Raw genomic sequence first — 57,671 nt, forward strand, 5'->3', positions numbered from 1 at the left:
GGAAGGCGCTGTTCCGGGTATTCAAGTCTCCTCTGTCGATGGGCAGCCGGGGGTCGATATGGGCGTTCGTGTTCGTGGTATTGGATCCTCCAGTCAGAACAACTCGAATGCGCTTATCGTTATCGATGGTGTTCCTGTGACGGCGGGTTTCAATCCCCTATCGACGATGAATCCTAAGGATATCGAATCCGTGACGATTCTGAAGGATGCTGCATCAACGGCGCTATGGGGCTCCAGAGGAGCAAATGGTGTCATCATGGTTACTTCAAAAAAAGGCGCTCGAGGCGGAACAAAGATAGACTTCGACACTAAATTAGGAGCAAACATGATTGCTAACAACCAACCAAAACTTATTCGCGGTGTCGAAGACAACTATGAAATGATGTGGGAAAGCATCTATAACTCGGTACGGTACGGTAGCACGGAGAAATACAAAACCAACTTCAGCAATCCGAACATGTCGCATGAAGAAGCAGCCTTGTTTGCAAGTCAGCATTTATTCAACTATACCGGAAGCAAGACTAATTTCGCAGGCCCTAATGGCTTGTCGAACTGGATGTATTACCGTGTTCCCGGAGCAAGGTATGTTTCTACCGGTACAGGAGACACCCGATCGGCGACCATGCTGGACAACTACTTGATTGATCCGGCAACAGGAAAGATCAATAAAGATGCTGTAAAGCTGTATGATGTGGATGATTGGAGAGATATCGCATACAGAGATCGCTTTCGCCAAGAGTATACCGTATCGGCGAGCGGAGGAACAGAGAAGACGGATTATTTTATCTCTACCGGTTTCTTATCCGATCCTTCCTATATCGCTAACTCTAACTTCAAGCGTTATAACGTGCGTTCGAATGTAAACTCTCAGATTACCGAATGGTTGAAAGCAGGTATAAATGCGACCTACTCGAACCGTTCTACTCGTTTACAGAATGGTCGTTTCAGTTCGCGTAATCCGGGCGCTGCCGTTCAGAACGTTTTCCGTTGGACAGATGGGTATCGTCCATTAGCGTCCATTTATGAGCGCGATGAAAATGGGAATATGGTCTATGACGCAAGCGGCAACCCACAGGTAGTTCGCTTGGTAGGCCAGCAGTATTCGCCACTAGGGGTTGTAACCCCAAAGGCGGGAGGATCTACATCAATGGGCTACGACTTAGAATATCAGATGGAGAACTCCCAATCTGAATATGTATCCAACGATATTTCTACCATCGGTTATTTACAGGCAAAGTTCTGGAATGACTTCACATTCAATGTGCAGATGGCGGTAAACCAATCTTACCATATGCGTTATGTTTCCTTGCCGAAAGCGTGGGGAGAGTCTTCTAACGCTGAGCAGGGGATGATCGGTCGCTACCATACACAATACTTAGATCTCAACTCACAACAAACATTGAATTGGGGACATGATTATGGCAAGCACCATGTGGATGCCATGATTGGCCATGAGTTCACTTGGATGAAAACAGAGAACATGAACTACAAAGCGTCGCTATCGCTTATCGACAATTTCACAGGTTCAGGAAACTACTTGTTCTTAAACAACGGAGGAACTTTCTCTGGTGTTGGCTTCGGCACAAATAAGGAGGCCATGGAAGGTTACTTTGCTCGTGCAAATTATATATACGATAATAAATATATTGCTACAGGTTCCGTTCGTCGTGATGGCTCATCGAAGTTCCGCTATGATGAAGATCGTTGGGGCATATTCTGGAGCTTAGGCGGTGCATGGCGTATTTCCTCAGAGGCCTTTATGGAGCCGACGAAAGGATGGTTAAACGACTTAAAGCTTCGCGCAAGCTACGGTGTCATCGGTAACCAAAATGGTATTGGACGCTACGCAGGGTACCAAACCTGGAATTATGGTGCTTTGGGTTACACGACGCCGGGTTCTTATGCCCCGAGCGGATATACCCTGACCATGGGGGCGGCAGTAAACAGTTCCTTGACCTGGGAGAAAAAGAATACCATTGATGCAGGTCTCGACCTTAGCCTATTTAACCGTGTCAATGCAACCATAGACTGGTATAAAACCAATACAACGGATTTATTATTGGATGTTCCTGTTTCCTATGCCATGGCCGGACAATCCACCTTACTACAAAATGAAGGCGAGTTGGAGTCCAAAGGTTTGGAAGTCGATGTCAATGTTGATCTAATCAAACGCGATGACTTCAATTGGTCGGTCAACGTCAATACCGGACATTATAAAGTAAAGGTAGTAAAGATGCCAGAGACGATGATCAACCAGCAGGATGCACTGCACGATCACAAGTGGTGGTATGCTACGGCAGATGCCTGGGGAGCTGTAGGTAACACAGGTTCGGGTTCAGGAGCTGCATACAGACGTTGGATCGGTGGAGATTACTATAATGTAATCTTCGCGAAATATATGGGCGTGGATAAGGGTACAGGTCTACCGCTTTACGGAGCGCTAGTAACCGAAGGAAACCAAGGTAAATTCCCGAATGCGAAAGTTGGAGATGTTGTCTCGACGACAGATTATTCCGAAGCTTATATGTTTGACTATGGAGATGCTACGCCGGATTTAATAGGTGGTTTCGGAACTTCCGTACGCTGGAAGAACTTTGATTTGGCAGCAAACTTCGCTTACCAATTAGGCGGCCTTTTCTTTAGTAATTTATACGGGAACTTTATCTACAACACTTCCGACATCGGAAACCAAATGTTATCAGAAGATCTGCTGAACAATACATTTAATGAGTCCAATCAGGATGCCAAATTCCCGATGCTTATGGTGAACTCCCCGAATGCAAGTACAATTTATAGCAATGGTACGCGGGTTTCATCGGGAAATACCTATACGGATCTTTCGGTGTTCGATGCTTCTTACCTAAACATCAAGAATATCACGGTGGGCTATACGCTACCCGAGAAATGGGCAAGCAAAGCGAAGATGGCAAGCGTACGTGCCTATGTATCGTTAGACAATATGTGGGTATTTGCTAAAAGTGGTATAGATCCGCGCAATTCCATCGTCGGAGGATTAGATGTAGGCGCATATACTTATCCGATGATACGTTCAAGTTCATTTGGTATAAAAGTAACCTTTTAATGATGAAAACTATGAGATACTTAATAGCACTTGTGATGATGGCGATGTTAGCCACATCGTGTAATAAGAAATTAGATATTGCCCCACCTGATAACATCATTGATGAGCAAGTGCGGGAGCTGTTGAGAACAGCCGATGAGGAAACAGTAAAAAGTTTATTGAAAAGTATTGCCGATGGACTTCCACCACATATGCGTGGGGGTGGCTATAATTTCCGCTTCTCTAACATGCTCGACAATACATGGAGCGGGCAGTTGTCGGCACGTATGATGTTAGGTAATGATGTTGTTGTCGGCAACTGGGCTATCCCGGCGGATAACGATTATTATTCAGGCCAGGACATAACCTCTGAGAATAATGCATCCAACCCGAGCTGGTGGCATCGCGCATTCAGTATGACCGTGGCAGCCAATAAAGTCGCCAATATTATTACGCCGGATTTGCTGAAAGAAAACGCCAGCATCACCTTACGCGACTATTCTGGACGTGCCTATTTGATACGCGCTTTTGGCTATCTATACGCACAGCAAAACTTCGGAACGAATAAGTTGGGGATGTCTATCTATACGAAGTTCGACGTGGGACAGCCCCTGCAAGAGCGCTCTTCCGCATTAGCGACGCTTGATTCCATTATCAATTGGGCGACCACCGCAGATGAACTTTTTGCACAGGCCAATATTGGATTCAAAGCAACAAGCACATCGGACCTGACGCGCGGACTTACTAATTACGTCATCGCCAAAGCAGCGCTTTTGGCAGTTGAAGCCGAAGGTGCTAGCCCGGCAAAATACTACAGTATTGCTTCCGCAGCATGCGATCGCGTCATCAACAGCGGCGCACTCTCTTTAATGAAGGAAGACCAGTATGTGCAAAAACAATCCGGAACGGTGGTCGTGAATGGACTGACTTTGCCGATCTTTCTTGCCGAGACATCCGGATTCTTAAATTTTGCTAAAAACCCAGAAGCAGCATTCGGTTTCGGCTGGCAGTTTGGCGGCAATGGCCCGGCAATAGAGAGCAACCCATGGGGTGGTTCTTATCGTATCGATGACCGATTATTTAATAAAATAGACGATCGTGACTACCGCAAGAAGAACTTCCATAAAAATAGACCAACCGATTTCCCAACGATTTATTATCCTGGCCCTTCCAACTTTATGAACGGCGGACAGAGTGAGGTTCCTACCTATTGGGTTTCCAAATTTGCCAATAACGTCGGATTGGGAAGCGTAGTGGGTGCTCAAAATGTTTCCAACCGCAATCGTGCTGACTATGCGATGGTGCGCCTATCGGAGTTCTATTTGATGAAAGCAGAAGCGCAGGCGCGTTCCGGAGCGGAAGGCAATGCGAAAACGACTTTAAACACCCTTCTGGCGGCACGTACGGCTGCAGGAAGCAGCACGCTGACCGTGGACAATTATGCCAGCATGAGTGGATTGACCGTATTGCAAATGATTCAATTGCAGTCGCGTATCGAGCTTTGGGGCGAAGGAAGCCAAGAATGGGATAATAACAGACGCTGGAACATCCCGGTAGATCGTAAAGGATCAACTGTTCATTGGAACCCTTCATTGGTTTATCCGGTGTCTTTGATGACGATGAAAATTCCGTCAGAGGAGATATCGACCAATCCAAAAAGTCAGCAAAACCCTTAAGATAGAATCGAAAAGAGATAAATAATTTGTAGGCTTCGATAGCCTCGAGATAATCAACAAAAAACCAAAAACAACTAGAGTAAGCTGCCAATCGGCAGCTTACTTTTTTATGTAAAGGTCTGTTATCAAAGGACCCAAGAGCTCTCATTCCTGTGGCTGTTTCAATGGCATATGAAAGGTTTTATATCACCCTTCTCTTCTCTATTTAGAGAAAATAAGCTTTCAAAAGACGAATCGACTTCAGGATATCAAAGAACAGTTTCTGCCGAACCCTCACGGAGCGGAATAAAATATCTGGTTGATTCAAACAATCAATCCAGTATATCTTACCCCACAAAACTATAGCAAGAGCCATTCAAAGTATGTTAATTAAGCTTTATCGTTTTATGAACCTGTATTAGCAGGCATCGTTTACCCCTTTATTTTTAAATATGGTATTTCAATTGTATCGCTATTCCTTGGAAGGAGTAAGGGTTGCCTCACTTATCAATGCACATGCGTAAAGCCACAACAAAAGGCGCCTCCTTTCGAAAGCGCCCTTAACCAAGTTAAAATATAACAAACAGTGTTATGAATAAAGATCTTTTCCTCGTTTAATGAACATGCTGCTCAATCCCTTTATTCGGCTGATCAGAATAGATGATATAACTATTCATATCTACCCAATACCCAGGCTTTTCTTCCGTCTGCACGAGCTTTACTTTATGCTTTCCTTTTGGAAGATCATACACCCAAAAGATCTCATCTTTTCTCCTCAAATAGTTTGTCGGATGTATAAATGATGCATGTTTCTTACCATCAATATAGATATCCAGCGGGATATCAAAATCAGGCATGCTCTTCTCATTTTTCTTAGCAGCACCTACCAGTACAAAACCTGTACCCTCGATCTCAAACTCATAGCTACCTTTCAACTGCTTGTTCACCCCCACTTTACGAACTGGGTAAACCCCATCAAAAGCCTTCTCGAATCGTACGGCAACAGGTTGCTGAACCTTAATCTCCACGTCGTTCTTACTCACTTTTCCGCCATTACGTTTAATCATCTCTAGCGCATGGTTGAAGCTCATTTTATATACACGGTTCAACGATGTTTTAGTGTATTTGAAATCGATGTCTTCCGCTTCAGCCAATCCCATTTTCCAATATTTAGGGATCTTGCTGTAGCCATACATCGTGCCCAGGATACCTGCGGCACTTGCCGGATTACAGTCTGAATCCTGACCAGCACGTGTAGAAATCTCTAAGGTTTGTGTGAAATCACCCGCGCCATATAAAAGGCCAAGCACAACATAAGCCGCATTCACTTTCGCGTCGATGTTGTAAGGCATGTGCACGCCTTCAGGACAGCCAACTTCTTCAGCCCATTTTTGCTGAATTTCAAACCAGTTGCGCTTCCAGTTGTCCGGATGTTCTTTATGCCACTGAATCACATCAGCAATACATTGATAGAATTCGCTTTCTGCCGGAATAGTCTTCAATGCTTCCGTAACGATGTAATTGATGTCGTGAGAAACAAAGGCTAAGGTGTACATGGCGCCAATATAAACACCACCATACCAGCCGTCGCCATAGTTCATGATGTGACCGATCTTATCACTGATATCCGACGCGGTATTTGGCATACCAGGACTCATTAAGCCCGCGAAGTCAGCCTCGATTTGATAGTCAATATCATCCGCATGCGGATTGTTCTTCCAGTGGCCCGATTCCGGAGCCTTTATGCCTGTCAAAATATTATAGCGTGCAGCTTGATTCGCGTGCCATAGCGAGTAGCTTGCATTCGCAAATGCATTCGCGAAAGAGTCTACTGGTGCATCCATACCCACACGATCATAAACCTCAACGAAGGTCAGATCCATATAGATATCATCATATAAATGCGGATTATGAACCATCGTACTTTTGATATAGCCATCGTACCAGGCGAGGTTCTCATAGTCTTGAATGAACGTGCCACGGTATCGGAATTCTGTTGGACCACCAAAGGTTACACCAATGGTCTGCCCCGCCCATCCGCCTTTAATCTTATCTTGTAATTCCGCCTTTGTCAGCTTGACTTTCGCAGGCTGTTGGGCAACGACTACATTGCCAGCACAGATTAAACCAACTCCTAATAAAAGGGTACTCCAAAGCGATCTTTTCATGTTTTTCTTTTTATTATAGGTTTGTATTTATTTTCTTTTTGAATGTTACAACTAGCTCCCTGACCAAATAATAAGGCCCAACCCGGCGATAAAGCACAGAAACATCGCCAGCAACAGGGAATTTACCTTACTGTCGGCTCCTTTGAATTCTTTCCATACCAGTACGCCCCATAGAGCAGCGACCAGAGTCGCCCCCTGTCCCAAGCCATAGGAAATAGCTGGGCCCGCTTTACCGGCTGCAATCAGATTTAGAATGTTGCCCAAGCCCCAAATACTTCCACCCAGGATACCAATTAAGTGATAGCGGAATGAACCCGCAAAATACTCGCTATAGGTTAGCGGTTTGCCCTCCAACGGTTTTTTCATCAGTACACTGTTGAAAACGATGTTGCTCAGGAAAATTCCTGCAGCAAATACCACAAAAGCGCTATAAGGCGTCATTTTACCAGCCGCCGGCTGTTGGAAATTTTCTAAATCCATACCTGATGCCAGGAAAGGATAGAACGAGGACATCAAGAAACCAGCGATAACCGATATGATGATCCACTTTCCGATGCCTGCTTTTTCGCTTCCGCCTTTATGCTTTTTGAAGGCAACAGCGTTCAGGATGATTGCCAAAGTGACCAAGCCAACACCCAAAAACAAAAGGGTAGGGTCGCCTTTCTGCTGAATCATATAGTTAAAAAACACGCCCGCAACCAAGGCAATACCGATGCCAATGGGGAAGGCAACAGACATCCCTGCTGCCGCAATGGCTGCCGTTAAAAGGATATTAGCCAGGTTGAAGAGCACGCCGCTCAATAAGGCATTTAAAATATTGCTTGAACTCGTCTGGGCTATATCTTCTAGAAAAGGTCTCCCTTGTTCGCCCATGCTGCCCAGAGTAAAGGCGCTCAGTAGGGAAAAAATGAGGATACCGATTACATAATCCCAATAAAAAAGCTCAAAACGCCAGCCCTTTTGACTGATCTTTTGTGTGTTTGCCCAAGACCCCCAACAGATCATGGTGATAAAGCAAAACAGCACTGCCACATTATAATCAGATACAATAAACATAATTCTTCGGTTTAAAGGTTATCCATCCCTAATGACTTAGTCAAAGTAGGTCAGGAGAATTTCATTTCTATATGGAATAGAAGACTGAGCTCCCATTTTTGTCACAGCAATAGCAGCCGCGCGGCAGGCAAAAGTAACCGCATTTTTCAGGCTCTTGCCTTCTGATAATGCAACGGCAAACGCTCCGTTAAATACATCGCCTGCGGCGGTACTGTCTACTGCTTCTACTTTTGGCGCTTCAATATGCTGCACATCGTCTTCCGTTAGCAAAATAGCACCTTCTTCGCCCAAAGTGATAATGACCGTTTTGACCCCCAGCGCTTGAATTTTCTTCGCCGCAGCAATGGCGCTATCCACATCGCTGATGGGATGCTTGGATAAGGCTTCCGCTTCGTGCGCATTCGGTGTAATGATATCTATCTTATCCAACAATTTGGATACTGCCGCATTCATGGGTGCGGGATTTAAAATCACGGTAATCTGCTTCGAGCGCGCATACCTGATGGCCGCCTCGACCGTTTCCATCGGAATTTCCAACTGCACCAGCAATACGCCAGCCTGAGGATACTTGTCGAAAGCATCCTGTACGTTCGCCTCGTTCAAGAAAGCGTTCGCCCCAGGAGCAACAACAATGCTATTTTCGCCCTTATCATCCACCGTGATCAAGGCAATGCCCGAAGGGCTGTTCATCTCTGCATAGATCCCGCCGATATCGACACCTTCATCGTCGAAAATCTTTGATGACTGCTTCCCGAAGATGTCATTGCCTATCTTGCTGATGAACGTTACATCGCCACCGAGACGAGCCACAGCAACGGCCTGGTTGGCGCCTTTGCCGCCGGGGTTCATAAAAAAAGTACCCCCCAAAACGGTCTCCCCTGGTTTAGGAATATGACCTGTTTTGACGACCATGTCCATATTTGTGCTGCCGACTACGACTATTTTATTTTTCATGTTTGCTTAGGTTTATTTGAAAAGATTCCTAAAATTAAATGCAAACCCATAAATAAAAAGACAAAAAGTTTAGTTATCATATATTCCTAATTGCAATAAATGCTATTAAGTAAGGTTGCATTTTATTAATAATTAGTATATTAGTGTTTGTAAAACCTACAATTTTCGATAAACCTATGTCCTACCAAGATCTTGAAAAACTGATATATTCCCTGTCCTCATCGGAGAAAAAGCAATTCCAGCTCTATACGAACCAATCGAAGAATGAAAAATACTATGCATTGCTCTTCCAAATCATTCTGGAACATAGAAACAAGCAGGGTTCCCAATGGCAGCAGGATTTTCGACATCGATATCCCGGCGTATCCTTAGAAAGCACGGCAAATTACCTCTTTAAAGTACTTACCGATGTGCTGTTGCAAATCCGGATCGAACAAGACTCCTGGTTTCAACAGTATTATGGTCTGATGAAGGCGCGTTTATGTTTCGAACGCTCTATTCCAGACAAGGGTCTGAAAGAGATACAGGCGGTATATAAAAAAGCGAATCAAACGGAAAACTTCATTAATAAATACAGCGCGTTGCGCATGGAATTGGACGTGCTTCACAGTTCAAAATTCTCGAATTATAATGAGCAGGAAATCGTCGACAAGCAAATGGAGGCGAAATTGGCGCTTCAATCCATTCGCGAAGTGCAGGAGCATTACAGTCTTTACGAGCAATTAAATATCCGTTTGGCCCATAACCCTACATTGGATCAATATACAGATGATTTGATCCTTGGCGAGTTGAGTTTATCTTTTCGGGGCAATAAGAGCCGCTTCGAAACACAGAAGCTACATTTGCTTTTTCAGGCTTTTTATTTCATTCATAAAGGCGAGTACCGCTCGGCATTGCAGATTTTTAAGGAGCTCTCGAAGTTATTTGAAGCGAATCTTTCCATGTGGAACTTCCCACCCTATGATTACCTATCAACATTAGATGGTATCTTGAACAGTCTTGGAAATATGAGGCAATACACGGAAATGCAGGGTTACATTGATAAGCTGGCTGAGTTGCAGCGAGGCAATTATACCGAACATTTTCACAACCTGGCAAAGCTTACTATCGCTTGCTATGAATTGCAGAAGCTGCTTGGCGAGCGGAAGATTAGCGAAGCGGCAGAATTTATCCAAAATGCCAAAGAAAGTCACCTGCAGATCCATATCGGGGATGTGGAGAAGACCATGGAATGGTATTTCTTACTGGCTTCCACCAGTTTCTATTCCGGTAATTATGCAGCATGCAAAAAGATATTGAATGAAATGTTTGATCATTGTGTCCATGGCACGCGCTACAGCATTTATCGAGCGGCCAAATTACTCTATCTAAAAACAATATACGAGCTGCACGATTGCGATTACATGGAATCGGAAGTGCGCGCACATAAAAGGCAGTTGCAGAAACTCGGCAAGCGGTATAACACGGAAAACATGGTATTTCGATTAATTGCGACCGAACCAAAGCGGCGTGGCAACGAATGGAAAAGGAAAACGCTCGGCAGCTATCAAAGTCAATTGATGGAACTGCAAGCCAACCAAAAGGGCGAGCCACTATTGCGTTATTTCGACTATGAGAGCTGGGTGAACCGATTACTGAAAACCTAACAGCATGCTAGGAGCGTTTTTTTGCGCGCTGAATCAGTTTTAATAAATAGTCTCTGTTTTTTGAAGAGCTGACACCTTTTGGAAGGCGGCTACCTATGCTGCGGTTCATATACAATATTCCCGAGCGTCGGCGGTGCTGATCTTTGATATGTCGTTCGATAACCTCCAAGTGTTGTTCATTATATGCCCATAGCAGTCCATGCACCGTGTCCATTTGATACCAAACGCTGAAACCAAAGAAGGGATCGATTGGCACATTCATATGGAGAACGCGACCGTATACAGCTTTCCCACGGCTGTTCTGGTAGAAGAGAACTTTCGGTGTATTCGCCAGCCGTATCGCATATCCGCAAGAAGAACACGAAAACCGAACCCGCTCTTCGATTTCATCTCTCGACGCATTCGCCATCGCCCCAATAACCAATGCTTTCTTCTGACATTTTGGACATAGCACATCAATGCGCTCTATAAAATCGCTATTTTGAACCGAATAGGCGTTAACTGACTCCATTTGTTAATTCGTAGATCGTTTTTATTGTAGGGTAGATGGTCATATCTTATCGCAAAGATAGAGCTTGATAAGCGCAGCACTAATACCTAGTATCAGGTATTTTTTAATGTTTGGTTATTCATTGTACGAGAATCTGACGGCTCTTGTTTTGGTTAGTCCCCTTTCAAAGCCCTTTCAAACCCAATGTATAACCCTTTCATAACCGCTCGGAAAGGGCTAAGCATTGGGTGTGGAAGGAGAGAGGATGGGGATTTAGACCTTTGATATTAGAACGTGTCTTGAACCAGGATAGGAAGGATTTAAGGGTTGGCAGTATCGGGCGTGTTGTCTTCCGTTCCTGATATTCAAAACAGACAGGGGTCTAAAATCTAACGTCTAAAATCTCATATCTAATATCTAATTATGGAATCTTCTTTGTTTTTTTGATTACTTTTTCCCTATAATCGTGGGGGCTGCATTTCTTTTCGATCTTGAAATGCCTGTAGAAGGAAGCTCGTGAATTGAAACCACATTGAAAGGCCAGTTCGTCGATAGCGATATTCAGCACCTCTTTTTCCAATTCCAGACAAGCCGCGTCGATTCGTAGAATATTGATGGCTTGTATAAATCCGAATCCAAATAAGCTTTTGAATAATAGATTAATCTGTTGCTGCGTTAATTTGAGATCTTTTTTTATTTTCTCGACGTTGAAGGCAGCGGCTAGATAGGGGTGAGTTGCGAGATATTGCAAGATTTTCTCTTGGTCGTTGCTGTGGGGGAGGTTTGTTTTAATCCCGATGGAGGGAATCGCTTGCTGAATATGATTAATCCTGCTGATCAAGCTGCTGTCGGAACTGAGATGACGATTCAGGAGGTTGAAGAAATAGTTGTGTATGATTATCATGACGATCAACATGATCAGGTAGACGAAGTTGCTGGATGCGCCATAGGTTTTAGACAGCGAAGATCCGTTGTAGGACAGGGCATAGGGTATTTCGAAGGAAGCCAACAGCAGCATCATCATGGTAAAGAAGAAGTACTTTTTTTGATTCGGATTATTCTCTCTCACCTTCGAGGTTGCTTTAAACAAAAGGACGGTGGGATAGAGAAGCCAACTGATGCCAAAGGAGATGTATAAGATTTTTAGATAAGCTATGCCGTATAGGTTTCTGAATTCTTCGGAAACAAGAAAGATAATATAGACGCTTAGAAATAAGAAAAAGGGCAGAAGATTGTAGAAAAGGGTCTGTTTCGAGAATTTGTCGTGATCCATAGAAACAAATAACTGGAAAAGTAAAGGGCCGTAAATCAGGCCGACCGGCGCGCCCAGATCGACATACCTTAATTGGGGTATAATTTCTCTGAAGATGCCCCCATAAAGCGCATGAAGTCCAACAAGGCAGTTGAAAATAAGAATGACTTCGTCGAATTTTGTTTTTAAGGGGAGTCGTTTGTAGTAGCGTAAATTAATACAGCTAAAAACGACGATAACCGTAAATAAGATTAAACTGAACATGGCAGTCGATTTAAGGCAGATGTAAATTTCCTCTCGTCCTCCCGAACCTATCGCCAAAGTTAATCATCGATAGGCATGTGTGATAAACAATTTCTTAAAATCTGTATCAATTTTCTCGATTTGAAGAGAATCGGCAAGATGTTGCGAAAAAATTGAAGCCGAAGAAGGACGAGCTGTGAATACCTGCATACAGATTGTTCGGCGCTCTGCGTATATATTTTACCGCTTTCCTCATAAAAATATTCTATTCTCATAACAAAATGGTTACAATGACGTTAAAAGTATAGCCGTTCGTTCTGCTGTGTAATAAATTAGGATGCTTTTTCCTTATTGCTTAAACGTTTTACCTAAACCGTCCATAGCCGTTATACGTAGAGTGATTTATGATTACGATTCTTTTAACATTTTATTTAAACATATGATGCAAAACCTCTATTATTCACTCTTCATGATCTGTGCGCTGATATTTTATGGGCAGCGTAGTGAGGCAAAAAATCTAAATAGCCTCCATCGGAATCACTTAAATTCGACTAAGCTGAAGTCCATTGCTAAGTTAGACTCTATCAAAATTACAGGAAAAGTAACTGACGCCAATGGCACTGCCTTGGAAGGGGTGGTGATTACGGAGAAGAACACGACGAACTCCAGTATTTCCGATAAAGATGGTGCTTATGAGCTCTCCGCGGGAGCTAGCGGCACCTTGGTGTTTCTAAAGTCAGGCTTCCAAACAAAAGAAGTGCCCGTAAATAATCAAAAAGAAATTATTGTGAGCTTATTGGCTGGTGAAGACAAGCCGGAGGCTGCGGCTGAGCAGGACACTTTGAAAAAAGAAGTGCCTGATACGGTTGCGAAGCAAGTTCCCAAATCTAATGTACAGGCTCCGACAACGCAAGCTCAGGGTACCGTTAGTGGTACAGTTTCTGGCCCGTCGGGTCCTTTAGCTGGCGTTACGGTACAGGTGCGGGGCACGAGTGTGAGCAGCAGTACCGATCAAGACGGGAAGTTTGAAATTGCGGCGTCGCCAGGGCAGACCTTAACCTTCAATTCGGTGGGCTATGCCCCTAGTAGTCGGACAGTGGGCGATAGCAAGACGCTTCAGGTTACTCTCGAAACGGAGACCAATACCATTGAATCAGTACAGGTCGTTGCTGTTGGTTATGGTACGATGAAACGTGCAACCTTGCCTACGGCGGTATCCAGTATTGGCGCCTCGGAAATTGAAAATGAAGTGTTGCCAAGTATTACACAAGCTATCCAAGGGAAAGCCGGCGGTGTGCAGGTGACGCAGAAATCGGGTTCTCCAGGTTCAGGAATTAATATCCGCGTGCGTGGTACGACCTCTATTAATGCGAGTTCAGATCCCTTATATGTGGTTGACGGTATTCCAGTGAACAGCACGACAAACTTTACCGGGGGTTCGAGCTTTGAGCTTGGAGGTGGAACGCAGGGTATCAATGTGTTGGCATCGATCAACCCTTCGGATGTGCAATCCATTGAGATATTGAAGGATGCGGCTTCGTCATCCATTTACGGATCCCGCGCGGCTAATGGCGTGGTGCTGATAACGACAAAAAAAGGAGTTGCAGGCAAAAGTGAGTTTAATTTCAATATGTATGAAGGCTTTTCGAATGTTCCGCGCGAGCGCTATCATAAAATGATGAATACCACGCAGTATCAGGATTACATGACTGATATGTATAAATATGTGAAGGAGAATAATCCCAATGCGACGATCTCTGATCAGATTTTTGCAAATCCGGATGTGAATACGGACTGGCAGGATGCGATCTTCCGCACCGCTCCAACGAGAAGCTATGAGCTATCGGCGAGCGGCGGCAGTGAGAAAACGCAGTATTACACTTCAGTTGGCTATATGCGACAGGGGGGGGGTATTGTTGAATTCTGATTTCAACAGGCTGAGTGGCCGTTTAAACCTGAATCATCAGCATAATGAGAAGTTGCGCTTTGCTGCTTCGATTAACCTGACACGTGCTATCAATCAGCGGGTTCAGGAGGAAAACTCCAAAGAGGGTCCGACGAAGAACGGGATTTTCTCGCCACCTAATATCGGAATCTATGATGCGCAGGGGAATTATGCTTATGATATGGTCACGAGAACCCGTGAGAACCCTGTAGCGATGTTAGAATTGCCGACCAACGAAGCGAATACTTTCCGTGCATTAGCGAATGCAAGTGCTGAGTATAGCTTTATTCCTGAATTAACGTTGAAGACGAGCTTTGGAACCGATATCAGTTTTATCGACGAGACCTTCTTTATGCCACCAATCGGGCTTCGCTCCTGGGCGAGTCGTGGAGGTGTAGGCGCAAGAAGAAATACCAGAGACCAGTTATGGATCAATGAGACGACTTTGACCTACGATAAAACGGTAGGCGATCACTACTTCAATGCCTTAGCAGGGTTCTCGGTGCAAGAGTCTCGATTGGAATTTGTACATGGGCAGCGTTCGAATTTTCCGAGCAACGATATCAATCAGCTCGTTGCGGGCGGTATAGTCGATAATGCGAACGCCTTTCCTGAGGAATGGGCGATTGCGTCGGCGTTTGCCAGGGTGAATTATAATTACCTGGAAAAATATATCTTAAATCTAAACTTGAGAGCTGATGGCTCCTCGCGATTTGGTGCGGATAATCGTTGGGCATATTTCCCATCGGTTGCTGCTGCCTGGAGAATTAATCAGGAGGATTTCTTAAAAGACAATAAAACCTTCAGTGATTTGAAGCTTCGTGCAAGCTGGGGTATTACCGGGAATCAGAACATTGGTAACTATGCTAGCCGTTCTCTGTATTCTGCGGGGAATAATTACATGGGCGTACCGGGATTTGTTCCGAATGTCTTGGGAGATCAAGGCTTGAAATGGGAAACGACCATGCAGTGGAATGTGGGTACCGATGTTGGTCTTTTCAATAACCGAATCTCTTTATTGGCAGATTATTACCATAAGAAAACGACTGACCTGCTATTGGGCATGCCGATTCTGCTGAGTTCAGGATTCGGGACTTATTTTACGAATGCTGGTAATATCGAGAATAAGGGTTTTGAGTTCGAGTTAAGTTCAAAGAATTTAGTCGGTGAGTTTAAATGGTCAACTTCCTTGAACATGACTTTCAATAGGAATAAGATTTTGAAGCTTGCGGATGGTGTTGACGAAATGTTCGGTGGTATCGAAGGGGTGAACCGTGCGCGGATAGGCGAGCCGCTGGGTGTTTTTTACGGATATAAAGCGGTAGGTGTGAATCCGCAGACGGGTATGATCGATTACCAAGCTCATGACGGCTCTGTTGGTCCGCCGAAGGATAATAATTTCTATAAGATTGGCGATCCGAATCCCCAGTTCTTCGGAGGTATCAGCAATAACTTCAGCTATAAAAACTTTGATTTAAGTATCCTGGGGCAATTTACCTATGGCAATGATATCTTGAACTATGGTTTAGCAAATGGTTTGGAAGGCTATAATGTGAGCTCGAATGCATTCGTAGACTGGGAGCGGAGATGGAGACAGCCGGGCGATATAACCGATGTACCTAGACCGACGCCGAGCAACTCCGACAATGGTAAAGTATCTACTCGATTTATTCAGGATGGTTCTTTTTTCAGGATTCGTAACGTGACGTTTGGCTATACCTTGCCAGAGTCTATTTCGGAAAAAATCAGAATGAAAAAGCTTCGCTGGTATTTCACCGTACAGAACGCTTATGTCTTTACGAACTACAGAGGTTTTGACCCCGAAGTAAGCTCGAGCCATGGCGGCGCGAATGCAGGTCTTATCTATGGATATGACTATGGAAGTTATCCGCAGCCAAGAATGTTTACTACCGGCTTTAACATCACGTTCTAACTATAATTGCAAAACACATGAAAAAGAATATAATCAGATTATTAATATGTTGCGGATTAGGGCTATCGGTTGCTTCCTGTGACAAGTTTTTAGACCGCGAGCCATTGGGACAGATCGGTGCGAGCGAATATTTTAAGACGGAAACGAATGCGAATTCTGCAGTCATGGGAATGTACCGGACGATGATGAATTCCTTTTCTTTCGGTCAATCCTTTATCACGGTTCCGGAGTTCTCGGCGGTTCATATTGAGCATTCCGCGAAATTTCAGGAGTACGAGTTGATGGCGATTCATAAGATCAATACGGTGAATCCATGGATGAAGAATATATGGCAGGCGGCCTATACAACCATTAACGCGGCAAACAATATTATTGCGGAGGTTCCTAATATGGCTGAGGGATCGATTTCGAATGAAAAGAGAGATCAGTTTGTTGGGGAAGCGAAGTTTGTGCGCGCGTTGAACTTTTTCTTCTTGGTTCGTGCGTTTGGTAATATACCAGTGCCATTAACGGCGACGAAGGAGGGGACAGCTCATGATTTGGATCAGTCGGCACCTGCCGAAGTGTACAAGCAGATTGTTCAGGATTTGACAGATGCGAGCAGCTTACTGCCTGTGAATAATCCGAATACGGGTGATGCCGTTCGTGGAAGAGCTTCGCATTGGGCAGCAAAGGCGCTGTTGTCGAAGGTTTACTTATATCAAGGTTCATTGACGAATGATTACTCAAAGGCAGCAAGTTTAGCGGAGGAGGTTATCAAATCTGGCAAATATTCGTTGGCTAGTGATTTCAGCTCGATATGGATAACAGAGAATAGTGCGGAAGCGATTTTTGAGCTTCAGTTTGATGGTCAAGCAACTAATCCCTTGGCCTCTGTCGCAAATAACAATGCGAGTGTTTTGTTCTTTGCAAAAGAGCCTTTCATTGATGGCTTGTTTGAGGCGACAGATAAGCGGAAGGCTTTTTCCTATAAAAAAGAGGCTTTGAAGACTGACCCAAAGACTACGAGAGCGTTTATGGGGAAATTTCCAAACTTCTCTCCGGCCAGTCAGAACTTTCCAGCAATCCGATTGGCGGAGCTGTATTTAATTCATGCGGAAGCGAAAGCCAGAGTTGACAACAGTGTCAGCGCGGCATCTTACGCTTCTTTGAAAATGGTTCAAGATCGCGCAGGTATCAGCAAGCCGATCAGCACCTACACAAGCTTGGCGGATTATATTACAGCCATACAGGATGAAAAAGAGCGAGAGCTAGTTTTTGAGGGGGAAACTTGGTTTGATCAATGCCGTACGAAATACGCTTTGAAAAAGCACAGTACGTTGACCAGTGAGAACTTTTTCCTATATCCAATCCCTGTGGATGAGATTAATCAAAGTAGTAAATTAAAGCAGAATCCGGGATATTAATAGGATTCGATAGGTATAGCGCTCAATAGCATTGGGCGCTATATTTTTTTCTAGATAGTCGGGTTTTAAGTGTCGTGAAGAAGTGTGTTACGGCTCGATGGATCGAAGAAATTGCTCCAGGTCGCTTTCTTTCGGTAGTTCGAATTTCTGTTTTAAGCGGTATTTGAACATTCTTACACTTTGAGCTTCAATATGCAGCACCTGCGCTATTTGTTTCGTGCTCATCTGAAGGTAGATATATGCGCAATATCGTAAATCAAGGGCGGTAAGTTTATTATTGGATTTCTCCATGAGGCGTTGGAAGAAGTTGGGATGGAGTTGAGAAATCTGCCAGCGAATGTCTTCGAAGTCCGCATTTAGCAGCGCTTCTTCTTTTAAAAGTTTGTTGATGTCTTGTGCATCTCCTGCTTGCAATTTCAGTTTAATCTGCTTGAGCATGTCATTCTTATGCTCAATTAATAAGCTATTAGCTAAAGCTTCTTTTTGTAGTTGCTGATGTTTCAATTCGAGTAGGTCTTGTTCGGCTTTTAGTCTAGCCTGCTCTTCTTTTTCTAGCCGTACCTGCATCTTTGCTGTTTGTTCAGCATCCTCCTTTTCCTTAGCGAGTTTCTTTTCCCGCTCGATGGAGTAGCGTAATTTATAATGATACGACCGGAACATAAATCCTAATCCCAACAAAGCCAATAGCGCCACGCCTCCATAGAGGTAGTTCATGGTTTGCCGTAGATTCGCGGTTTCCGTCAAGAGTTTGAGCTGCTGATCCTTCTTTTCTGTCTCGTATTGCATTTCAAGCTTCTGCGCATTGAATATCTGAAGCTGATCAAAGTTCTTTTTTAACACTTCTTCAGCTTTTTCTTGACAGGCTATCGCTGTTGGGTAGTCTTTCTTTTTTTTACTGATGTCGACCAGGCCTTTATATAGCGTATGCTCTAACCAAAGCATGCTATTGTCGTTTTGCTGCTCAAATTGTTTAACCTTCTAAGAGGTAATTTTCAGCGGTTTCCAGATCGCCCTCCGGCATAGCAAATTCGCTCTTTATTCCGTATATATTCACCCAGCGTTTGAACGGCGCTCGCTTTTCCTCTAAGGTAGTCTCCGCTATTTTAAGATATTTGTAGGCCTCGACTTTTCGGGTAGTCAGGGACTCCGAGGAATGTTCTAGGAGATAATTTGCGAAATTGATCATCATGATGACCAGCGTGCTGCCGCTCACTTCTGTGGGATGGCTTTGATATGTTTTATATGCTTTTTGTAGGTAAAATTGATTACTATCCAAGTCGGATACTTTGTTGTTTTCTCGGAAGCGAAAGAGGTAGATGGCAGATAGACCTAGATCTACATTGGCTTTGTAATTAGGATTTCCACTTTGCTGCGCATACTTATCACATTCTTTGATATACTGCATCATCTTATCTTCGTCCTTCCATCCGCTATAGGTAGCATATAAGAGGTAGTTTAGATGATACTTGAGGTCTAGGTGTCCTTCTTGGTTTTCTATAAGTTGGAGCCCTGTTATAGCGTCTTTTACCACCTCGTCCGGCAAATTGAAAAAGCTATTTAGCAGACTTTTGAATCGAAAAGCTACCGCTTTGGAAACCGGGCTCTTCGCATTCGGTAGAAATTCAAGGCTTTTTTCAATAGCTTCTCTCGCCAATTTCACACTGTCAATATTGATATAAAGCCCGCCTAAATATCCATAAAGCTGTGTGAGATCATCCTCCGTATTCTTTGGATTAGCAATCGCGTTCTCTATAGTTTTGATACCCTCATCAAACTTATTCTTCTGCGAGAGTTGCTCCACCTTACTTATGCACTTTTCAGTAGATTGGCGTAGCACTTGCGCATGGGTAGAGAATGATAGCAGTGATAAAATGGTGAGAATAATTCGCATAGGTGATTGACTATTAGTATATACAATCTATAAATTATTTTCTAAATAGCCCTGATGGGATCAGTTTGAAGCGAGTGCGTTTATTGGACTAAAAGTCCGTGGAGCACTTTCAGGTACATTTTGGTAGATAAAATGTATATACGAATGTATGTAGTCTGTATTGGAGTATAACAAGCGATTAGCCCCAAATGTAGCAGATATGGTCACATTCGTTAAATCAAGTTCTCATGCATAATTGGTATTCAATAAGTACATAAAAAAGCCGTCTTTATGGACGGCTCTAAATGTCTTTATTTTTTGAAAGCTTATATAACGCGCTGCGTTCTAGTACGCAGCTCTTGCTTAATTTCTCTTAATTTTAATAATCCTGGAAGCGTACTTAAAATAGATGCAATCACTAACACAGGCAATACAATATCCTGTTGTTGATTCAAATAGATCGTTGCGAAGCTCAACATGATGATATTTAACATCAAAGAAGCTAATACGAAATTATAACTATTCCTGCGTTGAATATTTAGTTGTCTATTGCTTAACTCAGAGACATTATAATTCTTCATGATCTATTTCTAAATTTTAACCTAGCATCAGTACACATTTTAGTAATGTACCAATGGAAAGTTTAAACTTAGGAAATAGTAGGAGTAAGTGCAATAGTTTTTTTTACTTTTATTCAAAGCTTTTTAAAAGATTAAAGAAAAGCTGTAGAAAATAAGCCACATGCGCTATCGATTTTCAGTCATTACATAACATTTGTAATGTATCATGTAACAACCGCCATTACACGTTTCTGCCGGACGCGTAATGGCTTATTGGGGATAACCTTAAACAATCAATGTTAAAATCATCAAAAAAAACAGTGTTGTTTAAGCCAATTGGTTGTCTACATGTTTGCATGTTTTAATTTCCTGCTGTTCTAACGCATCGCACGTTTTTAAACGGAGTTTGAAGGATGTTGAAACTTCCTATGATATTGATGTTTAGCAATTCAGTTTCCATTCTATTGAAGAAGGCGTTTGAGAGGTAAAGCTCTGGAACCTGCATTAATCAACGGAGGTAAAGCTATTATCTCATTGGAAGTCCACACGTTAGCAGAGTTTCCGAAGCTATTTCCAAAGTCTAAGCTTAGTAGCTCAAATATACTGATTGCATTACCCTGTCCATTGTAGTTGAAACGGAGTTTATTGCTCGGGTAAGGAGCTGCTGTTCCGCTAGCGGGGTATTCATAATAGCCCAATCCACCGACATTTCCCCTACTTCCCGAATGGGATAACAGATTGTCGTAGTCTGCTTCCGTAGCAATGCGCCATACGCCTTCCGGATACACTAAGCTGCATGGGTCTACATCTTGATCTCGAACGGCCCAGTTTTCAGGAAGGTGCGCTTTGAAAGCGAAGTAACTATTACGACTGCTATTGTGGTTGTAGGTGTGGTTAAAACGGTAAGGGTTGTGCCCCGCTTCATAATAGATATTCTGTCTTGCCCATTTTACGGTTCCCACGGTTAACGCGGATTCGATCATATCTACACTAACTGTACGACTTACTCCTAAAGACGAATTAGCTAAATTGACCGACGAAAGCACAACTGGCGTCGTAAAACTGCGTATACTGCCGTCATCGATATGGATGCTGAGTTTATTTAAGATAACCTGAAAATTGTTGATTGTATTCGGATTAGCGGTATAAAAGTAAGCAACGTTGCGGTCGCCATAAGCATATCCCGGCACTTGTTGAAAGTTAGAAGATACCGGCGTTGCGGAATAATTTCCCTCGTTGCTGACTGCGCCAGTAAATAGATTTAATGTCACTTTCCCAAAATAATTACCACCAAACGTAATCTCCGCGGCGCTCAGGTCTGCAAACATTCCCATGGTGTTTAGCTCGACGGCAACTCTGGATAACTTATGTTTAAAAACAATACCTAATGGCGTGTTTCCCGTATTGGCCACTTCTATGGTGTCTGTAGCATAGAGTAAGTCATAGTCTCGCCTGTAGGTATGTTTGGAGAAAGGGGGTCGGAGACATTCGGCAATGGGATGCTATTATCTCTATTGTAGGAGTATGCGATCCATCGATAGCTAGCACCTTTTACAACATCAATCTTTAGCTCCGTGCCGGCGGTCGCTTCGACATTCGCATGCAAACTGCCATCCATATTGCAAAGCAGCATCCTGAAGAGGATTCCTGAGGCTACAGACTCTGCTCTGATACCTCCAGACGACTGCTTATTCTTACTTGATGATATCAGCCTGATCTTATCGTTTGTCTTATATTCATCGCGTTTAACATCGATGACATAATCGAGCGCCCCCTCGGTTTGGATGGTCGGGCGAGTAAGTATGGAACTTCTCACGTTGCTTGATGCCTTTTGGCCGTTTGGATTATCTTCAGTCGCGATAGTCTCAGTTCCGAGAATGGAAACCGTCAATCCTGCGAGTTTAGATGGGTCGATCTCGTTAGAAACTTCCCTAGAGCAAGATGTTAAAATGAAGATGTAGAGGATCAAAAGCCCTATTATTTGAAACCTCTTATATATAATACGTTTTTTCATGTGAAAATCTATGTCGATTGTAGAAATAATTAAGGTTAAAGTTCTCCTCTTACGGTATCTGTCGATTGTTCCGCGCCCCAAGGGTCAACGGCTGGCGTATATTCATTGGAGGAGTTCTCACCTCCGGATACTGTTGCCGACGATTGAGCAATACCCGACTCCAGTTCGACAAACGTCGAGCTTATTTGAGCGCTTTTGTATTTTTGTTTCTGTTGTTCCATGTTTTTCAAATTAAGTTGTATGTGTTCTGTTGTTGCTCGGTATAATCAACAAGTCATACAGCGTCATCAGAGATACCATATCCGATATCGAGATCTATATCTCCGGTCCTAATACGGGGCACAGCAAATAGATTCGATCCAGTTGACTTGTTCGATGACTTTTAAAATGAAAAACAGTAAAAAATGCTTGCTACTTTACACGAAACGGATGCCGTGTCCGGCTCCTTGTGCTCGATCGCTTTATAATGTTTAGCAGGCAGAGAAAGATTTTAGAAACGATTCGAAAATCTTAATAATATCTTAATATTTAAAATTTATCCTTTTCAAATATTTTTTTAAAATAATGCAAATATAATAACAACATGATTATGTTGGTATCTGGTAATAATGATTTTTGAATAAAAAGACCTTTCAACCTACTCTTTTGGAGGATTTACGGCTATTTATTTTGTGATTTTTAGCAATTCATCTTCTCTTTTTTATGTCTCGAAATAGTGAGGTGTAGACGGATTGTATATGGCCGTTATAAGCGCTGTAGATGGTTTATCTATGCTAAATCTAAGGTTATCAAAGAAATAACATTCAACTTAGGGTCGTACTAAAAATCGAATTATTATGAACGGAAAAACACATTCAATACTAAGCTATTTAGGGATTTTATGGCTGGTTGCATTTTTTGCAGGGAAAGACACGAGAGATGATCTAAGCAGGTTCCATCTTAAACAGGGTTTCGGACTTTTTATTATTGGAATTATCTTCAACGTAGTTGTTATGATCATTGCGATGGTAGCTCCATCTATCGGGCTTATTTTAAGCTATTTCGGAATCGCATTCGTCGTTTTGATGATTATTGGAATCATCCATGCTGTTAACGAAGTTAAAAAGCCACTACCTATTATTGGAAATGTGTTCGTCGACAAGTTCGACTTTGTCTAGCGGTCGTTAAAGTTGCCCCTTATTGTACTAATGCGTTTGAAAGTACAATAGGGGGAACTTAAAACTTCAATCAAAATTTAAATTAGTGACGGAAAGAGGTAGCAACTTGAGAGAAGTTACATTTTATAGCTTAATTAATGACAAACCTCAACCATCTTTCAAGAAATGTTGAGTTACTTTTAGTTTTATTTAATATTATTTTAATATTGTAGAAAAATTTATACATTTACCCTGAGCATTTAAATTATGAAAAGCAATTCTTCTCGGGACTTGCATCATACACTAATAACGAAACAAAGGGTAAATCATAATGGTAGTCGCGGATAAGGTATTATTCACAAAATACTATAAACTGCTGTGTTTCTTTGCATGGAAGATGGTAAAGGATCAAGCGCAAGCCGAAGATCTGGCTCAGGATGCCTTTGTTTCTTATTTTCAAAATAAATCACGCGTATCTACCGACGAAGCTGCTATCAAGTCTTTCCTATATTCCGCAGTCCGTTTTGCTGTATTCAACCAAAATAGAAAAAGTCTTTCTGAGAAAAAATATTGGGAAAGAAGTCCGTTTTCAGAAGCAGATTCTATCGACTACGAGCACCAAATTATTCAAGCAGAATTCACGTTCGAAATACATGCTGCCCTTCAAAAACTTCCAGAGGCATGCCAGAAAGTATTTACCCTCAGCTACCTTGAAGGGATGACTACGGAAGAAATTGCTAACGAGCTTGGGGTAAGTATCAACACCATTAAAACCCATAAAAAGAGGGGTTTAAAAGCGCTAAGGGATATGTTGCGCCCTGAATTCTTCTCCTTATTTTTACTCTTCTTAAAATAATTTCACTTTTTTTTATTTTCCTGTCACCCCAAAATCCTCTTTGCGTTTCTTAGTCTTAGATCACATGATTATAACCGCAATCAGAATAGCTAAATTATTGGTCAAAAAGTATCGTAACGAACTTACGGACCAAGATCGAATGGAATTAGAGAGATGGTATTCAGCCCATCCTACGAATAAGCCGTTCGAAGATACACTTATGTCCAACGATGTCGACCAAAAGGAGCTTGCATGGTTGGATTCTATAGATAGTGAAGCTGCTTGGAAGAAAGCCGAGAAACGGCACCCTAGAAGAAAGAAAATTATCTATTGGGGTACCGCAGCGGCAATTCTTGCTATTACTAGTTTTGGCTATTTGGCATTAAAAGAAAGATCTACTCTCGAAACGATGCAACAAGATGTCATTGCTTCGGTGATCGAAGAAGATATTAATCCAGCGTTGCTTGGCGCGAAGATCATTCTTGCGAATGGAGAACAAAAGCAGGTTGCTGAGAAATTAAGCTTATCGGAGAGTAGTAATCTTTTTACTACGGAGAGCCAATCTCAGAATTTATCAGCGCGTTCCGTTGTTACCATGTTGAATACGTTGGTCGTTCCTATGGCGAATCATTTTCAACTAACTCTTTCCGATGGAACGTCCATTTGGGTTAATGCTAATAGCGAGTTAAAATTTCCTACAAAATTCAGCGAGAGTGAAAGAAAGGTCTACTTGAAAGGAGAGGCTTATTTCGAGGTTGCCAAAGATGCAAAAAAACCGTTCTATGTAGTGACAGAAAATGGGACAGTGAAAGTTCTGGGAACACACTTTAATGTCTCAGCCTATGGAAATACTTCCAAAACAACCCTTTCCGAAGGTTTGGTAGAGGTTTCTAAATCAGGAAATAGAGAGATCATCAAGCCCGGTGAGAAGGCCGAAATAAGAGGGGATGAGATACAAGTTAAGAAAGCTAATCTTCAAAAAGATCTAGCTTGGAAAAACAATGAATTTTATTTCAACAAAGATAACATCGTAGATATTGCAACCCAGTTAAAGATGTGGTATGATTTAGATGTGTCCTTAGGATCTGATGTATCACTTACAGAAACTTATTCAGGAGAGATCAAGAGAGATTCTAAGTTATCGGAGGTAATAAATATGTTGGAATTCGTCAGCGACTTAAAATTTGCACTGAACAAAAATAAATTATTGATAACCAAAAAATAGATTATGGAAATAAAAATTTACACAAACCAATAGCAATAAAAAAACAGGAGTGTTGCAGCACTCCTGTAAGTTTTATCAAGTTAAAAAACAAATAGTAACCTAATTCATTAACTCAATTATCAAATGTATGAATAACATTTCATTTGGCAAAAGGGCTCGAAACCTCTATGGTTCCCCTTTTGGCATAATTATCCGAATTATGAAAATTACAACATTTCTCTTGTTGGTTTTTATGTCTTGTGCTTATGCCGATGGAATTGCACAAAACGTTTCCTTGCGTCTTAAAGATGCAAAACTAGAGGATGCTTTTCTTTCTATATCAAAGCAAACGAAATATAAGTTTCTATATAGCGACGATGTTTTAAGGCATGCACCTAATGTAAATCTTAATGTTAATAACGCTCCATTAAGGGACGTATTGGCGCAACTATTGAATGATGATAGCTTTTCATTTAAGATTATTGCAAATACCATCTCTGTAAATTACAAGCCATCAACAAAAGTACTCGCGACTACTGTAAACGCTGTTCAACATCAAGTAAGTGGAACGGTGAAAGGATCAGATGGAAAGGCGCTTTCAAATGCTTCTGTTCAAGTAAAAGGCGGTGCTGCAGGAACGTCGACCAGCGACAATGGATCGTATAGTCTTAACGCACCAGCGAACGCTACGTTAGTCGTTCGTTATGTGGGGTATAAGACTAGAGAAATTGCAGTGGATGGTCGCTCGACGATTCACATCGTGTTAGAATCCTCAGAACAAGCTATTGACGAAGTAAACGTTGTTGCAACAGGATACCAAAACTTAGATCGTAAGCTATTTACCGGTGCTACAACTCGTGTTAATGCAAAAGATGCTGAAAGAAACGGGGTGCCAGATATCTCTAGAATGCTAGAAGGTCAAGTGGCAGGTGTTGCCGTTCAAAACGTGTCAGGTACTTTTGGAGCTGCTCCGAAAATCCGTGTGCGTGGTGCGACCTCCCTGTCTGGAGAAAATAAACCTCTTTGGGTAGTAGACGGTATTATCTTAGAAGATCTTGTGAATATCTCAAATGAAGCCTTATCAACAGGGGATGCTAATACCTTAATCGGTTCATCGGTGGCAGGATTAAACCCTGATGATATCGAATCTTTTACCATCCTAAAAGATGCTGCTGCAACAGCGATGTACGGTGCAAGAGCCATGAATGGAGTTATCGTCGTGACGACTAAAAAGGGTAGAAATACAGATGGTAAACCAAATGTAAACTATTCCGGTAACTTTACAACTTACTTGAAACCAAATTACGACCAATTCGACATTATGAATTCTGCTGAACAGATGTCGATTCTGTTAGAGCTAGATAATAAAGGATATTTCAATCACTCTAGTGTTTCACGAAGTTCAAGTGGTGGTATTTTCGCTAAGATGTACAACAAAATGTACGAGTATGATGAGTCGAACGGAACGTTTGGTTTAGAGAATACTACAGAAGCAAAGCTCGGTTTCCTTGAGCGTTATGCGAAGGCGAATACTGACTGGTTCGACGTACTTTTCAAAAACTCGTTATTGCAAGACCACTCCGTAAGTATAACTTCAGGATCTGCAAAATCGCAAACATACTTATCAACAAGTTTTGTACATGACTCTGGACAAACCCTAGGTGATAATGTTAAGCGATATACAGCGAACTTCAGAAACAATATGCGTTTCAGCGAGAAATTCAGCGCTGAAATCTTGGTTAATGGATCCATCCGTGATCAACGTGCTCCAGGAACGCTGACGAGGACTTCAGACCCTGTTTATGGAAAGTATTCGAGAGATTTTGATATCAACCCATATTCATATGCATTAAACACAAGCCGTTTAATTACGCCTTATGATGAATTTGGAAACCTTGAATACAACACCATTAACTACGCTCCATTTAATATCTTAAGTGAGCTTGACAACAACTATTTAAATCTGAACAATATGGATTTAAAAGTTCAAGGGGGCTTGCGTTATAAAATTATTCCGCAATTAACAGCTTCTGTTGATGCAGCTTATCGCTATGCAACAACAGAAAGACAACACTATATCAAGGAAGAATCAAATATGGCAAACGCGTTCAGAGCCGCTGGCGATGCTACAATTGCTGACGGTAACAAATATCTGTACAACGATCCTGATTTACCAAATTCACTTCCTCAGGTTATTCTTCCTGAAGGTGGTTTCTTCAATTCTAACATGAATAACCTGAAAAACTTTTATTTCAGATCGAACTTAGAATTTGATGAGACATTCAAGCAACATCACCGTCTGAATCTATTTGGATCATTCGAGATCAGACATACAGATCGCCAGAATTCCGAATATGAAGGTGTAGGATACCAATATGCTAACGGAGGACTAGTGAATCCAAACTATAGGTTCTTCAAAAAGATGATCGAAGCAGGTGATCCATATTTTGGTATGGGTTATGAGTACGACCGTTTCGTTGCAGGTATGTTCCGCGCAGCATACGCTTATAAAGATAAATACAGTATCAATGCCACCACACGTATTGACGGATCGAATAAACTAGGCGAATCTAAAGTTGCTCGTTGGTTGCCTACCTGGAATGTTTCAGGTAAATGGAATATTGACCAAGAAGATTTCTTCAACGAAGATAATGGTATCTTATCAGCTGTCGGAGTTCGTGCGACTTATGGTTTAGTTGCAAGTCTGGGGAGTGCCACAAACTCTGCTCCTGTATTCTATAACCGTATCTCTTACCGTCCTTACGAAGATGAGAAAGAAGCAATTACATTCATTAGCGGTCTGGAGAACTCAGAACTTACATGGGAGAAATTATACGAGTTAAATATCGGAGCCGACTTACAGTTATTCAATAAAATCGATGTAACTGCTGATTGGTATAAACGTGATATTTTCGACTTAATCGGTACGATCAGAACATCCGGTATCGGTGGACAGTATAACAAGCAAGCCAACTATGCGGATATGAAAGCTTCTGGTTTTGAATTAACGTTAGCGGGATTTCCTATTCGAAGAGAAAGCGGATTTACTTGGAGAACTCAATTCAACTTTGGTATCAACAAAAATGAAGTAACGAAGTTAGATGTTAACCAAAACATTTGGACGCTTGTACGTGCCGAAGGTGCCGCGGTATTAAACCACGCGCAGAGAGGCCTGTTTTCAGCAAAATTCGATGGCCTAGACCCGAATTATGGTTTCCCTACTTTTATCGGAACAGAAGGAATTAAAGATACTTATATCAACCCTCAAAGTGAAGACATCGATTATTTAACGTACCATGGCCCGGTTGACCCAACATTTACAGGAGGTTTCTATAATAACTTCAGATATAAGAACTTTGGTTTAACGGCTTTATTCACATTCTCTACAGGGAACTACATTCGTTTACAACCAACTTATGAAGCGTCTTATAACGATCTAACAGCAATTAGTAAAGACATGGTAAATCGTTGGTTAATACCTGGTGACGAGCAGCTTACTAATATACCGTCTTTGTTGGATGCACATTCAATGAATTATAACGTGTTACGTCCGAATGGATCAGCTGTATCAGCGGTGTACCCTTATAACATGTACAACTATTCTGACCAACGTGTTGCGAAAGGTGATTTTATTAGATTGAAACAAGTACAATTGTCTTATACCCTTCCTCAGAGCATCGCGAACAGATTAAGAATGACAACAGCGCAAGTTTCGTTGGTAGGAAACAACATCGCCTTGCTTTATTCTGATAAGAAGCTTAATGGAGCAGATCCAGAATTCTTTAATAACGGTGGTGTAGCAATGCCAGTTCCAAGACAATACACGCTTTCACTAAAAGTTGGATTTTAATACCTGATAACAATGAAAATTTATAAATATATTCTATTAAGTTTCCTCGGGGTTGGTTCACTAACTTCTTGTGAAAAATATTTAGATCATGCCCCTGATATGCGAACTAAGATCGATAATGTCGAAAAAGTAGCGCAGTTGGTAGGCTCTGCATATCCGAGATATAACTATCTAGCGATGGCAGAATCATATTCTGATAATGTCATCGACAAGGGGGCAGCGATTGGTCATATTGATGATCCTTATGTTTCCTTTTACATGTGGGAAGATGTCGAGGGCAGTGGAAACAATACCCCAACACAATATTGGAATGGCGTATATGAAGGGATAGCAGCTGCAAACCAAGCTTTGGAGGCAATTGCAGACAATAATTTCGGAGCGGAAGCAAACGCGTACAAAGGCGAAGCCTTAGTGGCGAGAGCTTATGGGCATTTTATGCTTTCAATTTTCTTCGCGCAACCTTATAATATTGCAGGTGATAATTCTTCCCCGGGTATTCCGTATGTCGATGCGCCCGAAAAAGTCGCTTTAAAATCCTATGATAGAGAAACGGTAAAGGATACCTACGACAAAATCAGAAAAGATCTTGAAGAAGGTCTTCCATTATTGCAAGGCGGTAAATGGAAAGTTCCAAAATACCATTTTACATCTGCTGCAGCCAACGCTTTCGCAGCCCGCTTTTATATGTTTACGGGCGAATGGGATAAGGCAATTGCTGCTGCAAATAATGTGTTCCCTGGCGGAGACTATGCTGGAAAAATTAGACCGATCACAACGACAATTCAGAATTATAGCCTAGCGCAGCAATTGATTGAGTTGACCAAAGCAGATAAAGATTATAATCTCTTATTGCGGGAGACTTACTCAGTTTATCAAAGAACTAACTCGTCTATTTATTCGAGATTCGGTTATGGGCAGCGAAAATATAATGAGATGTTCAACACACCTGTATTTACAGGAACAACTATGCATTCGAGAGGGATTAGTTATAACTCTGGGCAGCATTACTCGGTGTATATGTACAATGAATATTTCTACTACACGAACGTACAAGCTGGAATCGGCTATCCTTATATTATGCAACCCTTGCTTACTGCAGATGAAGCATTAATCAATCGCGCGGAAGCGTATGTGCAAAAAGGCGATTTTGGAAAAGCATTAGCAGACATTAACCAATTTTTAAGCACAAGAGTTCAAAACTTTGCTATCGGTACGCATGGATTGACCGTGGAGAAAGCTACCAGTTTTTATGGAATAGACGATCCGAAAAAAGCAATAACTGAGGCGATTTTGAGAATCAAGCAAAGAGCATTTATGTCAGAAGGTGTTCGTTGGATGGATATCGTTAGACATAAACTTCCGGTAACTCATGTAGTAATTGCTCCTGATGACACCGAATCTGAAATTGTTCTTGAACCAAATGATTTAAGAAGAGTATTCCAAATTCCTAGTGAAGCACAATTAGCTGGTGTTGAACTTAACCCAAGGTAAAAAAGTTATGAAAAGATTATTCAACTGCATATTAGCACTAACCTTAGGGTTAGGAATATCATCTTGTAGTAAGGATGAAAACTTAGATGTCGATTTAACTAAATATAACTATGACACATTTGAGAAACTTCCAATAGATGATTATATAAATACCAACTTAACGGTTCCTTATAACATTGAAGTGGTATACCGTTTTGACAGAAGTCAAACTGATATCAATAAAAACATATCGCCTCCGAAAATCGAACAAGTTCAACCGGCTGTTGATATGGTGATAAACGGCTTCTTAAAAGTATTTGAAAAGGTCGCAGGCCCAACGTTTATTAAAACTTACACGCCTAAACAATTTGTATTGTTTGGTTCGCACGCTTATAACTCCAATGGGTCGGTGACATTAGGAACCGCAGATGGTGGACGCAGAGTTGTACTTTATGATATCAATAATGTCAATCCTAACAGTCCGACTGATATTAAGCGTCGCTTAAGAACGATTCATCATGAATTTACGCACATCGTCAATCAAATCGTTGCAATTCCTCCTTCTTTTAGAGAGGTTACGACAGACCATGTTGCGGACTGGACCGCCGCTGCAAATACGGACGCGGAGGCTTTGCGCCTAGGATTTATTTCTCAATATTCGAGAAGTAATTTTGGTGAAGATTTCGCAGAAACCGTAGCCCATCTTTTAATCGAAGGTCAAGCGTACTATAATCAACGTATTGCAGCCTCTTCTGAGGATGGTGCAAAGAAGCTAAGAGCAAAGCAAACCATCGTTGAAGACTACTACAAACAGTTCTTTGATATTGATTTTAAAGAATTACAGTACGAAGTTTACTTGATGTTAAACCAGACTTATGGTGACCAAAGTCAGGCGTTTTTGACGAACTTGAAGAACAACCGTGTTGCTTCAATTAACTTCAACTTGGATTCAGGAACTGAATACACCTTGTACGGTAAATCGGTAGCATTTGACGCCGTTTGGAAAGAAGTTAAAGCGAAATTACCTACGATTTCAAACAACGCAGGTCGTCAGGCGGTATCTTTCAACTTAGTTTTCTTAAATGAAAACAAAGTTCAATTGCAGGCTGGGTATAAAAATGCTGCAGGATCTAATCTTGCGGCATGGTATGATTTCACGATGACATACAATACTGATGGCACAATCAAACTCAAATATGTAGATGAAGGGCTGACTGATACAGGATATGGAAATGGCCGAATTGTAATCGAAGGTTGGAGGGCGTTAATTACGTATTTAGAAACAAATACGTTCAGACCTGATTGGGTGTCTCCAACGATTGTAGGTTATAATAACTCCATGAAATTCGCTGGATTCTATGTTGCTGGCGATGAAACAAATTATTTATATGGTCCAGTTACCTTAAAATAAGAAAAAATGAAAAAGATATTAATATATATAGTTGGCCTTTTCTTATTAGCTGGTTGTGAAGAAGAAAAGGTAGATCTTACGTTCGGCGAAAAGCCCGAAGAACGCATGAGCGAGCGCTTGAATGAGCTTCGTGGAATGTTAACCTCAGCGGAAAATGGATGGAAAGCACATCTAACAACAGGTGCTAAAGGGGGGTATGGATTCTATTTTGATTTTGAAGATGCGAAAAATGTAAAAATGCTTAGCGATCTTACCGCTGCAACTTCTACATCTGCGAATACATCAACATATCGTGTAATTTGGGCAATGAATGCATCTTTAGTTTTTGATACGTTCAATTATTTAACGATGCTTCAGGAACCTTCTGGAAATTACGGAGGAACAGCACCGAACGGATATCAAAGTGATATTGAATTTGAATACGTGAAAAACTCTGGCGATTCTATCTACATGCGCGGGAAGAGGTATAAGCAACCCCTGATATTAACTAAAGCAACCGCGGCGGAAAAGGTTGCTTACAACGATGGATCTTATAAGACATCTATAGATAAAACAACTGCTGTTTACCAATCTTATAGCAACCCTTATATCGAAGTGGATCTTGCCGGCGTTAAAACAAGAATTGCATTGACTTTGTCAAACACATCAAAGACAATTGATTTCGGATCTGTTGATGCTAGTAATAAAGCGATCATTAATACGTCTAAATTTGCATTCAATCTAACAGGCTTCGATATTTTAAGTGGCGGATTGCATAGAGATGTATTATTTACTAGAGGAGAAGTTGAGGGCAATAATCTCTCTGTTTATGACTCCAACGGTACGAAATATCCTGTAATGAGCACTAATATGCCAATCTTGCCGATTGATGTTATGTTCAATTATTCAGGTGCTTTCAACGGAATGGCAATCAATGGTTTAACTTTGCCTCCGGGAATCAATTCTAGCTTTAATGCTACTTGGACAGCGCTTACAAATTTCCATGCTTCGAATAATATGAGAACCGTGTCGCTTACATTTAAATTGACCAGTGCCCGCGTTGCAACTTTGGATGTTCGTTTCACAAATGGCTCAACGGTTTATTCTGCGGCTGCAGACTATAACTATACTTTGGTGGATGGAACACTAACCCTAACCAGCCCAATCTCTACAAATGGAAACTGGAATAATGGATGGGTATCATTGGCAGTGAGAAATTATTTTGACAAAGGAGTCTTTAAATTGACTTATTTGACTAGCTCGGATCCTAACGCAGGAACTATCGGCGGATTAATCAAGTCTAATGACGAGACAGCGATCTTCTACGGAAAGTTAGGAAGATACTAAAAACAAAGTAATCGAATTAACATTCCCTAATCATTCATAAAAAAAGAAAGGCTGCCTATTGGCAGCCTTTCCTATTATCATTCCTCCCGACCTCAACCCTTCTTTAACTTAAAACCCTTTCACTCCCCTTTCACTCCCAATGTATAGCCCAATCACAACCGCTCGCAAAGGGCTTTGATATGGGTCTGAAAAGCTTATAATAAACGACATCCTCGAATCATTCCTCAAAAAGATTCGCTATCTTCAAGTAATAGCCAATCCGAAACCATGAAAGATTATAAACTACTGCTCGCTTATGGCTCCTTTCTGCTCAATGTCGCATATTTTGGCTCTTGGGTATATTGCTCATCCATGCATGAAACCATGGTCGATGCGGTGGTAGCCTTCGAAAAAGTGCCAATCTTTGCACATTTTTATTGGGATGTTATTTTCTTTATCGCAACGATCCTCGCTATCATTGTTTTCGCTAGGCGAAAGGGTATCCTCAGTAAGGCCGCTCTGATCCTGCAGATTCTCTTTGCAAGCGGATACCTGTGGACACATATGTAAACAGCAGGAGATAAGCGTTCTTCGTGGAATCAATCCCTTAAAATACTTTAGCAGTAGATGTGCAAATTTGCTATATTAGCACACAATCTTTATGAATAGAATCGCTGTAAAAACATCACCTCTATCCGTGAAAGATTGTGCTAGTATAAGATAGACGCTGTTATGGCAAAGATTGATATTATCCAATTGGCAAAAGTGCTGAACTTGTCGAAGTCCACGGTTTCTCGTGCGTTTCGGGACAGTAGTGATATCAATCCGAAGACGAAGGAGCGTATCTTGAAGGTTGCGAAGGAACTCAATTACCAACCGAATCATTATGCGAGCAATCTGCGCGAACAAAAGAGCAAGACCATTGCCATTGTTCTGCCAGAACTAGCCAACAACTACTTTACTCAGATTATTCAGGGCGCCGAGAAGGAAGCTAAAAAACACGGATATCATATCTTGATCTTTGTTACCGATGATGATATCGCAAAAGAACGCGATTTCATCCGTAGTCTTGCGAGTGGGCGTGTGGATGGCGTCATTATGTCGGCATCGGGCGAGTCGACGGATCACAGTTATTTGGAGAGCATCAATTACGAGCATCTTCCGATTGTGTTATTCGACCGTATCTATGATGATATAGATTTGCCAAAAATTGTTACAGACGATTACCATAGTAGCTTTATGGCAACGGAGCATCTTATCCAGAATGGCTGTCAGCGTATTGCTTATCTGGTTATCAATAAGGAATTATCGATTGGTAAGACCCGTATGCAGGGCTATGAAGATGCGCTGAAGAAATATAAGATTCCATTACGGAAGCGCTTGATTATTGACTGTTCAAATTCTTATGAGGAAAACAGTGAGATTATTGAGACAGCTATTCGCAAGCAAGCACCAGACGGGATCCTTGCTTCGGTAGAGCGTTTAGCATTTTCAACCTACTATGTGTGTCGACGCATGGGCATACAAATTCCGCAAGACCTCAAGGTCGTATCCTTTTCTAGCCTGGAAATAGCAGGGCTGTTGCATCCTCCGCTATCTGTTGTGCGCCAACCGGCAGTGCTAATCGGGGAGAAGGCTGCCGCAACCTTATTGAAGCAGCTTTCAGGAGAATCATTAGCCGAAGAGGAAAAGTTTGTAATGATGCGTTCGGATTTAGTTGTCCGAAATTCTTCACAAGCTTAAACTAGTCTGCCTTGACGGTCATCGTCGAGGCTGCCGCAAGAAGCATAAAAACTCCCGCCATCGTTAAACAATACACCGCCTGATGTTGAAATACATGCTTCACCAATACCGTACCGAGTACTCCATTGACCAATTGAGGCAAGGTGATAAAGAAATTGAATAAACCCATATACAAGCCCATCTTCTTTGCGGGCACAACGCCCGATAGGATGGAATATGGCGTAGCCAAAATACTTGCCCAGGCAATGCCGACCGCAATCATTGGGATATACAATAAGTTGGGGTCTTGTATAAATAGAATCGATATAAGGCCAATACCTGAAACGCCTAAAGCCAGCATATGCGTTTTCTTTTTCCCTATAGCCTGATAGAGTTTGGGTAGGATAAGGGCGAATATCGTCGCCACCAAATTGTACACCCCGAACAGCACCCCGGTTAAATTTCCAGCATCGGCATACGCTGCGGACGAGGTGTCCGACGTCGGCAGATGGTAAATATGTTGTGCAATGGCGGGCGTCGTGAATACCCACATGGAAAACAAGGCAAACCAAGAGAAGAACTGCACTAAGCCTAGTTGCTTCATCGCTGTTGGCATATTCTTAAAGTCTTTAAAAATAGAGCCGAAGCTATGTGCATGCTGTTCCTCGTCATCAGCATGCTCGTCAAAGGAACGCAGTTCTTCTGCAGAGTATTCTTTCGTCGTGATGACTGTCCACAACAGGGAGAGTACCAATACGATGGCTCCGGCATAGAATGACCAGATAACATTGTCGGGCACATGTCCCTGTTCTGCGATTTTTGATACGCCGAGATATTCGGAAAGCACATAAGGCAAAAAAGACCCTATAATGGCACCGGCTCCGATTAAGAAGGTCTGCACCGCATAGCCATAGCCATGTTGTTCTTTGGGCAGGTTGTCAGCAACTAAAGCGCGGAACGGCTCCATCGAAACGTTAAAAGCAACATCCATGATCATTAGCATTCCGGCGCCGATAAGTAAGGGCGGGATCAGTAGGGTCAGGACGGAAGCATTGGGCATCAGGGCAAGGGCTGCCGCTGCCACCAGCGCTCCGCCTAGAAAAAAAGGTCTGCGTCTTCCCAATCTGGTCCAGGTCTTATCCGAGAAATAACCTATAATCGGCTGAATGAGCATTCCTGAAAGGGGGGCAACTAACCAAAAAAGCGATAAATGTTCCACATCGGCACCGAAGGTTTGTAGTATGCGGGAGGCGTTTCCTGTCTGCAGGGCAAAGCCAAATTGTATACCGAAAAACCCAAAGCTCATGTTGAAAATTTGAGCACGGGTAAGCCTAGGCTTTGATCGTTTTGAAGTCTGTTGCATGTGTAGTTTCGTTTATTGATTGGTTTCTAGAAACGTAAATTAAAAAATAATATCGTTTTCATAATATTATTTTTCCAATAGTCCCAGCTATGCCCACCTTCAAACTCTTCATAATCGTGGGGAATATTGGCTTCTAATAGCTTAGAGTGAAGTTTTTGGTTGTATGCAAGGAGTAGATCATCTTTTCCACAATCGAATCTGAAGTAAGGCAATCGTTCTTTGTTAGCTATTAAACTATCTATCAAGGATAGTTCTGTATCCATTTGGTAACTGTCGAGATTTTCTTCTACGAGATGTGCAAACTCAGCAATGCTGGTAATGGACGAAAGGCCTGCGAACGAAGTGAAAACATCCGGATGTCGAGCGCCAATTCTCATGGCGCCATAGCCGCCCATAGAAAGCCCTGCAATAAAGAATTTGGAAGCCTGACTGATCTGATCTGGGGCTAGCTGTCGGGCAACTGCGATGACATCCTCCACAATCCACTTTTCAAAATCCTGCTTCTGATGTTTTACATAGCCGGAACCGTCACCCCAAAGCCCGTCAGAGGGCATCACAAGAATCAGTGGCTTGATTATGCCCTCTTTTATTGCTTGATCGACCTGCTCATGAACGCCCGACGATAGCGGCCAGCTCCAGGCACTTCCATAAACACCATGCAACAAAATCACTACCGGGACATCCATAGGGCAATTTTCTGGTATATAGATGCAAATATCGCCACGTGACCCCAACTGTGGCGACTTAATGGTTACAAAGTGTAAATTCCGGATACCGTAATTGGGATTAGATTGCTCTATGGATCTGAATGTTTCTTTCATAAATGATTATTTAAATAGGATAACGCCCTTCGCATTTTTGCCCTTCAGCATATCATCAAAGGCTAAAGGCAAATTCTCTAAGTTATAACGTGCGGAAATCATTTCATCCAATAGCAATTCGCCATGCTGATAATGTTGGATGATACGATCGAAGTCCCTATGCGGGTTGCATTTGCCATACAGCGGATTCAGGTATAGTTTGTCCCATTCGAATAGGTTCATATCGAAAGGTATTTCCTGCTCGATTCCACTGACTTGTATGGCAGTTCCTGCATTTCTGATCATCGCAAGCGGTGCTGCACCGAGTTCGGGGCGAGCGGTACATTCAAAAGCATAATCTGCGCCCCTGCCACCGCACAATTGCTTCACCTGTTGAGCCATCTGTAATAAGCCTTGATCCTGAGCGTCGGCCAGTAGACAGTGGGTGGCCCCAAATTGCTTCGCCATTTCCAATCGTTTTGGATTGACGTCAATTCCAATGATCATTCCTGCCTTAGCAATTTTGGCAACTTGGATAACGCTCAAACCTACGCCGCCGGTCCCCAAAACAACGACAGAACATCCCGCTTGGACTTTCGCAGCATTGACTACCGAGCCATAGCCTGTCATAACCCCACAACCTATAATTGCAGCACATTCATAGGGAAGTGTTGCGGTCTTTATTTTCGTCACGGCTGCGGCTTTGACTAGCGTATATTCCGAAAGCGTTCCTAAGTGAAAGGATCGCGCTATAGATTCGCCCTTCCACAGGCAGCCAGCTGCATGTGCATGTCCTAAATTACTGGCATGCCCTTGCCCGGTGACAGGTGAATTCTGTTCGCAGATATGATAGTTCTCCAACTTACACTGAAAACAGGTCATGCAGGGGATTGCCCAGTTTAGCAAAACCGGATCATCGGCTTTCACGTGGCTAACATGGGAACCGACTTGATAAACGATGCCAGCACCTTCATGGCCTAATACTAAGGGTTGGTTCCAATTGAGCGAGTCATAATCCGTATGACAGACCCCCGCAGCCTTGATTTTAACGAGTACCTCATCTGGGGCGGGTTCAGCCACCTGAATGTTGTCAATAAAGTATTGGCCTTTTCCGTCGGTGATCGCTGCTCTGCACGTTATTTTCATTTTTTTGGAAATAGGAATTTATAGGGTATGTGTAATCTTTTTGACCAAGCAATTTCATTGTGCGGGTCGTCCGGGAACTCTTCATACCGCAGATTGATATGTTTGTCTTTCGTTAAAATGTCTCTCACTATTTGGTTGCTCGGGAGGAAATCATAGTCGAGGTCTTTGCCTCCGCAATCCAAGTAGATTTTGCTATGTTGGAACGGAGCTAGATCCTTTCTGATCTGCTCCATGATATTCCCGTCGTCGAAATAAAACCCGCTGGATAAGCAAGCGGCTTTGGAGAAGATCTGTGGATATTTGTAGAGGGCATAAAAGGAGATTAAACCACCCATAGAAGAACCAATAATCGCTGTATGCTCTCTGTCGGTCTTTGTTCTGTAGGTTTTGTCGATAAAGGGTTTCAGTTCGGTACTGATAAACCGAAGGTAATTATCGCCTTCGGGCGTTCCGTTATATTCAATCCAGCGATCTTTAGTGTTCGCCATGCCGACGATGATGAACTCCTCAATTTCTCCCTTACGCATCAGACTATCGGCTACTTCGTCCATACGCCATTCGCTTCCGCTCAAATTGGTATGATCGAAAAGGTTCTGTCCATCATGGGCGTATAGAACGGGGTATCGCCTATTTGAGTCTTTCGCATAGCTCGGAGGAAGCCATACGACAATATTGCGGGTGTTGCGAAGATAGCTGCTCGAGTAATTATGATGATAGCGCACGCTGCCCACGATACTTCGCTGATAGATATCGTTCCAATTGCTTGGACTGAGGGTGATTGTTGTATCCTTCGTCAACGTGAATTTTACAGGTTGCGCGCTATGTCCGTTTCCGTTGTAAAGCGCTTCTTTATAGTAAGATCCTCGCGTAATCTTAAACTCAATAGGGCTGTTTACAGGTATACTGTAGGTATCCTCCCATACATTGTTTCCTTTAGGTTTTAGCGCTTTGCTCTTCGGATAGATCCAAAATCCCCAAATGCCTTGATTACCGATTGGCAGAATAGAATCCTGAGCGGGTGTGGTCGCAGGGGCGATCACACGAATCGTTAATTTGGCGTCCTGCGCAAAAAGCGAAAAAGCGAAGACAGTCAAGAGGGTCAGTGTGACAAATTTCTTCATTGCTGTTTATAATGGTTATACTAAGTTGTTAGTTTTCAATAAGTACTCGTCGTACAATTTTAATCGAAATATGGCTTATTTTGGAAATTTCACTTAACTTGATGGATAGAAAGTCCAATATATGCAAAAAGCAAAGCCCGAGATATTACAGAACGGTCTGCAGGAGTCATTCTTGATTCGGACCTTTGGCCACGAGGCATTTTTGGCTCCCTATCATTATCATCCGGAGTACGAGCTTACTTATATTATCCGTGGCAAAGGTAAGCGCTATGTCGGCAACCGTCTGGACGATTTCGGCGATGGCGACTTCGTATTGATTGGTCCTAATCAGCCTCATTGCTGGAAATTGGATCAACCCGATACGAAAGCCTCTGCGGTCGTCATCCAGTTTACGCATGACTTCCTAGGTGCTGAATTCTTCGAAAAACCAGAATTTTCCCCAATTAATGCACTGTTGAAAGAGAGCCAGGCGGTGCTTAGCTTTCCCCAACCCAAGGAAATGACCAAATATATCCTTCGCCTTCGTAAGTCGGAAGGGGTAGAAAGGATCCTTCATTTGCTGGAATTACTGAAATTGCTTACCGAACAAAATTATAAAGCTATCGATATCGGAGCGTTGGAAAACAACAGTGATAGTAATGCGGATAGCAATCGGATCAATGTGATCATGGCCTATATTGTCGAGAACTTTAAGAACGATATTAGCTTAGACGATGTGGCTAATGTGGCGAATCTGACACCGAACGCCTTCTGTAAATATTTCAAGAAGCTGACGCGAAAGACCTTTGTGGAGATGTTGGTGCAATATCGGATGAACTATGCTGTTCAACAGCTATTGCATACCGACGATCCAATCAGTGCGATCGCTTTAGCATCCGGTTTTAATGATATGTCTTATTTCTACAAAACTTTCCGATCGAAGATGGGTATGAGCCCTCTTGCCTATCGGAAAGAATTTATGGAATAAGAAGGCTTAATTGATAGACCATACCTGCGTACTATAGCCGGCAATACTAATCGCCTGCTGCTTGTTTTTCCACTCGCCTGTATTTTCACCATAGACTATTTTCGGCACCCCCTCTGCTATGGGGATCTCAAGATTTACGGCATCTGCTGAAAGATTGATCAAGACCATTGCTTTTTTTGGCCCTTTCGTTCTGTAGAAGCTGACGACGCTTTTGCTATCATTTGGGATGGATTGGTATCCCCCCTGAATGAGTAGGGGTTCTTGTTTTCGAAGCTTAATCAAGGCTTTATAAGTGTTGAGAAGTGAATTAGGATCGCTCGCTTGCTCTTCTACCGAAATGCCATCATTGCTTTTTACCGTGCTGGTTTCCCACCAAGGGCCAGAGTCTCTATACCAATAGGCCATTCCCGGACTATCTTTATCCTTTGTCCATTCGAAGGCTTCCCGATAGGGTATTTCATTCGCATCAGTAATGCCGCCATATTTACCGAAGAAGCTGTCGCCTAGCATTCCGATCTCTTGTCCGTAATAAATGGACGGTACTCCTGCCATCAATAAGTTTAGCGCAGCGCCGACTTTTTCCTTGCCTTTGTCTTGCTTTACCGCGGTCGAGAAGCGCGGGATATCATGGTTTTCGATGAAGATAATTTGGTTATTTCCTTCCGGAGTATCGCGAAAGGTCGTGTCCGCATAAGCCATGATCTTGTCCTTGTCCATTGTGCGTATGGCTTGCTGAATGCGGAAGGCAAAGACCCAGTCTACTTTAGCTTTCGTCAGGTAATCGATTCCATAGGATCCCCAATCGGCTTGTTCGGCCATAATATGAATCTTCGGGTTGATGCTTTTCAGTGTATCAATCAGTGGAACCCAAAAGTCTTTGAATAGATTCGTCAATCGACCTTTGTTATCTAGGTCGTCCATCATATGATCGAGCCGGAATCCATCAACCCCATCGTCGAAGTTTCCATCTTGATTAGGGTCGAGCCAATAAGCAAAAAGATCTTTGTTGTACTGTATCACATTTTTGTTGAGCAGATTTACGGTAGTAATCTTTCTGCGCTGCCCATCATATCCTCTTAAGTCGTATAGATCGAATACAATAGTGGATGGCTTGCGCTGTTCTTTATCGTCGTAAAGAATATAGTCGGAATAGGGCGAACTTGGATTTCCATAAGAGTCTGTATACCAGGGATGATCCTCCGTAGCGTATTGGGTTTCCATGTCCATGTATAGCTTCATGCCGCGTTTGTGCATTTCTTTCACTAAAGAAAGGTATTCCTCCTTAGTTCCGTAGGTCGAGTCGATTTTCTCGAAAGCGCTGGAATAGTAGTTATGGTAATATACCGACTCATACAACGGGGTCATTAAAATGGATGTAACTCCGAGATCCTGAAGATAATCAAGCTTCTGTTGGATGCCGGGTAAATCGCCATGCTGATCACCATTGCTATCAAAGAAACTCCGCTGGAAGACATGATAGATAATCTCGTCTTTAACCGAGTCCGTATCTGTTTGCTTCTTCTGACAACTCGTGAGCATTCCAGCAGCCCAGCATAGTGTCAAAAGGAGAATGTGCTGTAGTCCTTTCATTTACTTTTCTCCTTCAGCTTTTACAATAATAGCGGATTAATTTCGGAGTCTGCTAAGCTTCCTGCTTCCTTACCCATTAGCCATTGCTGTCGGTCATTCTCCTGCCATTTATGCTTCGGTTGGGTTACTTTAGCGCCATCCGCATAGTAGATGATCGTCATAACGGCGCGCATCTTGTCAGATGAGTTGCCCGGTGCATTGTGAATCGTATAGCCATAATGGAATGTGGCATCACCCGCGTTCATGTAGTCGGGATGTACGACAGGGAAGTTGTTTTCTTTGACATATTCGGAGAATGTTTTTTCCGATTCATCCGAAATAATAACATCCGATACGTTGTTTTGCTTGTGAGAACCTGTGGCAAAGGTCAGCATACCCATCTCTGGATTGGGAATATCGACAAGTGGCATCCACATGGTGATCGTATTTTTTGTATCCAATGGCCAATAGTTTTGATCTTGATGCCACGGCGTCGGGCCGCCGCCAGCTTCTTTAAATAAGGCCTGATCATGGTAGAGCCTCACATTTTCAACACCCAATAGGTCAGCGGCGATCTTCGCGAAACGCTTCGCCATCACGAACTGCTTCACTTCCTCATCGACGCGCCAAAGGTTCATGATCTGTAAAAAGGCTTTGCCATAGGTGTCACGATCTTCCAGCTTTCTTTTTTCTTCGTTATGCTTGTCGGCCGCTTGACTGATTACCTCACGGAAGTGCTCCGCAGTTTTTCTATCTAGTATATCACGAATGAGAATATGTCCATTATCTTGAAACTCGGCAGTCTCTGCTGCGGATACAGGTTTTACCTGATCAAGAATTTGATTCGTTTTTGTGCTCATGATTTATAAAGTTGGTTTATACTCAAAGTTACGGACGAAGCAGAGCAGACTCTCGGGGGGATTTAATCTGTTATATGGTTTATTTTATCCTAATTGCCTTACATGTCATCAATTTTGATAAAATAGACTGTGTTGTTTCGCGGTATTATTTGGGGAGCTTTTTTCTGTAAATAGTAGATTTTAAGAAGAAAATGCTGTTTTGATTCGGGAACGTTCTCGAATATTCCCGGGGGTTTTTATTGTTTTTGAGTCGATTTTTGTTTTGTAATTATAATGAAATCAAAAGGTTACAATAATAAAATGCATATTTTTGTATAAAAATAAAAAAATCAGAAAACTCTTTTTTTTATAAATTTTCTACAATAATTTAGTAGTCAACCAAAAGGGAGACAATGTACGTCTGCCGATTATAAACAAAAAATAAAATTATGGTTAGGGATTTTTACAATTGGCACTTTCGGCTAATAGTTATCTTCATCTTCAGTTTTCAATTTGTTTCGGCTCAACAGAATTTACAGCTTTCGGGGAAAGTGGTAGATGATGCGGGTAAGGAGCTTGCTGGAGCGACGGTAAGTATTAAAGGAACAAACATGCAAGTTTCAACGGATGAGTCCGGGAACTATGTATTGCAAGGAATAAATGCGGGGGCTATGATCGTACAGGCGTCCTATGTTGGCCACGCCAGCTCGGAACAAAGCATAAACCTGACGGCTTCGCAAAGTTTAAACTTCACTTTATCTTCTAATGCCGCTGAAATCGGTGAGGTTGTGGTGATTGGTTATGGCACGGTCGAGCGTAAGCATGTGACCGGTGCGGTTTCCAATGTGCAATCGAAGGACTTTCAAAAGGGAGCAATCACTTCTCCGGATCAATTGATTCAAGGTAAGGTATCGGGTGTTTCTATTACCTCCAATGGGGGTGCGCCGGGTGCAGGAAGTACGATCCGCGTGCGCGGGGGAGCTTCATTGTCCGCAAGTAACAACCCGTTGATCGTTGTTGATGGAAACCCACTAAGTGGTGAGAATGTATCAGGAGCCGCAAACCCACTTTCGCTTATCAATCCGAATGATATCGAATCGATGACCATCTTAAAAGATGCGAATGCGACAGCTATCTACGGTTCTAGAGCATCTAACGGTGTCATCTTGATTACAACTAAAAAGGGCAAGATGGGCAGACCGAAGCTGAATCTCTCAACAGTGAACTCTCTATCGACTATCGCAAATCAAGTGGATGTCCTAACGGCTGATGAGGTGCGGTCTTATGTGAATGAATATGGAACTGCAACGCAGAAAGGCTTAGTAGGATCGGCAAATACAGATTGGCAAGACTTGATTTATCACAATGCATTTACCACAGATAACAACATCTCGCTGTCGGGCGGTGTAAAAAATATGCCTTATCGTGTTTCCATCGGATATTTGGAGCAAGCAGGGATCTTAAAGACGGATATGCTTAGAAGAGGAACCGCAGGGGTAAATATTTCTCCTCGTTTCTTTGACAATCACTTGAAATTGGATATCAACTTTAAAGGTACATTGACGAATCAAGAGTTTGCAAATACAGGAGCGATTGGTTCTGCCATTGTATTCGACCCTACTCAAAATGTATATGATCCGAACAGTCCGTATGGTGGGTTCTTCGAATGGCAAGAGGGCGCAGTTCCGAATTCCTTGTCCCCAAGAAACCCAGTGTCCTTGTTAGAGAACTATGGTAATAGAGCGGCTGCGGGTAGAAGTATCGGTAATGCGCAATTGGATTATTCTTTCCACTTCCTTCCGGAGTTACACGCGAATATTAATGTGGGTTATGATATCGCTTCAGGTAAAGGTGCAACCAGCATTCCTGATTTTGCAGCATCAAACTTTGCAAACAAAGGCTTCTTTCAACGCTATAGAGGCAGACAGAACAATACCTTTATCGAGGGATATCTGAACTACGTTAAAGACATTGAAAGTATCAATAGCAATATCAACGTAACAGCAGGATATGGCTATTACGATAATAAAGAGACAAACTACAACTTCAATTCTTATAACGCGCATGGCGATATAATCACTACACCAGTGCATGTGGACAATGTTCCACAGAATAGATTGCTTTCTTATTATGGAAGATTGATCTACTCTTTTGCTGACCGATATATCCTATCCGGTACCATTCGTGCGGATGGGTCTTCGAAATTTAATCCGGACGGACGTTGGGGTATTTTTCCTTCAGCAGCATTTACATGGCGTATTAAAGGAGAGAACTTCCTAAAGGATAACAACAGTGTATCTGACTTAAAGCTTCGTTTAAGCTATGGCGAGACTGGAAATAAAGATGGTATTACGAACTATGGTTATATCCCGGTTTACTACTACAGTACGAATGAAGCGCAATATCAAATCGGCGATCAATTCTACCATGTGTATTCGCCAATTGCATATGATAAAACTCTCCGTTGGGAATCTACTGCGACAACTAACATCGGTTTAGACTATGGATTCTGGGGAGGACGCATCTATGGTGCAATCGATGCTTATCATAAGAAAACAAAAGATTTGTTGGCAACGACGGAAATCTCTGTAGGAACGAACTACAGTAACCAATTATTGACTAACGTTGGTAACATGGAGAATCGCGGTATCGAGGGTAGCATCAATATTCAGGCGGTGAAGTCAGAAAACTTCAATTGGGACTTAGGTTTCAATATGACGGTTAATGAAAGCAAGGTGACTAATCTAACCTTGAATGATAACCCAGGATATCAGTTGGCAGCAGGTTGGATTACCGGTGGTACAGGTAATGTGATCCAATACCATACAGTAGGTCTGGCACCATTCCAATACTATGTTTACAAGCAAGTTTATGATCAGCAAGGGAATCCGTTAGAAGGCGTATATGAAGATCTGAATGGCGACGGCGCTGTAACACCTGCCGACCGTTATTATTATCAAAAACCGGCACCAGATTACTTTATGGGTTTTACAACATCCATCAATTACAAACGCCTAACGTTGAACACGGTATTGAGAGCAAGCTTCGGAAACTATGTTTATGATAATATCTCTTCCAACTTCGGCGTGGCTCGTAATATTTTAAATCCTTCGGGCTTCATCAATAACGCAACAACGGATATCTACAACACGAATTTTAATAATAACCAATACTCAAGCGATTACTACATCAACAATGCATCCTTCCTACGTATGGACAACCTAGGTTTAGTTTACAACGTCGGAAACTTAGATAAAGAAGGAACGGTGACAATGATGATCAATGCGAATGTTCAGAACGTATTCACAGTCTCTAAGTACAAAGGAATTGATCCGGAATTGTTCAATGGTATTGACTATACGCTATATCCAAGACCAAGAGTTTATTCATTAGGGTTGAACTTCGGGTTTTAACATTAAATAAGAAATTCATGAAAAGATTAATAAAAAATACGATTTGGGGCAGCATGCTGATCTTGTCTGTTTCTTCATGTAGTGAAGACTTATTGAACTTAAGCCCAAAGAATGATATTACTGCAGATCAGGTTTATGGATCTGAGCTAGGTTATAAAGAAGCTTTCCTAAAAGTGTATGGCAGTCTTTCGATGACTTCTGGCGGAGGCGAAGGAGCAAGTGATCTAGCAGGTATTGATGCCGGCCAATCTGATTTCTTGCGTCTGTATTGGAATATTCAGCAATTAACATCAGATGAAACCTTATGTGGCTGGAATGACCCTGGCGTTCCTGACATGGTTTATGGTACTCCCGACGCAGATGATATCATGGTCAAAGGATTATACACCCGCTGTATCTACACCATCACCGTGGCAAACGAGTTCCTTCGTGAAAGCACGCCAGACAAGCTGTCTGCCAGAGGAATAACTAATACTGCGGAGATTGACGCTTATCGGGCAGAGGCGAGATTCGTCAGAGCTTACCAATATTGGGTATTGCTAGATTTATTCGGTAATCCTCCTTTTGTAACCGAGGAAAATCTGATAGGTAAAGTCTCTCCTAACCAAATCAAGCGTCCCGACCTGTTCAATTATGTGGAGAAGGAATTGTTGGAGATCGAACCATTGATGAAAGCACCCAAGCAGAACGAATACGGGCGTGCAGATCAGGGAGCGGTTTGGACCTTGTTAACAAGATTATACTTGAATGCGCAGGTGTACACAGGAACTGCTAAATACACCGAAGCAATTACTTATGCGAATAAGATTATCAACGGAGGATACGCTTTAGCGAGCAATTATGCGAACTTATTCTTAGAAGATAACTATGTGACGAGCAAAGATGAAATCATCTTTACCATCAATTATGATGGCGTAAAAACCAGAAACTACGGCGGTACGACTTTCTTGATCAACTCACTGATCAACGGTGAGATGGGACCTGCTTCATATGGAGTTCCTACTGGTGGCTGGGGTGGTAATCGCGCTACGAAAGCACTTCCTACCGCTTTCCCGGATTATAGCGGCAACACCGATAAACGAGCGATGTTCTTTGGCGACAAGCTGGAGAATGATGAGCTAGGAGAGTTTAAAGATGGTCTTCGCGTAACGAAGTTTAAAAATGTGAAATCAAACGGTACGCCTGGTGCTTCGCAAGGAGGAACATTCAGCTCCTTAGACTTCCCGCTATTCCGATTGGCAGATGTTTACTTGATGTATGCGGAGGCGGTACTACGTGGCGGATCCGGAGGTTCTACTGCACAAGCATTAGGATACTTCAACCAAGTGAGAGCTAGAGCGTATGGTAATGCTAGTGGCAATGCATCGGCAATTACGCTGGATGATATCTTAAATGAGCGCGCGAGAGAGCTATACTTTGAAGGATATCGCAGAACAGACTTAATTCGTTTTGGGAAATTCACAGGTGGCAATTACATATGGCCATGGAAAGGTGGAGTTAAAGACGGAAGATCTATCGCTGATTTCAGAGCGCTCCTTCCGTTACCATCATCTGATGTTATTGCCAATACCAACTTAACGCAAAACCAAGGCTATTAACATTAACACTAGAAATTATGAACCTTATTAATAGACTTCTGATATTATTCTGCCTGAGTAGCCTGATGTTCACTTCATGCGAAAAGGATGAAGTAAAAACAATAGCAAAAGACGGGCAATCAGGTAACCTGACGAGCTCAGCAACATCTGTTGCACTCTCGAAAGCAACCTTGAACGACAAGGTCATTGAGTTTAACCATACGCTTTCTGATTTCGGCTATAATGCCGGAATCACTTATTCTCTTCAATTTGGATTGAAAGGAACCAACTTTACGCCAGCAAGAGAGGTCGTACTAGAAAACGGAGTGACTACGAAATCCTATACCGGGCTTGAGCTAAATAATCTTTTGTCGGCTATGAACCTATCATTTGATGAAAACTCAGATGTAGAAGTTCGTCTGAAGTCGGCAATATCAAATAGCGTTGCGGTTTACAGTAATGTGGTCAATATCAGTACTAAACCTATTCCATTGACTTCATGGATCTATCTACCGGGAGCTTATCAGGGATGGAACCCTGCAACGGCAGATAGTTTGATCTCACCTACAGGCAACGGTATTTATACCGGCATCCTACGCTTCCCGGCCAAAGATTCGGAGTTCAAAATTACGCCTGCGAAGAACTGGAATGTGAACTACGGAGATGGTGGCAACGGAACTATTAGCCCAACAGGAGGCAACTTTAAGTCTATTGCCGAGGGCACCGTGTTGATCACTATGGATATGAACAGCAATACCTGGATGATGGAGACGGCAGCGACATGGGGCATGATAGGAGATGCGGTTCCAAATTCGAACTGGTCGGTTGATGCAGACATGAAATTCGTAAATGATGGCGCTGGAAACTGGGTACTTCAGACTGTTCTTAATCCAGGTAAATTCAAGTTCCGTAGAAACCACGATTGGGGAACCAACCTAGGTGGCAGTGGAGGCACATTAACATTGGGCGGTGCTGATATCGCGATTACGGAAACTGGAAACTACACCGTGACCATGAACCCGACTGCTTTAACTTATACAATCGTAAAAAACTAAACAACAAACGAATATGAGGATCGTTATTGCCATTATCTTTATTTTCATACATCTAGCCTCCTTTGCGCAGGTAGATCGTATTGAACCGTTGAACTGGTGGGTTGGAATGAATAATCCCAATGTTCAATTATTGATCTATGGCAATAACATCTCTAAAAAAACAGTCCGTATCGACTACCCCGGTGTTGAGCTAATCAGACAACAGCAGGTAGAAAACCCGAACTATTTATTCTTGGACCTCAAGATACATCCAGATGCAAAAGCTGGAAAGGTTTCTTTGGTATTCCAAGAAAAAGGAAAGAAAGATTATGTGAAAGCGTATGAGCTAAAAGCGCGAGATGCCGCTAAGCGCGCCCTCCAAGGCGTTGATGCGTCAGACTTCGTCTATCTCATTATGCCGGACCGCTTTGCCAATGGCGACCCTTCCAATGATCGTATTAAAGGGATGGCCGATCAATCCCTAAATAGGGATAGCATGTACTATCGTCATGGCGGCGATTTACAAGGAATCATCAATAATCTCGATTATCTGGAAGAGCTTGGCGTCACAGCTTTATGGCTAAATCCAGTATTGACCAATGATCAGCCGTTGACCTCCTACCATGGTTATGCAAATACCGAAAGCTATTATGTTGATCCTCGGTTTGGTGGTAATGAGGCTTATCGTAAGTTGATTGAGGAATGCCACAAGCGAAGCATCAAAATGATTCAGGACCTAGTGCATAATCATTTCGGAACGGAGCATTTTACGGTAAAGGATATGCCGATGAAAGACTGGGTACATCAATGGGACAGCTTTACTAAAACTAATTACCGCGAGCAAGTGCATATGGATCCTTATGCGGCGGAGGCGGATAAGGACATCATGTTGAATGGTTGGTTTGATAGGCATATGCCGGATATGAATCAACATAATCCATATGTTAAAAATTATATCACTCAAAGTCATATTTGGTGGATCGAGGAGATGGGGATCGATGGGTTCCGATTAGATACCTACGCATACAACGATTTAGGCTTTATGGCAGAATGGGGAAAAGCAATCGATGCGGAATATCCTAAGATGACCTATTTCGGTGAAACTTGGGTACATGGAATTCCTAATCAGGCTTACTTTACCAAAGCCGACAAGATCAGCCAGGGTATTGATACCAAGTTGCAGGGGGTGACGGATTTCCAAGCCTATTGGGCAATCAATGAAGCCCTGAATGGGAAGTTCGGATGGATGGACGGCGTAGTCCGTCTTTACAATACATTTGCCAGCGACTTTATGTACGAAGACCCTTATCGTAATGTCGTATTCTTAGACAACCATGATTTAAGCCGTTTCTTATCTGTCGTAGGTGAGGATTTCAATAAGTATAAATCAGGTATTGCGTGGTTATTGACCACGCGCGGCATCCCGCAACTGTATTACGGAACAGAGATTCTGATGAAAAACTTTGCCAGTCCCGACGGTCTTGTACGTGAAGACTTTCCAGGCGGATGGAAGAACGATAAAGCCAATAAGTTTACCGCTGCCGGACGAACTGAAAAAGAGAATGAAGCATTTAACTATGTTAAAACACTAGCGAATTATCGCAAGAACAATCCGGTTCTTCAAGACGGGAAGATGCTGCAATTTATACCCGAAGACGGTATCTATGTTTATTTCCGCTACAATGATGATAAACGCGTAATGGTGATCATGAATAGCAAGCAGGAAAGTGTAAAGCTCCAAACCAAGCGCTATCAAGAGGGCATAGGTCAATATACGCAAGCAACCAATGTCGTGACTGGGGCCAATATTGAAAACTTACAAGAGTTGGATATCCCAGCGGTTAGCACACAGGTATTCGAGTTAAAATAAAAGTTAAAGATGGGATTGCAAGCAGTTTTATTTGATCTTGACGGTGTGTTGGTCGACACCGCTAAATACCATTACTTAGCCTGGAAGCAATTAGCAAACTCGTTAGGGTTTGACTTTACGGAGCTTCAAAATGAAGAGCTTAAGGGCATCAGCCGCGTGGAGAGTTTAAAGAAAATACTCACATGGGGCGGTCTGGATTTCCCCCAAGAACGACAGGATGAGCTTGCCAGTTTAAAGAACGGCTGGTATGTGGAAATGATCTCCGAAATGAAGGCAGATGAAGTACTGCCCGGCTCATTTGAGCTGTTGGAAGAACTCCGGACAAATCAGATTAAGATCGCATTAGGCTCCGCAAGCAAAAACGCGCAGCTAATATTGGATAACACAGGGCTAACGCCTTATTTTGATGCCATTGTAGATGGCAATGTGGTCAGTAAATCGAAACCCGCCCCGGAAGTTTTCTTAAAAGGAGCCGAGATGTTGCATATTTCACCGAGCGGCTGTGTGGTCTTCGAAGATGCAAGCGCTGGCGTCGAAGCAGCATTGCGCGCGACCATGAAAGCCATTGGAATAGGCTCGCCCAAGGAGCTCAGAAAGGCGCACCTTGTTGTTGAAGATTTGACAAAAATACAATTGAAGGCTATTCAAAATCTGTTTTAGCACATACATAATTATCTATTTATGAAAAACTACATCCAAGCCGATCCCTGGAATATTATTGAAGAGGGCTTTGATCCTCACCTAAATAAAATATCCGAAAGTTTATTTAGTATCGGTAATGGTAAAATGGGGCAAAGAGCAAACTTCGAGGAAGCCTATTCCGGTGAAAGTCTGCAAGGCTCTTATGTGGCGGGAATCTATTTCCCAGATAAAACCAGAGTGGGCTGGTGGAAAAACGGATATCCGCCAACATTCGATAAAGTTATCAATTCGACGAATTGGATAGGCATCGATATCTACATCAACAACGTATTATTGGATTTAGCCCAATGTCAAGTAACCCAGTTTAAACGGGTGTTGAATATGCAGGAGGGTTATCTGCAGCGCACTTTTAGAGCAACGATAAATGAGGGACAAGAGATTGAGGTGAATAGTATCCGCTTCTGCAGTATTGCTGATGATGAAATCGGTGCGATACAATACAGCTTAACGGCATTAAATTTTGATGCCGCGATTAAAGTCGTGTCGAAGTTGGATGGTGATATCGTCAATGAGGATAGTAATTACGACTTTAAGTTTTGGGAACCCGTAGCGGATCAGCAATCCGAAAATGGGGTATTCTTACAGACCAAGACTTTGAAGACGGGGTTCGAATTATGTGTTGGCGCGAAGACGCAGATATATGCGGATGGGCACTTAGTGAAACTAAATCAACAGGGCGTATTACAACAGAATAAATGGATAGCAGAAGAGTTTCACTTGGATATTACTTCAGGCAATATGATTAACATCGTTAAGCTCGCCTGTGTGCAGTCATCGCTCAATCATCCTGCGGAAGCTTTATTGGCAACCTGCGAGGAAAAACTTGCAATCGCGAATACCGTGGGATTTGAGAAACTGAAAGAAACGCAGAAGGTAGCTTGGGCGAACAAATGGTTGCAAAGCGACATTCAGATCGAAGGCGATGTGAAAGCGCAGCAAGCAATTCGTTTCAACATCTTCCAACTGTTCCAAACCTATACCGGTACGGACTCCAGACTAAACATTGGCCCTAAAGGTTTTACGGGCGAGAAATATGCGGGTGCTACCTATTGGGATACCGAAGCCTATTGCATCCCGTTCTACTTGTCCACGGCACCACAGGAAGTTGGTCGCAACTTATTGGTCTATCGGTATAACCATTTAGAAAAGGCGATTGAGAACGCCGAGATGTTGGGCTTCAAAAATGGCGCAGCCCTATATCCTATGGTTACCATGGATGGTACAGAAAGTCATAACGAATGGGAAATTACATTCGAAGAGATCCATAGAAATGGCGCAATCGCCTATGCGATTTACAATTACATCAACTATACGCAAGATTGGGACTACCTTGCACAATATGGCTTAGAGGTGTTGGTTGCCATTGCGCGCTTTTGGGCACAACGCGTAAACTGGAGCGAGGAACGCGAGAAATACGTAATGCTTGGCGTGACGGGTCCTAATGAATATGAAAACAACGTCAACAACAACTGGTATACCAACTACTTAGCTGTATGGTGCTTGAACTATACGCGTGAAGCGCTGGATTACGTAAAACAACAGGACGTTGCGCGCTTCGAAGCGATCTTGGATAAGATAAGTTTCGATCTAGAGGAACTCGAACTATGGCAAGAGGTTGCGAATAACATGTACTATCCTTATCATGAGAAGCTAAAAATCTATCTTCAACAGGACGGCTACTTGGATAAAGAGCAATGGTTGGTGAAAGATCTTCCGGCTTCTGAAAGACCTTTAAATCAAAAGTGGAGCTGGGACCGAATTCTCCGTTCTTGTTTTATCAAGCAGGCGGATGTTTTGCAGGGCATGTATTTCTTCGAGGATCAGTTTGACTTAGACGATATACGTCGGAATTTTGATTTCTATGAACCTCGTACGGTGCATGAAAGCTCGCTGTCGCCCTGCATACACAGTATTTTAGCTGCTAAGCTCAATGACGAGGCAAGGGCATACGAATTCTATTTACGAACTGCTCGATTAGATTTAGACGATTATAACAATGACACCGAAGACGGGCTGCACATCACATCCATGGCAGGAACTTGGATGAGCATTGTACAGGGCTTCGCTGGAATGCGTATCAAGAATAATCAATTGTATTTTCAGCCCTTCCTTCCTGAACAGTGGGAATCCTTTACTTTTAATATTGGGTTTAGAGGTAAAATTTTATCCATCCGTATCAGCAAAGGAGAAATGGAAATCGAAAACACGTCCAGCGAGGTGCTAGACATGCAAGTAGGAGATGCGAATTATTCCATTCCAGGAAATTCTTCGCAGATTATTAATATCTAAGGATTTATATTGAAAAATCGGTTATAGTGTTGATGAAGCTGTCCGAAAGGACAGCTTCTTTTTTTTTTAACGCCTCTTTACTTCTTCGGCTGATACATCATCAGCTCATCGATTACTTCTTCCAACTTCTCATATGGATACTTGTGGAAAATAAAGCGATGCAACCCCTTTTCGTCGGGAATCCAGGTATTCGAACCATCTTCTTCAACCTTAAACGTTCCATTGCCACTTAAATAGAAATAGTCTGCAGGGTTTCTCGCTGCCAACAAAACCGCCGTTTGGTCCCATGAACTCCTTGCCTTTTCAGGTTTATCCAAATAATGTGGCAGATTGAGTTGATAGCCCGTTGAAACAGGACTGCTTTGATCATTCTTTGCCGCAATCATAGCACCGGTTTTGATTTTGTTTCCCAGCTCAACCCCTGTAAAGAGGATAGGTCTTGGAAAATGATTGAAGAAATAGAATGAAGAAGAAGCATCTTTAAAAACGTTGAACTCTCGTCCTTGCGGAAAACCGCCGGCCATACTGACCCAATTCTTCACCTTCTTTTTAACTAAGTCCATGCCGCTTAATTTGGAATACTGATCCGCCGGAGACTTAAGCAGTTCTGCCAGACTAGTCATAAAACCTACCGTAATAATCGTTACGGAGTTATCAGGTTGCTTGGCCAATACTTCGCGGTACACCTCGGCAGCAGGTTTATAGGTCTTATTTTTGACCTCAGGAGCAAATTTCTGAATTAATGCATCATTCCAATTTGTCTTTGCTGTAAAGTTTGGTGCAAGCTGCTTATTTGCTTGTCCAATGGGAATCTGAGGTTTATTGAAATACCTGTTGAAAACTTCGATAGTCGGTGCGATATCCGGATGTGCATCACTTGCTACAGTTGCCAGAATATCGAGCTCTCCACGATCGGCAAGCGCATGCAAAACGGCAATTTCGCCAACATCATCATAGTCTGGCCCCATATCGGTATCAAATATCACCTTCACAGGTTTTGACACAGTTTTCTGTGCAAAACAATGAGGTGAGAAAGACATTACTAGAACGACGCCTACGAAGTAGCTAATCAAAGTTTTCTTCATAATACTATCCTCCCAATCCTAATATCTTCTTGTTGAAAGCTTCATCCATACCTGTTGCAACGAAATCATCGAAAGCCTTATCGGTCACCTTGATAATATGATTTTTAATGAATTCAGCACCTTCAATAGCACCATCCACACTGTTCTTCAACGCACATTCCCATTCCAACACTGCCCAACCTTCGTAATCATAAGCCGCTAACTTGCTGAAAATGCTCTTGAAGTCCACCTGCCCGTCACCAAGCGAACGGAATCTTCCCGCACGTTCAACCCAGCCGCTGTATCCACCATAAACTCCCTGCTTTCCATTCGGGTTGAACTCTGCATCTTTCACATGGAACATCTTGATGCGATCATGATAATGATCGATATAGCTTAAATAATCCATGCCCTGAAGCAATAGGTGCGATGGGTCATACAATAAACAAGCACGTTCATGCATATTCGTCGCTTCTAGGAATCGCTCATAGCTAACCCCATCATGCAAATCCTCGCCGGGATGTATCTCATAGCATAGATCCACGCCATGTTTGTCGAATTCATTTAAGATCGGTAACCAGCGCTTGGCAAGTTCCTGGAAACCGGTCTCTACAACACCGGCAGGGCGTTGCGGCCAAGGGTAAACCATATGCCATAACAAAGCCCCAGAGAACGTCGCATGTGCATTCAAGCCTAAGTTTGCCGAAGCCTTTGCTGCGTATTTTAATTGCTCAGTAGCCCATTCTGTACGCGCTTTTGGATTCTTTCTTACCGCTGCCGGCGCGAAACCATCAAAAAGCTCATCGTAGGCCGGATTTACAGCAATCAACTGCCCTTGTAGGTGTGTAGAGAGTTCAGTAATTTCCAAGCCTATTTCCTGCAATTTGCCTTTAATCTCCTCTGCATAGGTTTTGCTTTCTGCGGCTTGCTGCAAATCGAAGAACGCGGGGTCATTGGTAGGAATTTGCACGCCTTTATATCCTAAGGACTGCACCCATTTCCCGATGTTTTCTAATGTATTATATGGGGCTTCTTCCGCGATAAATTGTGCTAGGAAGATACCAGGGCCTTTTAATGTCTTCATGTTGATTTAAGTTTCGCTAAAGATAATGAAATTAAATCTTCTCTTTTTGTAAGAAAAACAAAAGCATACAACTCGAAAAGGACAGCAAATGCATACAAAAATATAAAGGCGGCCACTGTTATAGCCGCCAAAAATAAACTGTAGAAAAATAATTCTGAAGACTAGAAAACTTTATTTTAACCGCTTTTAAGTAGAATTATTCTAGCTGAAAGGAAATGTAACAAACGTTAAAAAATAAAGGTGAACATTAATTGGCATAATGATTGGAACTGTCCATTCGAATTGTACAATATTTAACTAGAGGAATAAGACTATGAAAAAGGTATTGATGCTATTATTTGTTGCAATTGGCTTGGCTTCTTGTAGCAAGGATACGCTAGATAGTATCGAGCGTGATACTACGGTAAATATTATCAGAGCAAATAAATGGTTTGATGTAGTAAAAACAGTGAGTGTAGAAGGACAAGAAAGCGTTAGAACGGTTATAGTTGGGGATGAAGTTTCTAAAAACTTAGAATTTAAATCAAATAACAATGCATACATCATGAAAGCGGATGAAACGATGTCTGCACCTATTCCTTATAAGCTTGAGGGAGAAAAAGTGATGTGGTTCGATGGTGTCAAATATGAGATTCAAGAAAATATTATTTCAACAATCACACACTTCACACTTAAAAATGTTGAAGGACTTACAACTACTACAATAAGATTCGAAAGACGTTAAATATAAACTTGAGATGAGAATTGAGGCTGTCCGATTAGGGTAGCCTCTTTTTTTACCCTTTATTCTTGGCTTCAATCCAGAGCGACATATACTTTGTTGCGCTAAATTGATTGCTCCATAGGATCTGCCCCATGATGTTTTGCCGCCTATGCACATCTAAATTCGCTTGGAGCTTTTCGATTGTTGACATAAATTCCGAGAATAACGCTTCTGAATTTAATGCTTTAAGCAGTTGCTCTCCCTTTTCCGACGCTTGTTGCCAATCGCTTTCATGGGAAGCTAGTTGTACAGCATTCGACACAAAGTCTTTTTCCACATCTGTGATATAGCCATTCCACAGCTCATTATTCGAGAATCCTTCGGCTCCAATTGTCGTTGTTATTGAAGGCGTCCCGGCTCGTAATGCATCAATGAACTTCCCCTTCAAGCCGGCGCCGAAAGGAATAGGCGCTAGCAGTACACGATATTGTGCCAGCGTTTCGATTGCATTTTCCGCACGCCCTTTAATGATAAATCCATCTTTAGGCTTATTCAGTTCCCAAACTTTTTGACTCGGATAGGCTCCATAAATATGAAGTTCCGAAGCAGGCAATTGTTTCCGTATTGAAGGCCATATTTTCTTCAATGCAAGTACGGTTTGCCAATTAGGCTCATGAATGAAATTTCCTATAAAAGCGAAGTTTGCGCGGTCTGGGAAACCGGGGTTTTCGCGTTGTTCAGCAGTAATATGGAAAGGCAAGAATTGCAAAAGCTCAGGGGCTACTCGAAATACCCGGTCTAGCACCTCCATCTCATAGGATGAAATAATCAAAGATAAGTCGCAGCGCAGTATTGCTGCAATTTCGCGCAGGCTATGAGCATTAGCATAGGAATCTTCTGATAAGTCCTTATTGTTTTTATGGGATTGCTGCCTAGCCAAACGA

The 57,671-nt window shown here is 42.4% G+C and carries 43 protein-coding genes (2 of these 43 cut by a window edge); 23 read left to right on the forward strand and 20 right to left on the reverse strand.

Annotation, left to right across the window (positions count from 1 at the left end; all coding sequences use genetic code 11):
• Both QYC40_RS00540 and QYC40_RS00545 read left to right on the forward strand, forming a co-directional pair.
• Positions 1-3,082 carry the 3' portion of a SusC/RagA family TonB-linked outer membrane protein gene (locus QYC40_RS00540; RefSeq protein WP_301991808.1) on the forward strand. 428 nt of this gene lie to the left of the window's left edge, so the window shows 3,082 of its 3,510 coding nt (coding positions 429-3,510); its start codon lies off the left edge, out of view; the stop codon is at positions 3,080-3,082.
• A gap of 11 nt (positions 3,083-3,093) precedes the next feature.
• Complete coding sequence (locus QYC40_RS00545; protein WP_301991809.1) at positions 3,094-4,737, forward strand: RagB/SusD family nutrient uptake outer membrane protein; 1,644 nt, start codon at positions 3,094-3,096, stop codon at positions 4,735-4,737.
• 593 nt (positions 4,738-5,330) lie between these two features.
• Here QYC40_RS00545 and QYC40_RS00550 read toward each other — a convergent pair.
• The 3 genes from QYC40_RS00550 to rbsK are packed head-to-tail and all read right to left on the reverse strand — an operon-like array spanning position 5,331 to position 8,894.
• Positions 5,331-6,884, reverse strand: coding sequence for an ADP-ribosylglycohydrolase family protein (locus QYC40_RS00550; RefSeq protein ID WP_301991810.1), 1,554 nt, complete (start codon positions 6,882-6,884; stop codon positions 5,331-5,333).
• Between the two features lie 51 nt (positions 6,885-6,935).
• Entirely contained in the window at positions 6,936-7,940 is a 1,005-nt protein-coding gene (locus QYC40_RS00555) for a GRP family sugar transporter (protein ID WP_301991812.1), read from the reverse strand.
• 36 nt (positions 7,941-7,976) lie between these two features.
• Complete coding sequence (gene rbsK, locus QYC40_RS00560) at positions 7,977-8,894, reverse strand: ribokinase (protein ID WP_301991813.1); 918 nt, start codon at positions 8,892-8,894, stop codon at positions 7,977-7,979.
• Positions 8,895-9,070: 176 nt separating this feature from the next.
• Here rbsK and QYC40_RS00565 point away from each other — a divergent pair, with 176 nt between their 5' ends.
• Positions 9,071-10,540, forward strand: a complete 1,470-nt coding sequence (locus QYC40_RS00565; protein WP_301991814.1) for a hypothetical protein — start codon at positions 9,071-9,073, stop codon at positions 10,538-10,540.
• Positions 10,541-10,547: 7 nt separating this feature from the next.
• Here the strand turns inward: QYC40_RS00565 and QYC40_RS00570 are convergent, their stop codons facing one another.
• Entirely contained in the window at positions 10,548-11,051 is a 504-nt protein-coding gene (locus QYC40_RS00570; protein WP_301991815.1) for a hypothetical protein, read from the reverse strand.
• Positions 11,052-11,451: 400 nt separating this feature from the next.
• Entirely contained in the window at positions 11,452-12,546 is a 1,095-nt protein-coding gene (locus tag QYC40_RS00575; protein ID WP_301991816.1) for a helix-turn-helix domain-containing protein, read from the reverse strand.
• A gap of 418 nt (positions 12,547-12,964) precedes the next feature.
• On the opposite strand from QYC40_RS00575, the gene QYC40_RS00580 reads away from it, so the two are divergent.
• The 3 genes from QYC40_RS00580 to QYC40_RS00590 are packed head-to-tail and all read left to right on the forward strand — an operon-like array spanning position 12,965 to position 17,809.
• Positions 12,965-14,452 carry a carboxypeptidase-like regulatory domain-containing protein gene (locus QYC40_RS00580; protein ID WP_301991817.1) on the forward strand — a complete coding sequence of 496 codons (1,488 nt, stop codon included), beginning with the start codon at positions 12,965-12,967 and terminating at the stop codon, positions 14,450-14,452.
• On the forward strand, positions 14,361-16,403 hold the full coding sequence (locus QYC40_RS00585; RefSeq protein WP_301991818.1) for a SusC/RagA family TonB-linked outer membrane protein: 2,043 nt from the start codon (positions 14,361-14,363) through the stop codon (positions 16,401-16,403). Before QYC40_RS00580 ends, QYC40_RS00585 begins: the two co-directional genes overlap by 92 nt.
• A 17-nt stretch (positions 16,404-16,420) precedes the next feature.
• Positions 16,421-17,809, forward strand: a complete 1,389-nt coding sequence (locus tag QYC40_RS00590; protein ID WP_301991819.1) for a RagB/SusD family nutrient uptake outer membrane protein — start codon at positions 16,421-16,423, stop codon at positions 17,807-17,809.
• 87 nt (positions 17,810-17,896) lie between these two features.
• Here the strand turns inward: QYC40_RS00590 and QYC40_RS00595 are convergent, their stop codons facing one another.
• The 6 genes from QYC40_RS00595 to QYC40_RS00620 form a co-directional block, all read right to left on the reverse strand.
• The gene (locus QYC40_RS00595) at positions 17,897-18,751 is read right to left on the reverse strand and encodes a hypothetical protein (protein WP_301991820.1); all 855 of its coding nucleotides are present in this window, start codon (positions 18,749-18,751) and stop codon (positions 17,897-17,899) included.
• 28 nt (positions 18,752-18,779) lie between these two features.
• Complete coding sequence (locus QYC40_RS00600) at positions 18,780-19,700, reverse strand: hypothetical protein (protein WP_301991821.1); 921 nt, start codon at positions 19,698-19,700, stop codon at positions 18,780-18,782.
• Between the two features lie 305 nt (positions 19,701-20,005).
• Positions 20,006-20,260 (reverse strand): hypothetical protein, encoded by a 255-nt coding sequence (locus tag QYC40_RS00605; protein WP_301991822.1) that lies wholly within the window; start codon positions 20,258-20,260, stop codon positions 20,006-20,008.
• A 440-nt stretch (positions 20,261-20,700) separates the two neighbouring features.
• Entirely contained in the window at positions 20,701-21,651 is a 951-nt protein-coding gene (locus tag QYC40_RS00610) for a hypothetical protein (RefSeq protein ID WP_301991823.1), read from the reverse strand.
• Positions 21,652-21,653: 2 nt separating this feature from the next.
• Positions 21,654-22,253: a hypothetical protein gene (locus tag QYC40_RS00615; protein WP_301991824.1), complete on the reverse strand. Its 600-nt coding sequence runs from the start codon at positions 22,251-22,253 to the stop codon at positions 21,654-21,656.
• A 35-nt stretch (positions 22,254-22,288) separates the two neighbouring features.
• A complete protein-coding gene (locus QYC40_RS00620; RefSeq protein WP_301991826.1) occupies positions 22,289-22,474 on the reverse strand; it encodes a hypothetical protein in 186 nt (61 codons plus the stop codon).
• Between the two features lie 615 nt (positions 22,475-23,089).
• Between QYC40_RS00620 and QYC40_RS00625 the strand changes: the two genes are divergently transcribed.
• The 9 genes from QYC40_RS00625 to QYC40_RS00665 all read left to right on the forward strand — a co-directional run bounded on the left by QYC40_RS00625 (position 23,090) and on the right by QYC40_RS00665 (position 35,207).
• Entirely contained in the window at positions 23,090-23,410 is a 321-nt protein-coding gene (locus QYC40_RS00625; RefSeq protein ID WP_301991827.1) for a DUF4870 domain-containing protein, read from the forward strand.
• 310 nt (positions 23,411-23,720) lie between these two features.
• Positions 23,721-24,245, forward strand: a complete 525-nt coding sequence (locus tag QYC40_RS00630) for an RNA polymerase sigma-70 factor (protein WP_301991829.1) — start codon at positions 23,721-23,723, stop codon at positions 24,243-24,245.
• A gap of 64 nt (positions 24,246-24,309) precedes the next feature.
• Entirely contained in the window at positions 24,310-25,449 is a 1,140-nt protein-coding gene (locus QYC40_RS00635; RefSeq protein ID WP_301991830.1) for a FecR family protein, read from the forward strand.
• A gap of 199 nt (positions 25,450-25,648) precedes the next feature.
• Entirely contained in the window at positions 25,649-29,278 is a 3,630-nt protein-coding gene (locus tag QYC40_RS00640; protein ID WP_301991831.1) for a SusC/RagA family TonB-linked outer membrane protein, read from the forward strand.
• Positions 29,279-29,290: 12 nt separating this feature from the next.
• Complete coding sequence (locus QYC40_RS00645; protein ID WP_301991832.1) at positions 29,291-30,769, forward strand: RagB/SusD family nutrient uptake outer membrane protein; 1,479 nt, start codon at positions 29,291-29,293, stop codon at positions 30,767-30,769.
• A gap of 7 nt (positions 30,770-30,776) precedes the next feature.
• Positions 30,777-32,159: a substrate import-associated zinc metallohydrolase lipoprotein gene (locus QYC40_RS00650; RefSeq protein WP_301991833.1), complete on the forward strand. Its 1,383-nt coding sequence runs from the start codon at positions 30,777-30,779 to the stop codon at positions 32,157-32,159.
• Positions 32,160-32,165: 6 nt separating this feature from the next.
• Positions 32,166-33,485, forward strand: a complete 1,320-nt coding sequence (locus QYC40_RS00655; RefSeq protein ID WP_301991834.1) for a DUF4302 domain-containing protein — start codon at positions 32,166-32,168, stop codon at positions 33,483-33,485.
• Between the two features lie 267 nt (positions 33,486-33,752).
• The gene (locus QYC40_RS00660) at positions 33,753-34,034 is read left to right on the forward strand and encodes a hypothetical protein (protein ID WP_301991835.1); all 282 of its coding nucleotides are present in this window, start codon (positions 33,753-33,755) and stop codon (positions 34,032-34,034) included.
• Between the two features lie 162 nt (positions 34,035-34,196).
• Complete coding sequence (locus QYC40_RS00665) at positions 34,197-35,207, forward strand: LacI family DNA-binding transcriptional regulator (RefSeq protein WP_260042763.1); 1,011 nt, start codon at positions 34,197-34,199, stop codon at positions 35,205-35,207.
• A gap of 1 nt (position 35,208) precedes the next feature.
• On the opposite strand, the gene QYC40_RS00670 is transcribed toward QYC40_RS00665, so the two are convergent.
• The 4 genes from QYC40_RS00670 to QYC40_RS00685 are packed head-to-tail and all read right to left on the reverse strand — an operon-like array spanning position 35,209 to position 39,616.
• Positions 35,209-36,549 (reverse strand): MFS transporter, encoded by a 1,341-nt coding sequence (locus tag QYC40_RS00670; RefSeq protein WP_301991836.1) that lies wholly within the window; start codon positions 36,547-36,549, stop codon positions 35,209-35,211.
• Between the two features lie 26 nt (positions 36,550-36,575).
• Positions 36,576-37,370, reverse strand: a complete 795-nt coding sequence (locus QYC40_RS00675) for an alpha/beta hydrolase family protein (RefSeq protein ID WP_301991837.1) — start codon at positions 37,368-37,370, stop codon at positions 36,576-36,578.
• A 6-nt stretch (positions 37,371-37,376) separates the two neighbouring features.
• Positions 37,377-38,495, reverse strand: a complete 1,119-nt coding sequence (locus QYC40_RS00680; RefSeq protein ID WP_301991838.1) for an alcohol dehydrogenase catalytic domain-containing protein — start codon at positions 38,493-38,495, stop codon at positions 37,377-37,379.
• Positions 38,492-39,616 carry an alpha/beta hydrolase gene (locus tag QYC40_RS00685; protein WP_301991839.1) on the reverse strand — a complete coding sequence of 375 codons (1,125 nt, stop codon included), beginning with the start codon at positions 39,614-39,616 and terminating at the stop codon, positions 38,492-38,494. Before QYC40_RS00685 ends, QYC40_RS00680 begins: the two co-directional genes overlap by 4 nt.
• 121 nt (positions 39,617-39,737) lie before the next feature.
• On the opposite strand from QYC40_RS00685, the gene QYC40_RS00690 reads away from it, so the two are divergent.
• Positions 39,738-40,583, forward strand: a complete 846-nt coding sequence (locus tag QYC40_RS00690; protein ID WP_301991840.1) for an AraC family transcriptional regulator — start codon at positions 39,738-39,740, stop codon at positions 40,581-40,583.
• Positions 40,584-40,589: 6 nt separating this feature from the next.
• Here the strand turns inward: QYC40_RS00690 and QYC40_RS00695 are convergent, their stop codons facing one another.
• A complete protein-coding gene (locus tag QYC40_RS00695; protein ID WP_301991841.1) occupies positions 40,590-42,173 on the reverse strand; it encodes an alpha-amylase family glycosyl hydrolase in 1,584 nt (527 codons plus the stop codon).
• Positions 42,174-42,193: 20 nt separating this feature from the next.
• On the reverse strand, positions 42,194-43,012 hold the full coding sequence (locus tag QYC40_RS00700) for a phytanoyl-CoA dioxygenase family protein (RefSeq protein WP_301991842.1): 819 nt from the start codon (positions 43,010-43,012) through the stop codon (positions 42,194-42,196).
• 428 nt (positions 43,013-43,440) lie between these two features.
• On the opposite strand from QYC40_RS00700, the gene QYC40_RS00705 reads away from it, so the two are divergent.
• From QYC40_RS00705 to QYC40_RS00730, 6 genes are read left to right on the forward strand one after another with little or no spacing between them, the layout of a single operon-like run.
• A complete protein-coding gene (locus QYC40_RS00705) occupies positions 43,441-46,404 on the forward strand; it encodes a SusC/RagA family TonB-linked outer membrane protein (RefSeq protein ID WP_301991843.1) in 2,964 nt (987 codons plus the stop codon).
• 17 nt (positions 46,405-46,421) lie between these two features.
• The gene (locus tag QYC40_RS00710; RefSeq protein WP_301991844.1) at positions 46,422-48,002 is read left to right on the forward strand and encodes a RagB/SusD family nutrient uptake outer membrane protein; all 1,581 of its coding nucleotides are present in this window, start codon (positions 46,422-46,424) and stop codon (positions 48,000-48,002) included.
• A gap of 17 nt (positions 48,003-48,019) precedes the next feature.
• Positions 48,020-49,036: a SusE domain-containing protein gene (locus QYC40_RS00715; RefSeq protein ID WP_301991845.1), complete on the forward strand. Its 1,017-nt coding sequence runs from the start codon at positions 48,020-48,022 to the stop codon at positions 49,034-49,036.
• A 13-nt stretch (positions 49,037-49,049) separates the two neighbouring features.
• Complete coding sequence (locus QYC40_RS00720) at positions 49,050-50,885, forward strand: glycoside hydrolase family 13 protein (RefSeq protein WP_301991846.1); 1,836 nt, start codon at positions 49,050-49,052, stop codon at positions 50,883-50,885.
• Between the two features lie 9 nt (positions 50,886-50,894).
• On the forward strand, positions 50,895-51,545 hold the full coding sequence (gene pgmB / locus QYC40_RS00725) for a beta-phosphoglucomutase (protein WP_301991847.1): 651 nt from the start codon (positions 50,895-50,897) through the stop codon (positions 51,543-51,545).
• 21 nt (positions 51,546-51,566) lie between these two features.
• Positions 51,567-53,876, forward strand: a complete 2,310-nt coding sequence (locus tag QYC40_RS00730; protein WP_301991848.1) for a family 65 glycosyl hydrolase domain-containing protein — start codon at positions 51,567-51,569, stop codon at positions 53,874-53,876.
• A 77-nt stretch (positions 53,877-53,953) separates the two neighbouring features.
• Here QYC40_RS00730 and QYC40_RS00735 read toward each other — a convergent pair whose 3' ends face one another.
• Both QYC40_RS00735 and QYC40_RS00740 read right to left on the reverse strand, forming a co-directional pair.
• Positions 53,954-54,961, reverse strand: a complete 1,008-nt coding sequence (locus QYC40_RS00735; protein WP_301991849.1) for a nucleoside hydrolase — start codon at positions 54,959-54,961, stop codon at positions 53,954-53,956.
• A gap of 4 nt (positions 54,962-54,965) precedes the next feature.
• Complete coding sequence (locus QYC40_RS00740; RefSeq protein WP_301991850.1) at positions 54,966-56,024, reverse strand: sugar phosphate isomerase/epimerase; 1,059 nt, start codon at positions 56,022-56,024, stop codon at positions 54,966-54,968.
• A 313-nt stretch (positions 56,025-56,337) separates the two neighbouring features.
• Between QYC40_RS00740 and QYC40_RS00745 the strand changes: the two genes are divergently transcribed.
• On the forward strand, positions 56,338-56,748 hold the full coding sequence (locus QYC40_RS00745) for a hypothetical protein (RefSeq protein ID WP_301991851.1): 411 nt from the start codon (positions 56,338-56,340) through the stop codon (positions 56,746-56,748).
• A gap of 52 nt (positions 56,749-56,800) precedes the next feature.
• Here QYC40_RS00745 and QYC40_RS00750 read toward each other — a convergent pair whose 3' ends face one another.
• Positions 56,801-57,671, reverse strand: the 3' portion of a protein-coding gene (locus tag QYC40_RS00750; protein WP_301991852.1) for a glycosyltransferase. The gene runs 326 nt beyond the window's last position; 871 of the gene's 1,197 nt are visible here — the last part of the coding sequence; its start codon lies off the right edge, out of view — the gene reads right to left on this strand; it ends in the stop codon at positions 56,801-56,803.

It is taken from the genome of Sphingobacterium sp. BN32 (assembly GCF_030503615.1).
In the GTDB taxonomy this organism is placed as follows: Bacteria; Bacteroidota; Bacteroidia; order Sphingobacteriales; family Sphingobacteriaceae; genus Sphingobacterium.

Excerpts from the sequence above, each read along its gene's own strand:
- QYC40_RS00545 (WP_301991809.1), top strand. The coding sequence starts at position 3,094 with ATGAGATACTTAATAGCACTTGTGATGATGGCGATGTTAGCCACATCG.
- QYC40_RS00550 (WP_301991810.1), bottom strand. The coding sequence starts at position 6,884 with ATGAAAAGATCGCTTTGGAGTACCCTTTTATTAGGAGTTGGTTTAATC.
- QYC40_RS00555 (WP_301991812.1), bottom strand. The coding sequence starts at position 7,940 with ATGTTTATTGTATCTGATTATAATGTGGCAGTGCTGTTTTGCTTTATC.
- rbsK (WP_301991813.1), bottom strand. The coding sequence starts at position 8,894 with ATGAAAAATAAAATAGTCGTAGTCGGCAGCACAAATATGGACATGGTC.
- QYC40_RS00565 (WP_301991814.1), top strand. The coding sequence starts at position 9,071 with ATGTCCTACCAAGATCTTGAAAAACTGATATATTCCCTGTCCTCATCG.
- QYC40_RS00570 (WP_301991815.1), bottom strand. The coding sequence starts at position 11,051 with ATGGAGTCAGTTAACGCCTATTCGGTTCAAAATAGCGATTTTATAGAG.
- QYC40_RS00575 (WP_301991816.1), bottom strand. The coding sequence starts at position 12,546 with ATGTTCAGTTTAATCTTATTTACGGTTATCGTCGTTTTTAGCTGTATT.
- QYC40_RS00580 (WP_301991817.1), top strand. The coding sequence starts at position 12,965 with ATGATGCAAAACCTCTATTATTCACTCTTCATGATCTGTGCGCTGATA.
- QYC40_RS00585 (WP_301991818.1), top strand. The coding sequence starts at position 14,361 with ATGAGCTATCGGCGAGCGGCGGCAGTGAGAAAACGCAGTATTACACTT.
- QYC40_RS00590 (WP_301991819.1), top strand. The coding sequence starts at position 16,421 with ATGAAAAAGAATATAATCAGATTATTAATATGTTGCGGATTAGGGCTA.
- QYC40_RS00595 (WP_301991820.1), bottom strand. The coding sequence starts at position 18,751 with ATGCTTTGGTTAGAGCATACGCTATATAAAGGCCTGGTCGACATCAGT.
- QYC40_RS00600 (WP_301991821.1), bottom strand. The coding sequence starts at position 19,700 with ATGCGAATTATTCTCACCATTTTATCACTGCTATCATTCTCTACCCAT.
- QYC40_RS00605 (WP_301991822.1), bottom strand. The coding sequence starts at position 20,260 with ATGAAGAATTATAATGTCTCTGAGTTAAGCAATAGACAACTAAATATT.
- QYC40_RS00615 (WP_301991824.1), bottom strand. The coding sequence starts at position 22,253 with ATGAAAAAACGTATTATATATAAGAGGTTTCAAATAATAGGGCTTTTG.
- QYC40_RS00620 (WP_301991826.1), bottom strand. The coding sequence starts at position 22,474 with ATGGAACAACAGAAACAAAAATACAAAAGCGCTCAAATAAGCTCGACG.
- QYC40_RS00625 (WP_301991827.1), top strand. The coding sequence starts at position 23,090 with ATGAACGGAAAAACACATTCAATACTAAGCTATTTAGGGATTTTATGG.
- QYC40_RS00630 (WP_301991829.1), top strand. The coding sequence starts at position 23,721 with ATGGTAGTCGCGGATAAGGTATTATTCACAAAATACTATAAACTGCTG.
- QYC40_RS00635 (WP_301991830.1), top strand. The coding sequence starts at position 24,310 with ATGATTATAACCGCAATCAGAATAGCTAAATTATTGGTCAAAAAGTAT.
- QYC40_RS00640 (WP_301991831.1), top strand. The coding sequence starts at position 25,649 with ATGAAAATTACAACATTTCTCTTGTTGGTTTTTATGTCTTGTGCTTAT.
- QYC40_RS00645 (WP_301991832.1), top strand. The coding sequence starts at position 29,291 with ATGAAAATTTATAAATATATTCTATTAAGTTTCCTCGGGGTTGGTTCA.
- QYC40_RS00650 (WP_301991833.1), top strand. The coding sequence starts at position 30,777 with ATGAAAAGATTATTCAACTGCATATTAGCACTAACCTTAGGGTTAGGA.
- QYC40_RS00655 (WP_301991834.1), top strand. The coding sequence starts at position 32,166 with ATGAAAAAGATATTAATATATATAGTTGGCCTTTTCTTATTAGCTGGT.
- QYC40_RS00660 (WP_301991835.1), top strand. The coding sequence starts at position 33,753 with ATGAAAGATTATAAACTACTGCTCGCTTATGGCTCCTTTCTGCTCAAT.
- QYC40_RS00665 (WP_260042763.1), top strand. The coding sequence starts at position 34,197 with ATGGCAAAGATTGATATTATCCAATTGGCAAAAGTGCTGAACTTGTCG.
- QYC40_RS00670 (WP_301991836.1), bottom strand. The coding sequence starts at position 36,549 with ATGCAACAGACTTCAAAACGATCAAAGCCTAGGCTTACCCGTGCTCAA.
- QYC40_RS00675 (WP_301991837.1), bottom strand. The coding sequence starts at position 37,370 with ATGAAAGAAACATTCAGATCCATAGAGCAATCTAATCCCAATTACGGT.
- QYC40_RS00680 (WP_301991838.1), bottom strand. The coding sequence starts at position 38,495 with ATGAAAATAACGTGCAGAGCAGCGATCACCGACGGAAAAGGCCAATAC.
- QYC40_RS00685 (WP_301991839.1), bottom strand. The coding sequence starts at position 39,616 with ATGAAGAAATTTGTCACACTGACCCTCTTGACTGTCTTCGCTTTTTCG.
- QYC40_RS00690 (WP_301991840.1), top strand. The coding sequence starts at position 39,738 with ATGCAAAAAGCAAAGCCCGAGATATTACAGAACGGTCTGCAGGAGTCA.
- QYC40_RS00695 (WP_301991841.1), bottom strand. The coding sequence starts at position 42,173 with ATGAAAGGACTACAGCACATTCTCCTTTTGACACTATGCTGGGCTGCT.
- QYC40_RS00700 (WP_301991842.1), bottom strand. The coding sequence starts at position 43,012 with ATGAGCACAAAAACGAATCAAATTCTTGATCAGGTAAAACCTGTATCC.
- QYC40_RS00705 (WP_301991843.1), top strand. The coding sequence starts at position 43,441 with ATGGTTAGGGATTTTTACAATTGGCACTTTCGGCTAATAGTTATCTTC.
- QYC40_RS00710 (WP_301991844.1), top strand. The coding sequence starts at position 46,422 with ATGAAAAGATTAATAAAAAATACGATTTGGGGCAGCATGCTGATCTTG.
- QYC40_RS00715 (WP_301991845.1), top strand. The coding sequence starts at position 48,020 with ATGAACCTTATTAATAGACTTCTGATATTATTCTGCCTGAGTAGCCTG.
- QYC40_RS00720 (WP_301991846.1), top strand. The coding sequence starts at position 49,050 with ATGAGGATCGTTATTGCCATTATCTTTATTTTCATACATCTAGCCTCC.
- pgmB (WP_301991847.1), top strand. The coding sequence starts at position 50,895 with ATGGGATTGCAAGCAGTTTTATTTGATCTTGACGGTGTGTTGGTCGAC.
- QYC40_RS00730 (WP_301991848.1), top strand. The coding sequence starts at position 51,567 with ATGAAAAACTACATCCAAGCCGATCCCTGGAATATTATTGAAGAGGGC.
- QYC40_RS00735 (WP_301991849.1), bottom strand. The coding sequence starts at position 54,961 with ATGAAGAAAACTTTGATTAGCTACTTCGTAGGCGTCGTTCTAGTAATG.
- QYC40_RS00740 (WP_301991850.1), bottom strand. The coding sequence starts at position 56,024 with ATGAAGACATTAAAAGGCCCTGGTATCTTCCTAGCACAATTTATCGCG.
- QYC40_RS00745 (WP_301991851.1), top strand. The coding sequence starts at position 56,338 with ATGAAAAAGGTATTGATGCTATTATTTGTTGCAATTGGCTTGGCTTCT.